Raw genomic sequence first — 44,292 nt, forward strand, 5'->3', positions numbered from 1 at the left:
CGTCATTGGCGCTGTCTGAATATTTCACCCATATCGATTTTCTAAAACAACCCTTTGTCGTGCTTAGCTTTATAAGCGCGCAAATGTGGCTTCCGGGTATTTTTGAGAGCAATGCCGAGCATATGGGATCTGCCCCATTATGGACGCTCCGTTATGAGATTTTGGCCTATATTGGGACAGCGATTATCTTCTCTCTGGGCCTATTGAAGAAAAAATGGATGGTGCTCGCGCAATTTATTGTGCCGTCAATTGCCTGGGTCGCGGCCCATGGATTAGGTGTTTTTGAGATGATGCCTGGGACAGTACAAAACCTCTTACGGTTTGGGATTGCTTACGGCCTTGGTGCAACAATTTATGCCTATCGAGATCGCTTAAGCTTTCATGTTATCGGTATACCGCTCATTATTGGACTTGCGGCGCTCCTTCATAAACTCCAAATCTTTGAAGTCGCGATGAATGTGATGCTCGCTTATTTCGTGATGTGGGCCGCTTATATCAAAGCGCCCAAACTGAACTTTCTACAAAAACTCAGCGATGTCTCCTATGGCGTCTATATTTATCACTGGTGTATTTTACAGCTGCTCTTCATGTGGATGCCAAAGCTCTCTGTCACGGCGCTGTTCCTCATCACCTTGCCGATTACGTTTTTGCTAGCGACGCTGTCATGGCATTTTGTTGAAAAACCAATGTTGAAACACAAGACTGGTTTCTCAAAATATCTGCGCTTTGGCCGAAAAAAGCCGAGCTATGATGTTAAGGCTGTCTTACTCGATTAGAAGTGTATCGTCCGATCATAGGCATCCAGCACAGATTCATGCATCATCTCTGACAAGGTTGGATGCGGGAAGACAGTGTGCATAAGCTCTTCTTCCGTTGTCTCAAGCCCCATCGCAACAACAAAACCCTGAATAAGTTCAGTGACTTCCGCGCCAATCATATGTGCCCCGAGTAGTTCACCTGTCTTGGCGTCAAAGATCGTTTTGACCAGACCTTCGGCCTCACCAAGCGCAATAGCCTTTCCGTTACCCGCAAAAGGGAAGCGACCGATTTTAACATCACGGCCTTCCGCTTTGGCTGTCTGTTCGTTCAGACCCACAGATGCAATCTGTGGATGGCAATAGGTACAACCGGGGATCTTTGACTTATCAATCGGATGTGCAGACAAACCCGCAATCTTTTCAATACAAACAACACCTTCGTGTTCAGCCTTGTGCGCCAACATTGGCGGACCAGCCACATCACCGATCGCAAAAACACCCGGTACATTGGTGCGCGAAAACTCATCCGTAACAATACAGCCACGATCAGTTTTGATACCAAGAGCTTCCAAACCAAGGTTTTCAATATTACCAACAACACCAACCGCGGAAATCACACGATCAACGGTGATCTGCTCAGTCTTGCCATTTTTCTCAAGTGTCGCAGTGACCTGATTGGATTTTTTATCGAGCTTGCTGACTTTGGTTCCTGTACGGAATTTCAAACCATGTTTACCCAACTGCTTTTGGGCTAGCTTTGAAATCTCATCATCTTCCACGGGCAAAATTTTATCAAAAATTTCAACCACGGTAACGTCGGCACCGAGAGTGCTGTAGAAATCAGCAAATTCAATACCAATAGCACCAGACCCGACAACCAACATTGATTTTGGCATCGTATCAGGACGCAAAGCTTCGCGATACGTCCAAACAAGCTTGCCATCAGGCTCTAATCCCGGAAGAGTTCGGGCACGAGCACCCGTTGCAATGATAATATTTTTGGCTGTTAAAGCCGTTTTTTTCTTATCTTTGCCCTCAACGGTCATTTTGCCAGCAGCGGTTAAAGTACCTGTGCCATCAAAGACTGCTACCTTGTTCTTCTTAAGAAGATGACCAACACCGCCATTTAGCTGCTTTGATACACCCTTGGAACGCTCAACGATTTTTTGTAAATCAAAACTGATATTTGATGCGGACAAACCATAGTCTTCCGCATGCTTCATGTTACGATAAATTTCGGCAGATCGCAGTAATGCCTTCGTTGGGATACATCCCCAGTTCAGGCAGATTCCTCCGAGGTGATCTTTTTCCACTACAGCCGTTTTCAGGCCCAGCTGTGCCGAACGTATCGCCGCCACATAACCACCAGGGCCACCACCAAGAACGATAACATCAAAGTTAGTATCACTCATAATTTCATCCCCCTAAAGAAGCATGGAGAGAGGTTCTTGGATCAAGGCTTTGAAGGCAGCCATGTATTCTGCACCAACGGCCCCATCAACCACACGGTGGTCAACAGATAGGGTACAGGTCATCACTGTCGCAATTGCCAAGGCACCATCTTTAACGACAGGACGCTGCTCTCCGGCACCAACGGCAAGAATACATCCCTGTGGCGGGTTGATGATGGCAGAGAAGTCTTTAATACCAAACATACCAAGGTTAGAGATCGAGAATGTCCCCCCCTGATATTCTTCTGGTTTTAGTTTGCCATCACGTGCACGACCAGCCAGATCTTTCATCTCTCCAGAGATAACACCAAGACCTTTATTCTGAGCAGCTTTAATGATTGGCGTAATCAGACCTGATGGCGTTGCAACAGCCACAGATATATCAGCGTTCTTATAACTAAGAATACCCTCATCACTAAATGAGGCGTTTGCAGCAGGTACTTTTTTCAACGCCAGAGCCGCCGCACGAATAACAAAGTCATTCACGGAAATCTTCACATCACCACTTGCATTCAATTCTTTACGGAATGCGAGTAGCTTATCCATTTCACAATCAACAGATAGATAGAAATGAGGAACCGTTTGTTTGGACTCACTCAAACGGTTGGCAATCACACGACGCATAGAGCTCAATGGCTCCAAATCGTATTCCATACCAAGCATATCTGCGAGTTCACGCGCATTTGGTCCCGATGCAGCCGACGCTGCTTTGGCCGGTGCCGCAGCAGATGTTTCAGTCGAAGCACCCGCTTTGCCAATCCCTTGCTCTAAAGCCGACAGGATATCAGCCTTCACAATACGCCCATGAGGCCCTGACCCTTTAAGGGCAGAAAGCTCAAGGCTTTCTTGCGAAGCCATCCGTCTGGCAAGAGGACTTGCAAAAATACGGTCTCCACTTGCTGAAACGGGTGCTGGCCCAGTTGGCGTTGACGGGGTTGTTGATGGTGGCGTTTTCTCTGCTGTTGACGCAGCGGAAGCAGCTTCTTCTTGCTTCGGCTCAGCCTTAGCGGCAGATGCTTCAGTTTCAGATGAAAAATTCTCTAACGCACTGGCATCTTCGTCTTCTTCCAGCAAGACAGCAATCGTCTGATTAACCGCTACACCTTCTGTTCCGCCGGGAACAAGAATCTTGGCAATTGTACCTTCCTCAACCGCCTCTACTTCCATTGTCGCTTTATCAGTTTCAATTTCCGCAAGAACATCACCGGAATTAACAGTATCACCTTCATTCACCAGCCAACGGGATAATGTACCTTCTGTCATTGTAGGCGACAGGGCGGGCATAAGAATATTTATAGGCATCGTATTTCTCCCCTGCTCTACTTATGAGCGATAGCAGACTTCTTTGGCCGAAGTAACAATATGAGAACTCTGTGGTAGCGCAAGCTGCTCAAGGTTCGCGGCGTAAGGCAACGGAACGTCAACACCCGCAACACGTTGAACCGGAGCATCAAGGTAATCAAACGCCTGTTCCATAACCATTGCTGAAATCTCGGATCCAACGCCAGAGAAAGCCCAGCCCTCTTCAACCGTCACAAGACGATTAGTCTTACGCACGGAATTAAGAATGGTCTCGGTATCCAGTGGGCGGATTGTTCTCAAATCGATAACTTCTGCAGAAATGCCTTCTTTTGCCAGCTCTTCTGCCGCTTCCAACGCTTTTCCAACCATAATAGAGAAAGTCACGATAGTAACGTCAGTACCCGGGCGAACAATCTTGGCTTTACCAATTGGCACGGTCCAATCATCCGTATCCGGCACGTCAAAACTTTGTCCGTAGAGAAGTTCATTTTCGAGGAAGATCACCGGGTTCGGATCACGAATGGCAGACTTAAGCAGTCCCTTGGCATCTGCAGCAGAATAAGGGGACACAACTTTAAGCCCCGGACAATGCGCATACCAACTTGCATAACATTGAGAATGCTGAGCACCAACACGGGATGCCGCACCGTTTGGTCCACGGAAAACAATCGGACTGCTAACCTGACCACCAGACATGTAACGTGTTTTTGCTGCTGAGTTAATAATGTGGTCAATCGCCTGCATCGCAAAGTTGAACGTCATAAATTCAACAATCGGGTTTAGACCATAAAACGCGGCACCAACACCCAACCCGGCAAAACCATGCTCTGTAATGGGTGTATCAATAACGCGCTTGGCACCAAACTCATCAAGCAGCCCCTGACTGATTTTGTAAGCCCCTTGGTATTGAGCGACTTCTTCACCCATGAGGAATACTTTTTCATTACGGCGCATTTCTTCTGCCATTGCATCACGCAACGCTTCGCGAACTGTCGTGCTGATAAAAGGTCCGCCCCATTCGCTCTCTGGCGCTACAGATTCTGCTTTTGGTGCTTCTGGTGCAGCCACATTGGCAGCCTCGGATGATACAGCGGCTGGCTGGGATTCAGCCTGAGCTACAGGTGCCGCAGCTGAATAATTACTCAGGTCCGCATCACTTTCGTCTTCTTCAAGAAGAAGGGCGATTGGGGTATTTACAGCAACATTATCCGTATCACCATCAACAAGGATCTTACCAAGAATCCCGTCGTCAACAGCTTCTACTTCCATCGTCGCTTTATCTGTTTCAATTTCGGCCAGAATATCACCTGATGATACACTGTCGCCTTCGTTTTTCATCCAACGCGCAAGTTTCCCCTCTGTCATAGTGGGGGAAAGCGCAGGCATAAGAATTTCTATTGGCATATTTTCTTCTCCGGAATGACGGACAGCTTACGCGTCAGCGTACACATCGGTGTAAAGTTCAGAAGGATCTGGCTCGGGGCTAGACTGTGCAAATTCAGCAGATTTGGAAACAATCGCTTTAACATCCTTATCGATTTGCTTCATACCTGCTTCGTCTATTACATTCTTTTTTTCCATGACCGCGCGGAGACGTTCAATTGGATCGCGTTCTTCACGCACTTTTTGAACTTCTTCTTTTGAACGGTATTTAGCTGGATCAGACATGGAATGCCCACGATAACGATAGGTCATCATCTCCATGATGTACGGGCCCTTGCCACTTCTGGCATGTTCCACAGCAATCTTAGCCGCTTCACGCACAGCAACAACGTCCATACCATCAACTTGCATACCGGGAATTCCATAGGCACTGCCACGATGATAAAGTTCAGTGCTATTCGCAGAAGAACGTTCAGTTGACGTTCCCATGCCATAACGGTTGTTTTCAATGACATAAACAACAGGCAGATCCCATAAGGAAGCCATGTTGAATGATTCATAAACCTGCCCCTGATTCAATGCGCCATCACCCAAATAGGCAACATTGACTGCATTTTCGTCCAGATACTTATGAGCAAAGGCAATGCCTGTTCCAATAGGAACCTGAGCACCAACAATACCATGCCCACCATAGAAGCCTTTTTCTTCGCTAAACATGTGCATAGAACCGCCCTTACCTTTGGAGTATCCGCCGATACGCCCGGTAAGTTCAGCCATCACACCATCAGGATCCATACCACAAGCAAGCATGTGTCCGTGGTCACGATAAGATGTCAGAATCGTATCACGATCTTCTAACACAGATTGGATGCCAACAACGACAGCTTCCTGCCCGATGTAAAGGTGACAAAATCCACCGATCAAGCCCATGCCATACAATTGTCCCGCTTTTTCTTCAAAGCGGCGGATCAAAAGCATTTCACGATAAAAATCAAGGATCATTTCATTGTTAACGTCGGATGGAAGCGCAGAAGAGGCTGTCCGTTTCTTAGGGGCCCGTTTGGTGGGCGTTTTTTTAGTCGCCATGCGAGGTTTCCCGTTCAAGTTAGTGTTACGCACTAAGGGGTTTATGTCTCGCACCTAAAATAAGGGAAAAGTAATTTTATTACAATAGATTTTATACCCTTGATTTATAAAGATTTTTTCTACATTAACTGAAAATAAGTTAACTCAAGAAAAAATGCTGCATTGCACAATATTTAGTTAATTATTTTAGCGCTGTTTTATAACCAGATATTCGTTTTCGCGACCGTAATTAAGAACATCCCGCGCCCGTTCTTCCAAAAGGTCAGGATCCAGGTTATCAGGACGCAAAAGGGCAACCCTTGATTCCAGTTCTTGGCGATCACCTTGAACACCAACCATTTCAATTTGTTTGGCTTGCAGATTTTGGGTGAGATGGATCCACGCCCAAACCCCACGATCACCTTCAATTGTGTGATACGCGAAATAAGCAACCAGTGACGCGCCCAAGACCTGCGGGATCACGACACGGGATCGTTTATGAATCTCTCTAAATAAAGACATTTACTCTAAATCAATTTTATTTGCATGCAGCCTAACTAATCTAACAGATAAAATAGTTATTGGGAATAAACAAAGCATTAATGCTCAATACAGAACACAAAAACACAATTGACATACGTTATGTTATAACATAACAATCATTCAAACATCTGATTTGAGGTGATAATTATGAACAAACTAAGTGTAACAGTCCTTTCTGGTTTTCTTGGGGCAGGCAAAACAACCCTTTTAAACCAAATTCTCAACAATACGGAGCTCGAAAGAGTTGCTGTTATCGTAAACGACATGAGCGAAGTGAATATCGACGCTGATGTTCTTCAATACAAAAATTCATCTCTTTCTCAAACGGATGAAAACCTTGTTGAAATGACGAACGGTTGCATTTGCTGCACATTAAGAGAAGATTTACTTCAAGAAGTCAGTAACTTGGCAGGTTCTAATAAATTCGACCACTTAATTATCGAATCATCTGGAATTTCAGAACCCCTTCCCGTTGCAAGTACTTTTGAATTCAGAGACGAAAATGGCTATAGCCTCTCAGATGTGACCACCCTAGACAACATGGTCACGGTTATTGATGCAGGAAATTTATTAAATGACTTCTCCTCTTCTGACCTGCTATGTGACACCGAAGAATCACTCGGTCCAGAAGACAAACGCTCCCTCGTTAACTTGCATGTCGATCAGATTGAATTCTCAAGTACTATTATTCTGAACAAAACGGACCTGGCATCGGAAGAAACATTAAAAGAAGTCAGAAAAGTAATTAAGGCTCTAAACCCTGATGCAACAGTTTTTGAAACAGAACAAGCAAAAGTACCCCTAACAGAACTTCTTGATACACATCGTTTTAGCTTTGAAAAAGCCCATGAACACCCTCTTTGGGCAAAAGAACTTTATGGATATGAAAATCATGTTCCTGAAACAGAAGAATATGACATCCACAGCTTTGTTTACAGGTCAAAAAAACCGTTCGTTCCCGAAAAAATTGCACACTTCTTTAGTCAAAAACAAAACGGTGTCCTCAGATCAAAGGGTCATTTCTGGCTATCAAATCGACCAGATCAAGTTGGCGAAATGTCCCAAGCAGGAAAATACACTACGACGGAATTGATTGGTAAATGGTGGTCTTCTGTCCCCAAAAACAGGTGGCCAGACGATCAAGAATTCATCACACAAATTAAAAAAAATTGGGATCCCGCATTTGGCGACCGTCGGAACGAAATCGTTTTCATTGGTTCTCAAATGAATAAGGAAGAAATAATTAACCGCCTTAATGACTGCTTAGTCAAAGAAGACGAATTTCTTCCTGAAACTTGGCAATCGCAACATAAAGATTGCTTCAATCACTGGGCTCAACAGGCCTGACGACAATAACATTCAAAAAAACAAAGATATTTTATACAATGAGAAAACTTCTCCCTGCCCTATTACTTACCCTCCTCCCCACAGCCAGCTTTGCACATGGCATATGGATTACTGATCGTTTTGGCGAGCCATCTATCGTCTATGGTCATGGTGCGTCAGATGACTCCTATCAGGATGAAAAGCTGAAATCAGTCCAAATACACATGCCAGATGGCACAGTGAACACAGGGAAAACGCGTAAGACTGAAAGTTATATCAACATTAAAATTCCAAAGAAAACACAAGCTGTAACAGCCGTTTTCGATAATGGATATTGGACAAAAGACACAAAAGGGAAATGGCATAATCTAAAAAAATCACAGGTAGAAAATCCAGTATCTGCAGGACATTATTTTAAATACACCACGCACATTCCACTTGGTGCAGACACCTTAGAAAAACCTTTGGGTCTGCCATTAGAAATTTTTCCCCTGCAAAACCCGCATGATCTAGAGCAAGGAGACAAGCTGTCTCTTCGGGTTCTTTTGAATAAAAAACCTGTGGAAGGATTGAAGGTAATCGCTGATTACATCAATGACGAAGCAGCTAAGAAATTGATCACTGACGAAAACGGTGAAGTAACAATTACAATAAGGAATCAGGAATTAAACGTGATTGCAGTCTCGACAACCAAAGAACTCGAAGACAAAACTGATGCAGATAAAGAGGGTTATTTCTCTACCCTTTCATTTGCCTTGGAACATAAACACCATTAAATCCGTTGCTCTGATAGTATTCATCGGATCAAATATTATACCATAATAAAACAGGGGCCTCGGTTCATTCCAAGGCCCCTGTCGATCTTTTATACAAAACGGTTCCGAATAAATCCAGTACCGCCCTTAATATAACTTAACTACTTACGCAGAACGCTACGTCCAGCGTAATGGGCCATTGACCCTAACTCTTCTTCGATACGGATAAGCTGGTTATATTTCGCGATCCGGTCAGAACGGGAAAGAGAGCCCGTTTTAATCTGCCCACAGTTCGTGGCCACAGCCAAATCAGCGATTGTGCTATCTTCTGTCTCACCGGAACGATGCGACATAACGGCTGTATAGCCAGCTTTATGTGCCATATCGACAGCTTCAAGAGTTTCAGAAAGCGTACCAATCTGATTGACCTTAATCAGGATAGAGTTCGCAGTATCCGTTTCCAGACCACGCAGGAGACGTTTTGGGTTGGTCACGAAGAGATCATCACCGACCAGCTGTACTTTATTACCAATTGCTTGTGTCAAAGACTTCCAGCCATCCCAGTCATCTTCGGCCATGCCGTCTTCGATAGAAAGGATTGGATAGCGGTTAACAAGATCTTCGAGATAACGAACCATTTCGTCCGCGCCCAATGATTTTCCTTCACCAGACAGTTCGTATTTGCCGTCTTTGAAGTACTCGGAAGAAGCACAATCAAGCGCCAACATCACGTCATCACCCAAGTTGTAACCTGCGTTACCAACAGCTTTTGTAATAAAGTTCAATGCTTCATCTGTAGAGGCAAGACTTGGCGCAAAACCACCCTCGTCCCCAACATTGGTGTTATGACCTGCATCGCTAAGTGATTTTTTCAGTGAGTGAAAAATCTCTGCGCCCATCCGGATAGCATCAGAACCAGAAGCGGCACCAACAGGCATCACCATAAATTCCTGAATATCAATAGGATTGTCAGCATGCGCACCGCCATTGATGATATTCATCATCGGTACAGGAAGCGTTCTGGCAAAAGCACCACCAACATAACGGTACAAAGGCAGACCAGCATCTTCTGCAGATGCTTTCGCAACAGCCAAACTTGCGCCCAGAATAGCATTTGCACCTAAACGAGATTTGTTCTCAGTACCATCAAGATCAATCATAACCTGATCGATCAAAAGCTGGTCTTCAGCATCCAAACCAATAAGGGCTTCAAGAATTTCTTCGTTTACAGATTCAACAGCCTTAAGAACCCCTTTGCCAAGATAGCGTCCTTTATCCTGATCGCGAAGCTCAACAGCCTCATAAATTCCTGTTGAAGCGCCAGAAGGCACTGCTGCACGCCCAAAGGCGCCACTTTCCAAAAGAACGTCAACTTCTACGGTAGGGTTGCCACGAGAATCGAGGATCTCACGACCTTGTATGTCGATGATCGCCGTCATTTTATTCTATCTCCGTTAAGAAAGTTGAGGCGCAGAGAGGGGCAGGCCTCGGTATCATAATTAAGCAATAGACACAGGATGTGCTTTTGCCAGTTTGTCGAGCTCAACCAGAAGCGAAAGAAGCTCTGGAAGCTCTTGCACCCGGATCATGTTTGGCCCATCACAAGGGGCATTATCAGGATCCTGATGAGTTTCCATAAAGAGGCCAGCAACGCCGACAGACACGGCAGCGCGAGCCAATACAGAAATGAATTCTCTCTGACCGCCAGAGGTCGCACCCTGGCCACCAGGCTGAGCCACAGAATGCGTTGCATCAAACACAACAGGACATCCTGTTCCCATCGCCATTATTGGTAGAGAACGCATATCAGATACAAGCGTATTATATCCAAACGATGCGCCGCGCTCACACACCATTACCTTGTCATTACCTGAATCGATAATTTTCTGTGAGACGTTTGCCATATCCCAAGGGGCTAGAAACTGCCCTTTTTTGACATTGATTGCCCGACCTGTTTTAGCAGCAGCAACCAATAGATCAGTCTGACGGCACAGAAAGGCTGGAATTTGCAAGACATCAACGACCTGCGCAACAGGTTCACACTGATGTGCCGCATGTACATCAGTAATAACCGGACATCCAAACTTAGATTTGATTTCTTCAAAAATAGATAAAGCTTCATCCATCCCAATGCCCCGAGAAGAACTAAGGCTAGTACGGTTGGCTTTATCAAAAGAAGATTTGTAAATAAGGGGAACAGAAAGCTTTTCACAGGCTTTGGTTAAAACCTCTGCCATTTCCAGTGCATGCGCCCTGCCTTCCATTTGGCAAGGACCTGCAATCAATACGAATGGTAAGTCATTACCAAAAGTAACATTACCAACTTTAACGTGTCGCGATTGAAGGTCTGCATGCACTGCCATAAAAATTACTTCCTATTCTTCCCTATAAATTACACCACCTAGTTCATTGAACCCAAGTTTTATCAACCCGAGACTTAAACGAGGCGAGACTGTTCTATCGCAGCTTTCACAAAAGAAGTGAAAAGCGGATGCGGCTCGAAAGGCCGAGATTTCAGCTCTGGATGGAACTGAACGCCAATAAACCAGGGATGATCTTCCAACTCAACAATTTCAGGAAGTTTACCATCTGGTGACAATCCAGAGAATTTAAGCCCAGAAGCTTCGAGTTTTTCACGATAGTTAATGTTCACCTCATAACGGTGACGGTGACGCTCTTCAACAAGTTCTGTGCCATAGGCTTCACGGACCCTTGATCCTTCGGCAAGTGCGCAAGGGTAACTACCCAGGCGCATTGTTCCACCGAGATCGCTACCATACGAACGTTGTTCCATCTCGTTGCCGCGCGCCCACTCTGTCATGATACCTACAAGAGGTTCTTCACAAGGTCCAAACTCGGAAGAGCTTGCGTCTGTTAGACCAGCAAGGTTACGTGCCGCATCAAGAACGGCCATCTGCATACCAAAACAAATACCAAAGTACGGTACATTGGTTTTGCGTGCAAAGCCAGCAGCCGCAATTTTACCTTCAGAGCCGCGCTCGCCAAAACCGCCAGGAACAAGAATGCCATGAACGTTTTCCAGGGCTTCGATGGCCCCTTCACTTTCAAAGATCTGTGAATCCAGCCAGTTGATTTTAACTTTGACGTTATTGGCGATACCACCGTGAACCAAAGCTTCAGCAAGTGATTTATACGCATCTAATAAAGATGTATATTTACCCACAACCCCAATCGTCACTTCACCATCAGGTTCACGAATAGTATTCGTCACCTGATCCCAACGCGATAGGTCGAGATCTTTTTTCGGCTCAATACCGAAATGACGGCAAACTTCTTCGTCCAGACCTTGTTCATGGTATGCCCTAGGCACAGCATAAATCGTATCAACATCAAGAGCAGGAATAACAGCTGTTTCGCGCACGTTACAGAACTGGGCAATCTTGCGAAGAGACCCTTCTGGAATTTCCTGTTCACAACGACACAAAAGCATGTCTGGCTGAATACCTACGGATTGCAATTCTTTTACAGAGTGCTGTGTAGGCTTTGTTTTCAGTTCACCCGCCGCTTTAAGATAAGGAATAAGAGTCAGATGAATAAACAGGCTGCGTTCACGCCCAAGCTCATTCCCGAGTTGACGAATTGCTTCCAAGAACGGAAGCCCTTCAATATCCCCAACGGTTCCCCCGATCTCACAAAGGATGAAATCTTCATCCCCCAGATCAGACATTACAAACTCTTTAATCGCATTTGTAATGTGCGGGATAACCTGAATAGTTGCGCCCAGATAATCGCCACGACGTTCTTTCGCCAAAACCTCGGAATAGATTTTCCCGGTTGTTACGTTGTCACTTTTACGGGCTGATACCCCCGTATAGCGCTCGTAGTGCCCAAGATCCAAATCTGTTTCTGCACCGTCGTCGGTCACAAAAACTTCACCATGTTGATAAGGGCTCATCGTGCCGGGATCAACATTGAGATAGGGGTCAAGTTTACGTAGGCGGACCTTGTAGCCACGCGCTTGAAGCAGCGCACCAACAGCCGCGGAGGTCAACCCCTTCCCTAAAGAAGAAGTCACACCACCGGTAATAAATATAAAGCGCGTCATGAAACTCGTTGTCACTTAATTCAGTTTCAACAAAACCGGGACCTTACTGGTCCCGGTCAATGATAGTACGTAACGGAAATAATCCGAAACTTATTCTGAAACCGGAGGAGCAACTGGTTGCTCAGTCTCGGTTTGAATTGCAGGAACAGTAATATCATCCGTAATAGAACTTGTCGTACGTCCTGTATCTGCAAGGATTGTCAGCAACAAACTAGAAGCAATAAAAGCTGCCGCCAAGATTGCTGTTGTACGGGTTAGCAGGTTTGCAGTGCCTTGCCCGGTGAGAAAACCACCAAAGCCGCCTGAACCACCACCGGAACCGCTTCCTCCCATTCCAAGGGCACCGCCTTCGCTTTTCTGCACAAGGACGACGCCAATAAGGGACAAAGTAATCAACAAATGAATGACCAAAAGGACGTTGTTCATCGTTAGTAGTCTCTCAAAATTTCCGGGATATACTATCCCTATTCAACACTAAACCACACACTCTAAATCTACCCAGAGTGTGTAGTTATCATGCACCTATTCAAAACTTAACAGGCTATTTAGCCTTTTCAGATCGATATGACCAGTGTCATCTAACACCAATCGCCCAAAAATCTTCTACTTTCAAGCTCGCGCCACCAACCAAAGCACCATCAACATTAGACACAGCAAGCAGTTCAGCTGCATTTTCTGGCTTAACAGATCCACCATAAAGTATCCGAATCTTTTTTGCCGCATCTTCGCCAAAACGGTCATTTAGCAGACTGCGAATAAAATTATGTACGTCAGCAACATCTTCTGGCGTTGCCGTTTTACCTGTACCAATGGCCCATACAGGCTCATAGGCGAGCACAATGTTATCCGGATCACAATCATCAGGCAGTGATTCTGTTACCTGCGCTTTGATCACGCTCAAAGTCTCACCTGATGCACGCTCTTCTTCGGTTTCGCCAATGCAGATTATTGGGGTTAGACCTGCTTTGAGGGCAGCAGCGCTCTTAGCGTTTACATCTGCATTGGTCTCGCCGTGATCTGTACGTCTTTCAGAGTGTCCTGTTATGACATATCCGCAGCCAATATCTTTGAGTAATTCGGCAGATGTATCACCCGTATGGGCCCCAGAGACATTGGCATGACAATCCTGACCACCTACAGCAAGATCAGTGCCTTTTGTCAACGAGAGAACAGTACCAAGCAAAGCCGCTGGGGGACACACAACAAAATCAGACGATACAGAACCCTGGTTCAATTTCCCCAAAAGCCCTTCTACCAACTCGGTAGCAAAGGTTACAGATCCGTTCATCTTCCAATTACCAGCAATAAATTTGCCTGCCATATTCGATTCTCTCTGATTAGTAATGTGTAAATTATGGGCACATCTATACAGTGTCATTCGCAACAATCCAAGACTACAGGCCAAGACTGCAGGATTTTTTAATGTGAACAAGCTGCTTGATCACGACAAAGAGGTCAAAAACTTCGCAACATTGTAATATGGTGCATATTCTTGAAAAACCCTGTTGCCCAGCCTTTGCTCCATCCCTAAGATGCCCGGCACGATTATGTATACGAAATTAACTTTATAAAAATTTCACGGGTAAGTTATGGCTCATAAAAAACCAGGCCTTTTTAAACGTATTGTTGTTTTGGCTTTATTCTGTCTGTTGATCCTGAGTTTTGCGGCTTGGGGTATCCAGGATATTTTCCTAAATCTCGGCAACAATCAAACAGTTGCAAAAGTTGGTGACATTGAAATCGCCCAAGAAGAGTTCGCAAGCAATTTTTCCCGTGAGACCAATGCTCTTTCGCAACAGTTGGGACGCGCCCTTGATGCACAGGAAGCTCAGCAGCTCGGCCTCGACAATCGCGTGATTTCTCGCTTGGTTGCCAGAGCACTTTCACAAGTGCAATCGGACGAGATGGGATTAACCGTTTCGCGTGAGCAACAGCAAAAAGAGATCCAGAAGATTGATGCCTTTAAAAATGAGGCCGGACTTTTTGATGCCGCACGCTTTCAATCCACGCTCTATCAGGCTGGTCTTTCAGAAACCGCTTTTCTTGCTGATCTCAGCAAAGATATACAAAGACAGCAAATCAACAATGCCATCACAGGGGCAATTCCTGTACCGCAGAAAATGGCCGAACGCCTTTACAGCTATCAAACTGAAAAACGTATCGTTGACTATATCGAAATTCCCTACAGCAGATTTTCTCAGCTAGCGGACCCGACAGATGCAGAACTTGCATCGTACTATGAAGAAGAAAAGCAAAACTACCTGGCACCTGAATATAAATCAGTCAGCTACATCTTTCTTGATCCATCAAAAGCCGCCCAGAATGTTGTTCTGACAGATGATCAAATTCAAGAAGAATTCTTAGCACAAAAAGACAGCCTTTCTCTTCCCGATCGTCGTAAACTTGTTCAAATGCTGCTCAGTGACGAGACCAAAGCAAAAGAAGCTTATGAAAAAATCCTCAATGGTGCTGACTTTAATGAAATCGCTACAGAAGTAACGGGTTCTGCAGGTATTGATCTTGGGGTGATGGAACAAGCAGATCTATTACCAGAACTACAAGACTCTGTTTTTGGTATGGAAAACGCAGGTGTTGTTGCCCCGGTTAAATCCCCCTTGGGATGGCACATTGTTTCAGTCCTAGAGATTTCTCCCGCACGGGAAGCACTGTTCGAAGAAGTAGAAGAGCAAATCAAAAAAGATGCCGCATTACGCATCGCAACTGATGAAATCATTTCTATCGCCAACCAGCTTGATGATGAAATTGCATCAGGTGCAACACTAGAAGAATCTGCGAACAAGCTTGGACAAGAAATACTAAGTTACGACGCAATTGACGCAGAAGGACTTGATCGCAGCGGCTTGCCACAACTTGGCTTAGCAGAAAATGTCAGATTCCGCGACGTTATTGCGCAGACTGAATCTGGTTCAGATAGCTTGCTCACTGAACTCGAAAATGGTGGCTATTTCCTTCTAAAAGTAAATTCAATTACACCTCCAGCACCGCGCCCGTTGGCAGAGGTAAAATCTCAACTGGTGACTTCTTGGCTTGAAAACAAACGAAACGAAGAAGCAAAAGCTGTCGCAGAAAATCTTGCTGAAGAAGCTAAAAATGGCTCACCTTTGCAAGCAGTGACGGATGAAGCAGCTGAGTTAATCAAATTTGGTGTTGAGATGAACCGCTTCTCAGCAAGTATCGGTGAAGCACTCGCCCCTGCATTGGTAAGGGATATCTACAAGGCAGAAAAAGGTGATGTTATTACGGGTCAAGCCGACACAGGGTATCTGGTTGTAAGGCTAACAGAAATTGAACAACCAGATTTATCAGCTGTTGCCGAGGAAATTGAGAGCACAAAGGGGTCAATCGAAAACTCCTACAAAAACGATATTTACGCACAGTATATATCTGCCCTTGAAAAAGACTTTGTTGTTGAGATCAATCAAAACTCAATCAATCAAGTTATCAACCCTTATAGCAATTAAAACTAACAATGAAGAATCCAGTTACATTCGAGGCGTTTTTAGAAACCTACAATCAACAGAAACCACAAGTCGTGTGGACAACCTTGATTGCGGATCTGGAAACGCCCGTTTCTGCCTTTTTGAAACTGGCAGAACGACGCGCCAATAGTTTCCTTTTCGAATCAGTCGAAGGTGGCAACACAATTGGACGCTACTCCTTTATCGGGTTTGATCCTGATTTGGTGTGGCGATGTAACGGATCAAAAGCTGAAATTAATCGTCAATACCAAACATCGCCAGATGCTTTCGTTGATGAGAATGACAAAGCTTTGGAAAGTCTGCGCAAACTAGTAGCAGAATGCAGGTTTGACTTACCCGAAGATTTCCCACCTATGGCGGCCGGTATTGTTGGCTACATGGGGTATGAAACGGTTCGTCAAATGGAACACTTACCAACGGATACCCCCGATAACTTGGGGCTGCCCGAAGGAATGTACCTACGTCCGACCGTAACAGCCATCTTTGATCGCGTAGAAGATCAGATTTTGGTCACAACTACTGTCTGGCCAAACGATACCATCAGTGCCCGCGATGCTTTTGAGGCGGCGCATAATCGATTGTCCGCTGTAACCGCAGATTTCAACGCGCCTTTGCAGCACAAACCAGAGGCATTTGAAGGCGATTTGGTGTTACCAGAAACAGCATCCAATCTTACCCGCGAAGAATTTCACGGTATTGTTGAACGCGCAAAAGAATACATTCTTGCCGGAGATATTTTCCAGGTTGTTCTATCACAGCGTTTCTCTGTACCCTTTACGCTTCCACCCTTTGCACTCTATCGGGCCTTACGGAGATTAAACCCCTCGCCTTTCCTGTTCTTTCTGAACTTTGGTGATTTTTCTGTTGTTGGGTCCAGTCCTGAAATCCTTGTTCGTGTCAGGGATGGTAAAGTCACGATCCGCCCAATTGCCGGTACGCGCAAACGCGGCGCCAACTCAGCCGAAGACAAAGAGCTTGCTGCGGACCTGCTTTCTGATCCAAAAGAACTTGCTGAACATTTAATGTTACTTGATTTGGGCCGTAACGATGTCGGGCGCGTTGCAGAGGTCGGTAGTATCGAAGTGACCGAGCGGATGATTATTGAGCTCTACAGCCACGTTATGCATATCGTCTCTAACGTCGAGGGTACGCTCGATACAAAACGCGCTGATATGATTGATGCTCTCGCCGCAGGTTTCCCTGCTGGTACCGTATCCGGTGCGCCCAAGGTACGTGCAATGGAAATAATCGACGAACTAGAACCGGAACGTCGTGGTATCTATGGCGGGGCTGTTGGGTATTTCGGTGCTGGTGGCGGTATGGATACCTGTATTGCTTTGCGTACGGCGATCGTCAAAGACCAAACAATGTATATTCAAGCTGGTGCTGGCGTGGTTGCGGACTCTGTACCTGAATCAGAATATCAGGAATGTCATAACAAAGCCCGCGCCCTTATCCGTTCGGCCGAAGAAGCCGTTCGTTTTGCTGCCCAAAAAAACAATATCTAAGATATAAAGGCAACATTTAAGTTATTACCATAAAGCTCTCATTTGCTTGAGAGCATCATTTCAGGGTCTCTTAGGCTCTGGAAAGCTAGGCAAAATATCCGGAGTAGAAACTCCTTTCATGACCGCAGGTTTCTTTTTCATAGCAGAATACCAAGCATTTAAATATGAATGATGAGCTATGCTAAACCCCATGTGAACTGCGGTATAAACCCAGCCAAAAATAGCCATATCAACAATCGAATAGCTTTTAAGGAACCACTTTTCCGATCTGGATAGATATTTATCCAGCACACCATAAAGGCGTTCCCCCTCTTTGCTATATCGCTCTAAAGCGTATTCGTTATTCGCCTCCCCCGCATGAAAAGCAAAATGTGCTCTTTGACCAAATAAAGGTCCGATTGATGCCGCTTGAAAGAACAAAAGCTCCATACCTTTCGCGCGTTCAGATTTATCTGATGGAAAGAACTGTCCCGTTTTTTCCGCCAAATAATGTAAAATTGCATTTGATTCAGAAATTGTAATCTTTGTATCTGTATCTTGTAAGATAGGAATTTTAGCGTTTGGATTCATTTCAATAATCGCGGGGTCAAACTGCTTTCCTGATCGCACATCAATAGTCTCAAGATTATAAGGCAGGCCCATTTCTTCTAAACCAATAGTGACTTTATAGACGTTTGGTGTGTTCAAGCCATAAAGTGTTAACATATTTTCTCCCCCCTTAATTCAAATGTTGATGGCTAGACACAACAGCGTATGGATGAAAATCTGGCTTTGCCATTGTGAAAACCTTTGCCATTTCAGGGGCCTTACCAGCTTGAAGCTTAATAATAAATGCTTCTAATGAGGCCTTATCCTGCCACTGCGCGTAGTTAACAACATGCTTTGAATCCAAAGATCGATGAACGTTCCCAGAGATAAATCCAGGCTCATGGATCAATGTTTTATGTAACGCCAATTCAAGCTGTGTAACCAATGCCTCTTGATCACCGTCAACAGGCGTGAGGATATTAATCATAGTCAGAATATTTTTTTCAGGATTAATTGTTGTTTTTACATCCTGTGCATTAGCGATGGATAAACTGCTCAACACAGCCATCACACCCATAAATTTAAATAACCTTCTATACATTGTCTTCTCCATTTTTAATTTATATAATGATCACTACACATATAATTTTTCCAACACAAGGATTCTTTAGTGACCGTTACAAATAAGAAAAGGGGACGCCCAAGAGGTTTTGATAAAAACCAAGCACAGGAAATTGCTCTTCAGCTATTTTGGAAAGATGGATATGAGGCAACTGGTTTATCTAAATTGACGAAAGCAATCGGTGTTGGCGCCCCCAGTCTATACGCCGCATTTGGATCAAAAGCCCAGTTGTTCGAAAAGGCTGTCAATTTATATCAGGCTCAATGCACACCTTTCTTTCAAGAAGCATTTGCTGCGGACAATCTAACTGACTTTGTTCATTTACTTTTCGGCAGCGCCGTCAAAAGTTATACACAAGAAAATGCTGGTCGAGGATGTCTTGTTTTAGATGGAACCCGTAATGCATCAGACCCTGAAGCACTTAAAATAACTCAAAAAATACGAGAGAATTTCCATCGGCAACTCGTTGAAAAATTGACCCAACTTGGTGCAGAAGAACCAGCACAGACGGCTGATGTTTGCCAGACAACAATGACTGGTCTTTCAGGCGCAGCGCGTCACGGCTTACCCCGTGACAAAATGCATGATGTTGCCCAAACACTAGCAAGCGGTATATGCGCAAAATCATAATATGTGACGAGGCAATACCATTCAGAACACTATCTTTTATCAGGGAGTATTCCCACAGCATAACAACAGCACAACAAAAGAGTGCATCGAAAGTCAGTTGCTAAAAAAATTATGGATCTATTTGTTTTGATGCGTTTTTTAATGCCATAATCCGAGAGATCGGTACAATATCAAACCCGCGGTCTTCAGCTTCCTTGATCCATTTATGTAAAACTTCAACCGTTGATTTATGCGGGTGACCGATTGCAATTGCATGACCATTTTTTATTGCGATACGTTCGGCTTGTTTTAGCTGTTTTAAAATTTCCAATGTATTTTTATAGTCATTATCAATAAAAACATCGCGTCTAAGAACAGGAACGCCCATAGAGGCAGCAACAGAAGCAGCGACACTACGCGGAGAAGTTCTTGAATCCATAAAGAAATAATCTGTCCGCTCTATTCTGGACAACACAACTTCCATTCCACGTCTCCACCCTGTGAATTTGCTGCCCATATGATTATTGATACCGATATAGCCATCAAACTGAGACATACCCCATTCCAGACGAGCGAGGATTTCCTCATCACTTAATCCGGTCAACAGTGCTTTCGGACCAGGATCTGCAGAACCAAGTGGTTCCATAGGAACATGTAACATTAACTCGTGTCCTCGCCGGCTTGCCTCCGCAGCCATCGCTTTGACATCAGGCGCATAGGTCATAAAAGCCAGGGTGATTGCTCCGGGTAACTCTATGGCGAGTTCAGCCCCTCTTTTATTTACACCCACATCATCCAGCACAATAGCAATCATGGGGCGCTCAGGCTTTATCCATTCGGTTTGCACATCGGGATCAACCAAAGGCTTTTTCTGTGGAGGCAAGGCAGCGACTTGATCATTCCCCACCTCAGATTGATCTCCCGATGCCGTTACAGATACATTATTTGTTTTCTTTGACGATTTTACAGGCTCTTTAGTCTCTTTGATTGCATAATTTTGAGTTATTGACTTTTGGACTAAAGCTTTTTCTGTCGACGCGGGATCCTTATCTTCAGAAACCGTAACGTTTGGGGGAAGATTAGATTGTTCGTTGGTGCGCCCATCTTCCAAAACAGTATCACCAATAGAAATATCGCCAAGATTAATAGGATGCGGCTTGTTTGAAGGTGCCGCGGCCAGAGCTTCCTGCTTGGCCTGTTCTTCTGTTAACTGAGGTCGAGGTTCAGGTGATACAGAGCTAACTTTGTCCTTTTGGAGAATAAGGACGGAAGAAACAGCCAAAGCAATAAAGAAAAGAAACCCAGCGACAATAAACAGACTTCCACGATGGGAACGCCTGCTTTTATTCGACTTCTTTGGCAAAGGGCCTGTTTTTTTTGTCTTACGTTTTAAAGCCATGAATCCACTCTGTTCCGAGGGATTATATGTATATCAGCCTTACAGGAGTGAACAGTATAAACTCATAAAACTTGTCATCCGCCCTGATCTTGGTATATCGGCATAATTCAACGGTCAGTTTGGGCGAAATCGTTCAAAATAGGACAGTCAGGCCGATGATCCCCCTGACACTTTTCGATCAAGTTGCTCAAGGTATCTTTCATACTTTGCAGTTCTGCGATTTTACGATCCATGTCCGCAACATGCTGCTTCGCCAGTTCTTTCACCTGTGCACTTGCTCTGTTGCGATCATTCCAAAGCATAAGAAGGGCAGAAACCTCATTGATGGAAAAACCTAAACTTCTGGCGCGCTGGATAAACTTGAGGGTTTCAATATCCTTTTCCTGATAGGCACGATAGCCAGAAGATGTTCTTCCCGCAGGTTCGATCAAACCAATGGATTCATAATATCTGATCGTTTTTGCCGGCAATCCGGAAACTTCAGCAACTTGACCAATTTTCATCATCAATCAATCCGTTTTAAAGAAGAATAAAGCGATAAAGAGCTAACCATGACAGTAACTGAACTCAATGCCATCGCCAATCCCGCCAGCAAAGGACTTAATAAACCGGAAGCAGCAAGTGGCAACCCAATAACATTATACACAAAAGCCCCAATAAGATTATGCGCTATTTTGTTGTGTATAACCTGCCCTGCCCTAATCGTTTTATACACCAGATAGGGATTGCTCTGAATAAGCGATGCATCTGCAGTATTAATCGCAACATCACTGCCATCGCCCATAGCTAGGCCAACATCCGCCCCCGCCAACGCAGGGGCATCGTTAATACCATCCCCAACCATAACAACGACTTCATTCTGTTGATGTAATTTTTTCAAGTATGCCAGCTTATCTTCTGGAAGAAGATTTCCCTCTACCTTTTCAATAGACAATTTCTCGGCAACCTTTTGAGCTGCCAGTTGCTGATCCCCACTGAGCATAACAACAGAAATTCCCTTACCTTTCAGGGCTTGAACAGTTTTAAGCGATTCAGATTTTATTTTATCCTGTAATGCAAAACCGCCAATAACCGTCATAGCATCATCGACTTCTTTTCTCGCAACCCAAACCATTGATGCTCCACGTGCATTATTGTCTTCGATAAAGTCATAACAACGATCAAGCGCCACTCCTGCTTGTTGCATATAGCGCTCACTTCCCAGTAAATAGGTGGCACCAGAAAGCACCGCGGAAAGACCGAGTCCTGGAACGGCTGTTATTTCCTCAAATTCCTTCGGTTTAATTTCATCATCAATGTACTCAACAATTGCCTTCGATAGTGGATGCGCACTATCTTTCGTAAGCCCAAGAACTACAGATAAGGTTTCTGCATTATCTTTATTAGTGGGATAGGTAGTTGCAATAACTTCCGGACGTCCTTCGGTCAGAGTACCCGTTTTATCAAAAACCACTGTGGTTGCTTTTGATAATTTCTCAATCACATCGGCATTTTTAACCAAGATCCCCATTCGTGCGGCCTGACCACTCCCGACCATGATTGCCGTAGGTGTTGCAAGCCCCAACGCGCAAGGACAGGCTATAACAAGAACAGTAACTGCGTTGATAATCGCGATTTCTATACCAACACCACCAAAGGTCCACCACCCCAGAAAAGTCAGCAATGAGAGTAACAATACCCCGGGAACAAAGACGGCGCTTACCTTGTCGACCAGCTTCTGTATTCTGGGTTTGGTACTACGCGCTGTTTTAACCTGCTCAATAATCTGAGACAGACGAGAGCTTGTCCCAAGAGTTGTCGGAACTAGATGCAACACGCCTTCGCCATTCACCGTACCCCCGATAACCGAGTCTCCGATATTTTTGGCAACGGGCATTGCTTCACCCGTGATCATAGCCTCGTCAACCTGACTCGTTCCCTTGCGTATTTCGCCATCGACAGGAACAACATCACCCGGCCTGACAATAACAATATCATTGGCCAAAACCTTTACAGCGGGAACGGTCAGTTGTTTTTCATCACGAAGAACTGTTGCATTCAACGGTTGAAGTCGAATGAGAGCGTCCAAGGCTTTATTGGTTTTCCCTTTGGCTTTTTCTTCAAGAACCTTTCCCAGAAGAACAAGCGTAATGACGGCGGCCGATGCTTCGAAATAAAGCGCGTGTGCCAAATGTGATGACCAGGACATCCATTCAGAATAATCGCCCAGCATAATAAAAACAGATAATCCAAAAGCAGCAGATGTACCAATAGCGACAAGAGTATCCATATTACTCTGTCCATACCTTACGGCCTGCCAGATTCCTTTATAAAAACGCGCACCTGCAAAAATTTGTACTGGTAGAGCCAAGAGAAACTGTATCAAAGGCGGAATGGAAAAGTTAATGCCAAATGGCAAGAAAGCCATTTGCCCCACCAATGGAAATGTTAAAAGCAACGCCAAGAGGAATAAGCGCATATCTGAAGTTTCAGGATCAATCGCTTCGCCACCAACTTCATCATATGGGTTTACTTCTGGCACAAGAGAAGCTTGATAACCTTTATCTGCTAAGCTTTTTAACAATAAATTTTGATCAACATAGCCCGCCAAGGTCACGGTTGCTGTGTTACTCATCAAATCCGGGGACGCACTAATTACCCCCTCAACTGCGGTTAGCGCCTTTTCAACAGAACGAACGCACCCAGCACAGGACATTCCCTTAACAGTTAACTCAATGGATTTTGACATAAAAATACACGCTTCTGGTTTGCTAATAAGGCAAATATGAGGCTTACAGTTACAGGAAGGTCAAGCCATGAGTTATAAAAGAGTTATAAAAAAATCAAATCTTAAAATAAATCAGGCTTTTCCTTATTTCTTCGGCATAATCTTGCTGCTATAACTTTTGCAATCTAACTTTAGAAATCAGCGAAAGCCCGTGTACCGAAATGTTATTACTGATCGATAATTACGACAGCTTCACTTATAATCTCTACCATTTCCTTGGGGAGTTGGGCGCGACGATCTCTGTCGAACGCAACGATCAGATTTCTGTTGATCAGGTATTGGAGCTTAACCCGGAACGTATTGTTATCTCTCCCGGTCCCTGCGATCCTTCTTCTGCGGGTATATGCCTTGAGCTTATTGAAAGGGTAGCTGGCAAAATTCCTGTATTGGGTGTTTGTCTGGGACATCAATCAATTGGTCAGGCCTTCGGGGCAAATGTTGTTCGTGCCCCAAGCCCAATGCACGGTAAAACCAGCCCTATTAAGCACAACGGAAAAAGTGTTTTCAAAGGTTTACCAGATCCGCTAACGGTCACGCGCTACCACTCATTGACAATTGAACCAGCCAGCATGCCTGATTGCCTGGAAGTTACGGCTTGGACCGAAGATGGCGTCATTATGGGGCTTCAGCACAAAGAACTCCCGCTACATGGTGTTCAATTTCACCCCGAAAGCATTGCCTCTGAAAAAGGCCATGATCTCTTGAAAAATTTTCTGACGGTTTAACAAAGCCAAGCTTTGATTAAGTCTCATCGACTTGAGCCATTAGAATAAACAATAAGGAGGCTTGTTCCATGTCAGGGGAACTAAGCGACATAAAATCATTTATCGCCTACGTGGCTGACGGCAACAATCTAACTGCCCAGCAATCGGAATCTGCCTTTGATCTGCTAATGACAGGTGAAGCCACTTCCGCACAGGTTGCCGGGTTATTGATGAGCTTGCGAGTCAAAGGTGAGACTGTTGATGAAATAACGGGCGCGGCGCGCTCTATGCGCAGTAAGATGCTGACCATCAAAACACCAAAAGGTGCCATTGATGTCTGTGGTACAGGCGGTGATGCAAAAGGCACGCTTAACGTTTCAACAGCAACAGCTTTTGTTGTTGCGGGCGCGGGTGCCATAGTCGCAAAACATGGTAACAGAGCCGCTTCATCAAAAAGTGGCGCTTCCGATGTTTTGGGGGCGCTGGGTATTGGTCTTGAAGCAAGTGTTGATGCCGTTGAAAAAGCTTTGGCAGAAAATGGAACCTCTTTTCTCGCGGCCCCTTTATATCACTCTGCCATGCGCCACGTTGGCCCAACACGGGCAGAACTTGGCACCCGGACAATCTTCAACCTTCTGGGTCCCCTCTCCAACCCCGGAAAGGTAACTCGCCAAATCACAGGTGTTTTCGGACGAGAATGGGTAGAACCGATAGCACAGGTATTACAGGCCATAGGACACGAAAAGGCTTGGGTTGTGCATGGCGCTGAAGGGCTTGATGAACTATCAATTTCCGGCCTCAGTTATATTTCTGAGCTGGATCAAGGACAAATCAAAAACTTTGAGATAATCCCTGAAATGGCCGGGTTGGAAAGATCCCCCATAGAAGAGATTATTGGTGGCGATGCAGCCTTTAATGCCGCTGCAATGCGGGAAATGCTCAGCGGAACCAAGAATGCTTATCGTGATGCTGTAGTCTTGAACTCAGCCGGGGCATTAATCGTTGCAGGGATGACGAATGACCTCAAAGAAGGCGCTGCAATGGCAGCAAAGTCAATTGATAGCGGTGCCGCCCTCGCAAAGCTTGACGGTTTGGCTTCATATACAAACAAGGAAACAACTTAGTGAGTGATGTTCTAAAACGCATTTGTGATGATAAACTCGAATTTGTACGAGACAGAAAACAAAAAACCTCTCTTTCTGAGTTGGAAGCTAAAGCCGCATCCCAAGATACTCCGCGCGGATTTTACCAAGCTCTGAAAACCAAATACGAACAAGGCAAGTATGGCCTGATCAGTGAAATCAAAAAAGCATCGCCAAGCAAAGGCCTCATTCGAGCAGACTTCGACCCCGCATCATTGGCTAAAGCATACAAAGCTGGTGGTGCAACATGCCTTTCAGTCCTAACGGATGAACCTTACTTTCAAGGTGCCGATCAATATTTGCTCGACGCACGTGCCGCTGTCGACCTTCCGGCTCTGCGCAAGGATTTCATGCTTGAACCCTACCAGATTTTTGAATCCCGCGCACTTGGCGCAGATTGCATACTCCTGATTATGGCAGCATTAGAGGATCAACAGGCAAGCGAACTTGAAAACCTTGCTTTTGACCTTGGAATGGACGTGCTGGTAGAGGTTCATAATGCAGAAGAACTGACCAGAGCGTTAAATACACTAAAGTCACCTCTTCTTGGGGTGAATAACAGAAACCTGAAAACACTTGAGGTTGATATAGCAACCACAGAAGAACTGTCTAAAATGGTTCCGCAGGACAAACTTCTTGTTGCTGAAAGCGGTTTATATAACCCAACAGATTTAAAACGGATGCAAGCAATTGGCGCGACAACCTTTTTAATTGGGGAATCATTAATGCGTCAGGAAGATGTTACGGCAGCCACCATTAACCTTCTAAAGCAATAGGCTCCGCTAATTCCCCGGAAACTGTTATGCGATCAATAAATTAGCAAAACTATAAAATGACTGAAATCGCAGACTAAAGTTGGATAAAGAGATGTCATCAGGAAACGAACTCACTCACTTCGATCAAGAGGGTAAAGCTGTCATGGTTGATGTTTCGGATAAAACCGAGACCACTAGAACAGCAACAGCCAAAGGGCGGGTATTGGTTCAACCTGAAACAATGCAACTTATCCAACAAGGCGGCTTCAAAAAGGGTGACGTTCTCGCCATCGCACGTCTTGCCGGTATCATGGGGGCAAAAAAAACCCCTGACCTCATCCCCCTATGTCACCCTCTGATGCTAACCTCAGTGAAGGTAGATTTCACTCTGGACCCAGACAATAACGCGATTGAAGTTATTGGAACGTGTAAGTTAACGGGACAGACTGGCGTCGAGATGGAAGCACTGACCGCTGTATCAATTGCCTCTTTGACTATCTACGATATGTGCAAAGCAGTTGATAAGGGCATAAAAATTACAGACATCAGACTTATCAAAAAAACGGGTGGTAAATCAGGCACCTACGAGGCAAAATAATGATACTGGTTGAAGAAGCTTTAAAACGGGTACTCGCAGGATTTACAAAACTGTCCCCCGAAACTGTTTCCCTTCACGATGGCTTGGGACGGGTTCTCGCAAAAGATATCAAGGCCAGATTAACACAACCTCCGACAGATGTTTCTGCCATGGATGGTTTTGCCGTTAAATCCTCTGACATTCAATCTGTTCCTGTAACACTTAAAATCAGGGGCGAAGCCCCGGCTGGTGGAAGCTACGAGGCTCAACTCCAAGACGGCGAAGCAGTTCGTATCTTTACTGGTGGCCCCGTCCCACTTGGGGCTGATTGTATTGTTATTCAGGAAAACACCGATCATGACGATGAAGAGGTAACTGTTAAACAAAGCGAAGAACCTGGTCGCTTCATTCGCCCCGCTGGACTGGACTTTAGCGAGGGGCAAATCGGCCTTGAAAAAGGTACGCTACTTTCGGCACGAGACCTCGCACTTGCAGCAGCCATGAACCACCCCTGGCTAGAGGTATATCGGAAGCCTAAAGTTGCAATACTGGCAACTGGAAATGAAGTTGTCCTGCCCGGCGTAACACCCGGCCCCAATCAAATCATCAGCTCGAACACAACCGCTCTTATGTCATTTGTTAGAGAATGCGGCGGTGAACCTATATCGCTTGGTATTGCCCCTGATGACAAAGAAGCTCTTTCAGCGATGGCCAAGGGAGCAGAAGGCGCTGATCTTTTGTTAACAACAGGTGGGGCCTCTGTTGGCGATCACGATCTTGTTCGTTCCGTACTTGGTGAACAAGGTTTGGAAATTGATTTTTGGCGCATTGCCATGCGCCCGGGAAAGCCTCTTATCTTTGGTAAGCTCGGGAAAACACCGATGATCGGTCTTCCCGGAAACCCGGTTTCAACACTTGTATGCGCTTACATTTTTGCCCGCCCGGCCCTGTGGAAAATGACAGGTAGAGACCCTGATAACTTACAGGTAGAAAAAGCTATACTCACTCAAGATTTGGGTGAAAATGATAAGCGTCAGGATTATTTAAGAGCAAAGTTATCAACAAACTCATCAGGACAACTACAAGCCACGCCTTTTGAGCGGCAGGACAGCGCGATGTTAAACCTACTTCGCAAGGCTGACTGCCTTGTGATTCGCGCCCCCTTCGCTTCGCCTGTAGCCAAAGGTACAGAAGTAGAGATAATTCGGCTTTAACGGTAAGAAAAGACGCAAAACAGCTTGACCTGAAACGAGAACCAAAGTAGAACAAATGTTATGTTTTTGTTTTGTTCTACAGAAATCCAGTTCTGTATTTCGGGGGAATTTTAATGCTGACCAAGAAACAACGTGAGCTATTGCTTTACATTCGGGATCACTTATCTCGAACAGGTGTTTCGCCTTCATTCGATGAAATGAAGGACGCACTGGCATTAAAATCAAAATCAGGCATTCACCGCCTAATAACAGCCCTGGAAGAACGAGGCTTTATTCGACGGCTTGCGCACAGAGCGCGAGCAGTTGAAATTCTGAGACTACCAGAAGATTTAGGGCCTGTTCCGCAAGCTCAGGAATTTAATGCCCTAAAACAGCAAAACAATCGCCTGCTTAATGAAAACATCGAAGCGGCCAATCAATCATCCGAAGACACTGTACAGCTCCCTCTTTATGGGAAAATTGCAGCAGGTACACCGATTGAAGCACTAAATGATCCCGATAATTACGTTGACGTTCCTTTGAACCTTCTAAACGGTGGCGATCACTATGCCCTGACAGTTGAGGGGGATTCAATGATCGAAGCAGGCATTCTTGATGGTGATACTGTTTTGATCAAAAGATGCGATACCATAGAAAATGGTCAAATAGGTGTGGCTTTTGTTGATAATGCAGAAGCAACTCTTAAGCATGTCAGACGCCAAAGTGGCAAAATAGAACTAGAACCAGCTAATGCTGCCTATGAAACTAAAACCTATGAATCTGACAGAGTTCAAGTACAAGGCAAGCTTGTTGGCCTACTAAGAACATATCATTAACAGTATATTATTCGACGTTCTCAATACTTTAAATTAAAAACTATTCACTTCTACTCCAAGGGCGATCACCGGTAATTTTATTAACCTTTTGTATGTTCGGGGTGCCCTGCATAATTGATATGCTATGCACTCCACCCTTCCTCAAGCCCCATTTATCCAAAGAAAGGGAACTATGGTCTGCGCCATTTTCCCGACACCATCGTGGAATTTTCAGCCCAGGCACCACAAGTAGTTGCCCCTGATTACACTCCTCCAGAAAAGCTGTACCGTTCTTTACAAAAGAGATTTTCACACCTTTTAATCTTATGCGGCAAGCTTCTTCGTCACATTTCAAATAGGTACGAGGTAGCTCTTCCCAAGGCTTAACGCTTTTTAGGGCAAGGTCCTGTTTCCAGATCCGAGCGACAAACCTCGACCGTCTCGTGTTGTTGAGATAAAGCGTATCATTGATAGCAATACCTATTAATTGTCCTTTGGGGTCAACTAAGATATCAGGATCAGAAGAAAACATATTGATAAAAATAACAAAAAATACGACAGGAATGATCCCGAACCACCTAAGTCTAGTTTTAAAAAGACAAAGCCAAATGCCACCTAATGTTACAATAACCAATGCAAGGACTGGAAAAGCACTTAACCTCCATTCTCCATAAGGAATTTGAGAAATGGCACGGGAAATCCATAATAAAAATTCAAAAGCATGCCCTAGCAATTGAATTGCCCATCCTTCCAATCCCAAAGGAAACGACACATAACATATCAAAACCAATGGCATGAGGATGAAAGCCGTGAAGGGAACGGCCACCAAATTAGCAAGAATTCCGTATAAAGGCAGGCTATGAAAATGATAGAGAACAAAAGGTGCCGTCGCGATCGAGGCTACAAGGGAACAATAACAAGTAAGTTTTATCCCATTTAGCATTTTTCCCACAAAATGCTGTTCAACATTTTTATGAGAATACCTCTCGAAAAAAGCGACAAGCGCCAGAACCGCAGAAAACGACATCTGAAAACTGGCTGAGATCAAAACTTCAGGGTAAATCAGAAGCAAGAACAACGCCGCGACGGAAACCGTTCTGATGGAAAGGGCTTTACGATCGAACACCACAGCGCCCAAACTTACTGCTATCATAATAAAAGCACGTTGGGCTGACAGAGGATGATTAATGAGTAACAAATAAAAGAAACAGAAAACGATTGCAGCGACCGCCGCGATCTTTTTGATGGGATAATTTAATGCAAGACTTGGAAATAAAGCTAAGACAAAGCGAATGACAAAGAAAACAATCCCGGCCATCAACCCCATATGTAATCCGGAAATTGCCAATAAGTGAGCTAGCCCCGCATTACGAATTTCTTCTTTTGTTACCTTAGAGAGTCCTCTTTTTTGCCCCGTTAGAAAAGTTACAACAAGATCCCTTTGATCACCTTCTATATATTTCCCCACATCTCGGACAATTGAATTACGAGTTTCTGCTATCACCATACTCAGGTATTCAAGGAAATGCGGACTTTCCTTCATACTTCGCTCTTCGAGTATCTCTGCCTTGCCAAGAATATAACCAACCGCACCTATCTGTTGATAATAAGCATATCTTGCATAATTAAATCCACCGGGGATACTGGGTCGTGCCGGAGGCTGGATAACGGCCAAACCCCTCACACGCATTCCGATATGGATATCTTCCTGAAGAAGATTTGACTTTAATCGTATGGTATGAGGCGTACTGAGCCATTTGAAAGCTTTTCCCGATAGATTATCCAACAAGTACCTCTGCCCTGGGGAGCTTGGCTCTATCTGAACAACCCGCCCTTCGAAGTAACTGGGACCGAATTGCCGCTCAATTATCGGCGCAGCTATTCGATCAGTCCGATAGGTTGCAGCAACAAGCCCCAATAAAACGAGGGAGGCAGCAATTAAAATATATCTGGTCAGTAAATAAATTGCGCCTTTGGCATTATTCCTATCGGGAGTAGGAAAAATATAAAACAGGGCAGCTATCGCGCTCAACAAAATCAGAAAAATAATGAGAGATAACAGTAAACTTGGCTCAAAAGGCAGCGAGAAATAAAGACCAATTCCTGTCCCAATAAAAACAGGTAACCAATTGGCAAACGCCCCCTGCTCTTTGGCAAACAACTCTGACAGCACGAAAATTATCCCCCTCTCCCCAGTGTATTACAATAAAAGGGAAAAACATCATATTTCTTCAACTCAAACCAATTATGATATGTCTTTATTTTTGTGCATGAATAACTCATCAGCGGTATACTAAAGTTATACAAATTAAACCTGCCTATTTGCGAGATAGGCAACAATGTGTTAAACCTCGGCGAAACCCAGTCTTTGTTATCCAGGTCGAAAGTTTAACAGAACTTCGCAAACACCGGATAACCCTCACTAAGACTAGCACCCAAAACCTCTGGATTATCGGAAGATCTTCATGAGCCATTCCACGAAACAGGTCGTGACCCGTTTTGCACCTTCACCTACTGGATTTCTTCATATTGGAGGCGCACGCACAGCGCTCTTTAACTGGCTCTTCGCCAAACATCATGGCGGAAAATATTTGTTGCGTATCGAAGATACTGATCGCAAGCGTTCAACTCCGGAAGCAATCGAGGCCATAATAGACGGTCTGAACTGGCTGGGGCTTAACCATGACGATGAGATTACATACCAGTTTTCTCGCGCTGAACGACACCAGCAGGTCGCTCAACAGCTTTTGTCAGAAGGCAAAGCCTATCATTGTTATTGCAGCCCTGAAGAGCTGACTGAAATGCGTGAAACCGCACGTGCCGAAGGTCGTCCAATGAAGTATGATGGCCGCTGGCGTGATCGCCCTGCATCTGAAGCACCTGAAGGCGTTAAACCAGTCGTACGCCTGAAAATGCCACAAGAAGGCGAAACCCTTATCAAGGATCTAGTCCAAGGTGACGTTACAGTCGCCAACAGCCAACTTGATGATATGGTATTGCTAAGAGCAGATGGTACACCAACTTACATGCTATCTGTCGTCGTTGATGATTACGATATGGGGATCACGCACATTATACGTGGCGATGATCACCTGACAAACGCTTTCAGACAGGCACAGCTGTTTAAAGCAATGGGGTGGGAACTCCCATACTTTGCTCACATACCTCTTATCCACGGCGCAGATGGGGCTAAACTATCAAAGCGACATGGTGCTTTGGGTGTTGAGGCCTATCGCGATGAAATGGGGTATCTGCCAGAAGCCCTACGCAACTACTTATTACGTTTAGGTTGGGGGCACGGCGACGAAGAAGTCATTTCTACCGAACAAGCAATTAAATGGTTTGATATTGATGGCGTAGGTAAATCACCTTCTCGCTTTGACTTTGCAAAGCTTGAAAACCTGAATGGCATCTATATCCGTAATGCGGATGATAGCTATCTCGCTGATATTATCTCTCCTCTCATTTCCGCAAAAGAAGAGATTGTTATATCTGCAGACCAGAAAGCTGTTCTTGTCAAAGGAATGTCTGGCCTGAAAGAACGCGCAAAAACGATTATCGATCTCGCCGAAAGTGCTGGCTTTTACGTTAAAAGTCGTCCCTTGCAACTAAACGATAAAGCCAAGAAACTTTTATCAGTTGAAGGCAAAGAGAATTTAAGCAACCTGCTACCAATTCTTCAGAACCTTCCAACTTGGGAAGAAGAACCCTTGGAAGCTACGGTAAAAGGCTTTGCCGAAGAGGCTGAGTTAAAACTCGGAAAAATTGCCCAGCCTTTACGCGCTGCACTAAGTGGTTCCAATGTATCTCCGGGAATATTTGAAGTCATGGAGATATTGGGAAAAGACGAATCACTCAACCGAATTACAGATCAAATTTGAGGTTATAAATAATTAAAAATATTGCAGCGCACAATTTGATCTTAAGTAGCAAAAGTATTATGCTGCTGCGCAACAAACCAGAATAATAACAAAGAGCAGAGGTTCCAAATATGTCAGATACCGACAACAAAAATAGCGTTACCGTTACGGACAACCGCACCGGACACAGTTGGGATATGCCGATCCTTCAGGGAACTTGTGGACCAAATGTTATCGATGTTAGGAAACTTTACAGCGAATCTGGTTGTTTTACATATGATCCAGGGTTCACTTCAACGGGTAGTTGTGATTCCTCTATTACCTACATTGACGGTGACAAGGGGATATTGCGCCACAGAGGATATTCTATTGAAGATTTAGCCTCTGGAAGTGACTACATGGAAACATGTTATCTTCTGCTGAATGGTGAACTACCGACGAAAGCAGAATCTGACGAGTTCAAAAATCAAATCACCTACCACACAATGCTCCATGAACAGATGCTGAATTTCTACCGCGGTTTCCGCCGTGATTCGCATCCGATGTCAATTATGGTTGGTGTTGTAGGGGCTCTTTCTGCGTTTTATCATGATTCAACTGATATTCGCGACCCACAACAGCGTTTGATAGCATCACATCGTCTTATTGCGAAGATGCCAACAATTGCTGCTTATGCCTATAAATATTCTATCGGTCAGCCCTTCGTCTATCCAAAGAACGATCTTAGCTATGCCGAAAACTTCCTTCACATGACTTTTTCTGTTCCATGTGAGGAATACAAGGCAAGCCCCGCGCTTGTTCGTGCAATGGATCGCATTTTCATTCTACATGCAGATCACGAACAAAATGCATCAACCTCCACAGTACGTATCGCAGGCTCAAGTGGTGCAAATCCATTCGCTTGCATTGCGGCTGGCATTGCATCTCTTTGGGGACCTGCTCACGGCGGGGCAAACGAAGCTGTTCTCAACATGCTTCAACAAATTGGGCATAAAGACAATATTCCAAAATTCATCGAACGGGCAAAAGACAAAAATGATCCATTCCGTCTGATGGGCTTTGGTCACCGTGTTTATAAAAATTACGATCCACGTGCATCTGTGATGCGTGAATCCTGTCATGAAGTCCTTGAAGAGCTCGGTATCAACGATCCGCTTCTTGAACTTGCAATGGAACTTGAAAAAGTTGCGGTTTCTGATCCGTATTTCGCCGAGAAAAAACTATTCCCGAATGTTGATTTCTATTCAGGTATTATTCTCCGAGCGATGAACTTCCCAACATCTATGTTTACAGTTCTCTTTGCCTTGGCAAGAACCGTTGGGTGGGTCGCGCAGTGGAAAGAAATGATCGAAGATCCAAGCCATAAAATCAGCAGACCTCGTCAGCTTTATCTTGGTTCTGATGAACGTGATTTTATCCCTGTAGAAAAGCGTTAAGCTTCATAACGCGACATTACAACTGTCAAAGCATCTAGATAGTTACAATAAAAAAACCAGCTGTGTTTCACAGCTGGTTTTTTCATCTCTATTTTTAGGACCTTTTCTTTATTGATCTGTTGTCAGAAAAGAAAAATCTGAGGTCAATCTTCAACAACCCCAATCACATCACACAAAAAAATTACGACATAAAAAAAGCGGCCCCAAATCTGAGGCCGCTTTTCCTGAGAAAACAGAAATTATTAATGTGCCAAAATTTGGCTCAGGAATTTCTGTGTTCTCTCCGATTGAGGATTATTAAAGAACTCTTCTGGTTCATTTTGCTCAATAATCTCACCGCCATCCATAAAGATAACTCTATCCGCAACTTTACGTGCAAATCCCATTTCGTGGGTTACGCAAAGCATTGTCATGCCTGTTTCAGCAAGCTCAATCATTGTATCAAGAACCTCAGCAATCATCTCAGGATCAAGAGCCGATGTTGGCTCATCAAACAACATGATGCGTGGGTTCATACAAAGAGAACGTGCAATAGCAACACGTTGCTGCTGACCACCAGAAAGCTGTCCAGGGAATTTACTTGCCTGATCTGGAATTTTAACACGTTCCAGATAGTGCATTGCAATTTCTTCGGCTTCTTTCTTCGGCATCTTGCGGACCCAAATAGGCGCAAGAGTACAGTTTTCAAGAACACTTAGATGCGGAAAGAGGTTAAAGTGCTGGAAGCACATACCAACTTCACGACGGATCGCATCAATGTTTTTGAGATTTCCTGTCAGTTCAATATTATCAACGATAATATCGCCCTGCTGATGCTCTTCCAAGCGGTTGATGCATCGAATCAATGTGGATTTACCTGAACCGGAAGGACCACAGATAACGATCCGCTCCCCCCGTTGAACGTTCAGATTGATATCTTTCAACACATGAAACTGGCCATACCATTTGTGAACACCGTTCAGCTGGATAGCCACCTCATCTGTTTTTTTCGAGGTATTGGTACTTGCATTACTCATAATACCACGGGCTCCTTATCTTTTATGACCAGTGTGAAGTTTATTTTCAAGCCATAGGCTGTAACGCGACATTGCAAAACAGGATATGAAGAACAACAGCGCAATAAAGGCATACGTTTCCGGTGCCAAACCACGCCACTTAACATCTGCAACAGCCACCAGACCAATACCGATCAAATCAAACAAACCGATAATTGAAACAAGTGTTGTATCTTTGTACAGACCTATAAATGTGTTCACAATTCCTGGAATAACAATGCGAAGTGCCTGTGGAAGAATGATTAAACGCATGGATTGCCAATAGCTTAGCCCCATAGCATCTGCACCTTCATACTGACCTTTCGGAATAGCCTGAAGACCGCCACGAATGACCTCTGCCATATAAGCGGAAGAGAACAAGGCAACACCGATCAAAGCACGAAGTAACTTGTCAAAGTTCACGCCCTCAGGCAGGAACAATGGCAACATATTCGACGCCATGAAAAGAATGGTGATCAAAGGTACACCGCGAATAAACTCGATAAAGCAAACACACAGTGTCCTAACAATCGGCATATTGGATCGACGCCCAAGCGCCAACACAATACCAATTGGCAAAGAGGCAACAATACCAGTAACCCCCAAGACAAGGGTTAGTAACAACCCACCCCATTCATCAGTATCAACAGTTTCCAGTCCCCAACCACCACTCAGGAGGTAAAAAGCAATAAAAGGAAATATTGCTGAGAACAGAAGAAACTTCCCACGATGCGGTATGTTATCAAATAATACCGGAACAATGGCAACAACCATCAAGATAAAGGTAAGGTTTGGCCGCCAATATTGATCAGTTGGATAAAGCCCATACATAAATTGATGGAAACGATCTCCAATCACAAGCCAGCACGCGCCACCTAAATCACAATCTGCTTTCGTTTCCCCCGTAAAGGTTGCCCCCGTTAAGGTCCAGAAAATTATTGCAGATAAAACATGGTAAAGAAAAAAGACAGCAACCAGTGTTAGAATTGTATTACCAACACTTGAAAATAATCTCTTCTTAAACCATGCAATTAATCCGGCTTCGCCCAAAGGCGGAGGAAGATCAGGATGCTCACCAGGAGCATATTGTTGTTCAGTTACACTCATCTGCCCCTCCTACCTTTCTACCAAACTAACGCGGTTATTATACCAGTTCATAAATGCTGAAATTAGCAAGCTAATTGTCAGATATACGAGCATGGTAATAAAGATCACTTCAATCGCCTGCCCTGTCTGGTTCAATGTCACACCGCCAAAAGACTGCACAATATCCGGGTACCCAATGGCAACCGCAAGTGATGAGTTTTTGGTCAAGTTAAGATATTGACTGGTCATCGGAGGAATAATCACCCGAAGAGCCTGGGGCAGAATAATCAGGCGCATTGTCCAACTTGGACGTAAGCCCAATGCCTCAGATGCCTCTGTTTGTCCGTGAGAAACAGATTGAATTCCCGCACGAACGGTTTCAGAGATAAAGGCTGCTGTATAAAGACTTAGCGCGAACCAAAGAGCAGTGAATTCAGGCTTGATAACCACACCACCTTTGAAGTTAAAGCCTTTTAATTCAGCATATGCAAAATCAAGAGGAAACCCCGTCACAGCAAAAGCAAGAAGTGGCAAGCCGATAATCATCGCTGTATTTGTCATAAATACAGGATATATCTTACCAGTAGCGGCCTGAGTTTTCTTTGCCCAACGCGCAAAAAAGATGCTCGCAACAATCGCAACAACCAATGCGATGGGCACAAGCATAAACCCATCACCAGGTAGCGGTTCTGGTAAAACAAGACCACGTTTGTTCAAGATTATAATATCATTAAACATTGTAATACTTTGCTTTACGGAAGGCAAAGCGAGGAAAATCGCATACCAGAGAAGAATTTGCAGCAACAGAGGAACGTTACGAGTAAATTCGACATAACAATAAACAATTCTACTCACCAACCAGTTTGGTGATAGACGCAAAACACCCAGGAAAACACCTAAAAATGTTGCTGCAATAATTCCTAAGAAGGAAACCAGAAGTGTATTGAACAACCCAACAAGGAATACCCGTCCATGTGTATGAGTTGCTGTATATTCCATAAAGGGAGAAATGGCGATATCGTATCCAGCGGCAGCATCAAGAAAAGCAAAACCGGTTTGAATACCGCGTTTTTCAATATTATGCGCTGTGTTATAAACGATGAATACGAGGAATGCGCCTAGCAGGCCTATTACAAGAGCCTGAAAGAAAAGCGATCTAAACCGCTGATCCGAAAAGAGCGATGCTCCACCCGACCCACGGGCATTTTGTGCAGTTTCAGCCGACATACTGCCTCCTAAATGCTTATTTTTATTAAAATTAAAGCCTGTTTAGCTAAGGTAGGGCCACCAATTCTGGCAGCCCCACGCAAAGTTAAATCAGGCTTTAATGTCTCGACTTAGCGCATTGGAGGAGCGTAAAGAAGACCACCATCTTTCCATTGAGCGTTGATACCGCGCTCGATGTTCAGAGTATCAGTAAGGTTTCTTTTGAAAGACTCACCATAGTTACCAACGTTTTTAACTACGTTGTATGCCCATTTAGCGTCCAGACCAAGCTGCTCGCCCATGTTGCCTTCAGCACCAATAAGACGAAGAACAGATGGGTTTGTAGAAGAAGCCATCTCGTCAATGTTCTCAGAGGTCACACCAAGTTCTTCAGCAATGATCATCGCGTTAAGAGTCCAGCGGGCAATATCACCCCACTGTTGGTCGCCGTGACGTACGAGAGGACCTAATGGCTCTTTGGAAATGATTTCTGGAAGAACAATCTGCTCATCAGGAGCGGAAAGTGTGGAGCGAAGAGAATACAGACCGGAAGCATCTGTTGTGTAAACGTCACAACGACCTTCGTCATATACTTTCCCGCCTTCTTCGGCAGTTGCAACTGGAACTGTTTCGTATTTCATGCCTTGAGCACGGAAATAGTCAGCCAGGTTAAGCTCAGTTGTTGTACCAGTCTGAACACAAACAGAAGCACCGTCTAGCTCAGTCGCGCTGGAAACACCGAGTGATTTGTTTACGAGGAAACCTTGACCATCGTAGTAGTTAACGCCTACAAACTCAAAACCAAGGTTAACATCACGGGAAAGTGTCCACGTGGTGTTACGCGCAAGCAGATCAATCTCACCAGACTGAAGAACGGTGAAACGCTCTTTAGAAGTCGTGGGAGTGATTTTCACTTTCATTGGGTCGCCCAATACAGCTGCTGCAACTGCGCGACATACATCAACGTCAAGACCTTCCCAAACGTTTTCTGCGTTAGGAGCAGCAAAACCAGGTAGAGGTGTTGCGACACCACAATTAAGCTCGCCGCGAGCTTTAATATCGTCAAGAGTACCAGCCTGAGCTGCTGTTGTCATTGCTGTGGCCGCTGCGGCCGCAAACAGGACTTTTCCGAATTTCATTTTTTGTGTCTTCCCTGCTGTTTAACACGTTTATTGTTTGTTTAAGACGCCGCAAACAGGACATCCCGATTAATTTTTCATCGGCATACAAATTGTTCATCAACGCAATAAACATGTATAACCAGTAACCTATCTAAGCCTCTCAGAAAACAGCATTTTTTACTTTGTTAGGGGACAATTTTCCTTGCTATTGAAAAAAATCTTATAAATCAACAAATTAGACACACATTACTTTTTCAAACTTTCTTCGTTTTCTGCAAAAAATTTGTACATACAGATTTCAAACATGGTTAATTTGTCTTTTTTTTTGATTTTTTATCCTTAAAACGGCGTATAACCTCTTAAAAAAGAATCCTTCTGAATTGTTACACATCAAAACCTCACCTTTCCGGCCTTCACAGAATTACTTGCAATCGTCTGCTTCTATCGTGATGCTGCCATTCACAAAATAACGTCCACTATAAACATCATAATACGGTAATAGAGAAATCCTAATGTCGAACAATAAATATGCCGCAGAAACTAAAGTTACCCAACTTGGTCGGGATCCAATGGCAAACTTTGGGGTCGTTAACCCACCTGTGTATCATGCCTCTACCATTCTCTTTAAAGACACAGCAGAAATGGAACAAAGGGCTGCGACAAAGTTCGACAAAGGAACAATGAATTATGGGCGTCAGGGCACACCGACAGTCTTTGCCTTGGAAAATGCGATTGCTGAATTAGAAGGTGGGTATGGTGCTTTTTCTGTATCCTCCGGCCTTGCTGCCATTACGACAGCAATTCTGAGTGTTGTAGAATCCGGCGACCACATTCTCGTAACAGATTCAGTTTACGCCCCCACTCGTTTTTTCTGCAAAGACGTTCTTAAACGCATGGGCGTAGAAACAACTTATTACGACCCGCTCATCGGTAAAGATATTGAACAGCTAATTCGCCCGAACACACGCCTTGTTTTCACAGAATCACCCGGTTCGCACACATTTGAGATGCAGGATATCCCAGCGATCACCAAAGCTGCGCACAATAAAGGCGTCTTGGTGATCATGGATAATACGTGGGCGACCCCCCTGCTTTGCAAATCCTTTGAACTTGGTGTGGATATTTCTGTGCACGCTGGTACGAAGTATATCGTCGGGCACTCAGACGCCATGTTAGGGCTGATTATTACAACAGAAGAGCTCTATCAAAAAATCAAAGAAACCACTTTTCACTTAGGACAATGCTCTGGCCCCGATGATGTTTACCTCGCCCAACGCGGCTTAAGAACAATGGCGGTCCGCTTGAAACAGCACCATGAAAGCGGATTAACTGTGGCTAACTGGCTCTCAAAGCGCCCAGAAGTCTCTTCTGTTCTTCACCCTGCCCTTGAAAGCGATCCTGGTCACAAGATATGGAAGCGCGATATGACAGGGGCAAGCGGCCTGTTCGGCTTTATCCTCAACCCAACGTCAAAGGCAGCCGTCAACGCGATGGTTGACAGCTTGAACCTTTATGGAATTGGTTATAGTTGGGGTGGGTATGAAAGCCTTATTCTCCCAAGTGATCCAAGCTCCATCCGCACAGCAACAAAGTGGTCTGCTGCCGGACCGTTAATAAGACTGCATATCGGCTTAGAAAGCCCTGATGATCTCATCATGGATCTAGAGGCTGGCTTTGAAAAATTATCATCCTAGGAATCCCATTCATGAGTAATACTAAGTTTGATACCCTTCTATCCAGCCTCAAATTCAATGACCAAGGCCTTATACCTGCTATCGCCCAAGATAGTGTTAAGGAAGATGTCCTCATGATGGCTTGGATGAATAAAGCATCTATCGAAGAAACTTTCGCCAGTGGTCGTGTCTGTTACTGGTCAAGATCACGTCAGGCGCTATGGAAAAAGGGCGAAACATCTGGCCAGCACCAAGAACTCGTTGATTTCCTTATCGACTGTGATCGAGACACCGTATTGGTAAAAGTTAAACAACACGGCGTCGCGTGCCATACAGGTCGCCGGAGTTGTTTTTATTTTTCAGTTTCTGAAAACGGCGACTGCAAAGAAACCTCGGACATTGAGATAGATCCTAAAGATCTTTACAAGGGTAAGCCTTCATAAAAAATCATCATTAATACGAATAAATAAAAGCTGCTCTGGTCAATTATGAGCAGCTTTTATTTTTTATATCTCAGAAAATACGAGACCGCTAAAAAATCAAAAAAACCAGCGAACTACCTGAAATATTAGCAGAGCATTAACCCATTCACTCTATCTTTGGCATAATATATTAATTAAAGATGTTAGGTGTGTGAAAATGAATTCGGGTTCTGTTATCAGCGAAGAAGAAGCAGATAAACTCGCTGAAGGCGAAATGTTGGATGAAGCAAGAGATGTGGCATCCAGTCTGGAAGTCAACCTTCAGCAAGTTCGAACAGGCGGACTGGATGGGAAAACTGCTGCTGAACGTTTAGCGCAAGATTCGTCTAACCTAAGATTTAAGGCAAAATCAGTAAATATACCGGGCTTAGCAGCCATAACCCATAGGCTGGATGAATATCTTTCCGGCCTAACAGATCTTGAACCCAAACACATTCAAGACCTTCAAACCTATAGTGACAAGATTTCCGCGTTGCTTGACGGCGAAGCTTTACCAGCAGAAAACATTGCCGAAGTTGTGCGCTCTATGCCGCACCAGATTACTTTTAATGTCGAAGACATCGAAATTACAAACACAGAAGTTTTGCTTGTGATCCCGCAAAAAACTGCTGGCAAGGTTGTGGCTCGTGAACTCGCAGCATGCGGATATCGTGTTACGTCACTAACGGAACCTCTGGAAGCAATCACAATGATTCTGGAAACAAAGCCGGATCTCGTCATAACCTCTATGGTTATGCCACGACTTGGTGGGGCTGATCTCGCTTGCGCCTTGAAGGCAATGCCATCGACCAAAAAATCGCACGTCGCTGTGTTGACAAGCTTGCCATCTGATCATCCAGACATGCAGGAATTACCAATGAATGTCGGTGTAATTCGTCGGGGAACAACCTTTGGTGACGACCTTGCTGACGTCCTGCAAAAATTTAATATTACATAAAAAAAGTAAAATCAGACATTGCTCATTTAGAACCGCACGTTATGTATAAGGGGAACTTACCCCGCACAATGTGCGGTTTTTTTATGGATAAACACTTTTACGGAGAAACACCATGTCTGATCAAGTTCGTGCATCACACATCCTGCTTATGTACGAAGGCTCTATGCGTTCTACAGCAACACGTTCACAAGAAGAAGCTCAAACTCTTATCCAGGATCTGAAAACCCAGGTCGAAGCCGGCACTGCGTTTGCTGATTTGGCAAAAGAACATTCTGACTGCCCATCAGGTAATGAAGGTGGTGATCTCGGCCACTTTGGCAAAGGAATGATGGTTCCGGAATTTGAAGAATCCGCGTTCTCAATGGAAGTCGGTGAAACCAGTGGTGTCGTTGAAACATCTTTTGGGTACCACCTTATTCAACGCACCGAATAAGACAAAGTTAACGAGATTCTGCTCAAATTTATGCTGATCAAATTTGTATAAATAACAAAGGGACAGACTTTGGATACGGATAAGACAGACCGCCGTCGTCATAAGAGATATCAAAAATCAATCCTGGCATTGGTAAAAATCAATGAGCATTGGGAAAAAACTGAATGTTTTGATATATCTGGTGGTGGAGTATGTTTAGATTCTCCAGCCCGTCCCGAACTCGGCAAAACCCTCGAGCTACATATTGAAGGATTTGGACGCTTTGAAGGGAAAACCATCCGACATCTTGCAGATGGTTTCGTCATTCAATTCAGCTCCTCAGAACATATCCTGAACCAGCTCGCGACAGATCTCGACAACTCATAAAAAAAGCGGGGAAAATAACATTCCCCGCTTTTTTGTTTCATCAACTATGATACGTAATTATTTAATCAAATAACGCATCGATGTCATCTTGTGTAATGCCTTCGTTTTCGGCTGCAGGACCGTTCATAAGCTGATCATCACCTTCTCGACCATCTTCGACACCAACCGGCAGATCCATAAACGCTTCGGCACCCCAAATGTTAATCATCGATACAATACGATCTTCAATAAAACGAAGCGTATTAATAATTTTCGTCATTCGTTGACCTGTAACATCTTGAAAGTTTGAAGCCTCAAGAATTGTAATCACATGATTAGCAATTTTGTCACAAGCCGTTTGCACATCCGAATCATCGCTCATTAATGCAGAAAGTTCATTTACGGTTGCTTCGATCTGCTCATTCGCATCCAAAATGCTATTTGTGGCTGTTTCCGTGGCCATAACAATCGCATCAAGCTCATTGGTTGACTGGGCAAAGGGATCATCAACATCATCAGGGTGTTTGATTTGGGCGATCTCTTTCTTCGTCTTCCCAATCATCCGAACCATTTGTGCAATTTCGACACGAACGTCTTCCGCGTCGTTAAAGCTTTTCTCGGCATCGGTTTGCTGAGCAGATGTATGCCGAACAGCTGCATTTGATTGTTTCAAGGCAACGATTTCGGACCTCAGCTCATTAATAGATTCAAACAACTGCATGTTTGAAACATTGGCATTCGGTGACAATCCCCTACGAAGTCGAACTCCTCGTTCAGCAGCGTATTCTTTTCTTGGATCGTTATTACTCATCTCTTACTCCCAAAAATCCCCCGTATTTGATGATGACGATACCCCAACAAAATTAATGAAAATTGAATATGTTGTTATTTTAGCGATTAAATTTCAGTTTTTTTTGACCAGTTGAACAAATTTTTGATCTTTGACAATAAGGATTAGTTGAACATATTAGCTTTTTGCCTCACCATACATACCCGAGTCCGAGTAGATATCGGATTAAGGCAAAAAAGATTTTTATAACTGATAAACAGGGATTGGGCTCTCAAATGAAGAAGCTATTCCAGACGGCTGCTGCGTCAATTATTGCATTAACGGCTGCAGCCTCACACGCAGAAGACATAAAACCAGCCGTTGTTTTTGACATGGGTGGTAAATTCGATAAATCCTTCAACGAAGGCGTTTATAACGGCGTAGAAAAGTTTTCAAAAGAAACTGGCATTAAGTATCGTGAATTTGAAGTTACGAATCCTTCACAACGTGAACAGGCTATTCGTAAAATGGCACAACGTGGCGCGGACCCAATCGTTGGTGTTGGCTTTGCTCAAGGCCCCGCTATTGAAAAAGTTGCCAAAGAATATCCAGATATTCGTTTCACAATAATCGATTCAGTTGTTGACCTGCCAAATGTACAGTCCGTTGTCTTTAAAGAACATGAAGGATCTTTCCTTGTTGGTGTTCTTGCTGCGATGGCATCCGAAAACCAAAAAGTTGGCTTTATTGGCGGCATGGATATTCCGCTTATTCGTAAATTTGCCTGTGGCTATGCTCAAGGTGCTAAATACGCGGTTAATTCTGCCGAGGTTTATAGCAACATGACGGGTACAACACCATCAGCTTGGAACGACCCAAGTAAAGGTAGCGAGCTTGCAAAAAGCCAGTTTGATAAAGGTGCTGATGTGATCTTTGCCGCTGCTGGCGGAACAGGTATCGGTGTTTACCAAGCAGCTAAAGATGCAGGTAAATACGCAATTGGTGTGGATTCAAACCAAAACCATATACAGCCAGGAACAATGCTAACTTCCATGACCAAAGGTGTAGATGTTGCTGCCTATAACGCATTCAAGGATGCAATGGAAGGCACCTGGAAACCAGGTCTTCATGCGCTAGGCCTT

Annotated in this window: 40 protein-coding genes and 1 pseudogene; 20 read left to right on the forward strand and 21 right to left on the reverse strand. The window is 44.4% G+C overall.

From position 1 onward, the window contains the following. Nucleotides 1-776 (forward strand): acyltransferase family protein (locus tag Q0241_RS01465; protein ID WP_366941143.1); only part of this gene is annotated, 776 nt, incomplete at its 5' end. On the opposite strand, the gene lpdA is transcribed toward Q0241_RS01465, so the two are convergent. From lpdA to Q0241_RS01490, 5 genes are all read right to left on the reverse strand, one after another. After that, complete coding sequence (gene lpdA, locus Q0241_RS01470; protein WP_299371948.1) at nt 773-2,170, reverse strand: dihydrolipoyl dehydrogenase; 1,398 nt, start codon at nt 2,168-2,170, stop codon at nt 773-775. The two genes, Q0241_RS01465 and lpdA, sit on opposite strands and share 4 nt — an antisense overlap. Before the next feature lie 12 nt (nt 2,171-2,182). After that, a complete protein-coding gene (locus tag Q0241_RS01475; protein ID WP_299371951.1) occupies nt 2,183-3,511 on the reverse strand; it encodes a pyruvate dehydrogenase complex dihydrolipoamide acetyltransferase in 1,329 nt (442 codons plus the stop codon). Nucleotides 3,512-3,532: 21 nt separating this feature from the next. Then, a complete protein-coding gene (locus tag Q0241_RS01480) occupies nt 3,533-4,915 on the reverse strand; it encodes a pyruvate dehydrogenase complex E1 component subunit beta (protein ID WP_299371954.1) in 1,383 nt (460 codons plus the stop codon). Between the two features lie 27 nt (nt 4,916-4,942). Next, entirely contained in the window at nt 4,943-5,896 is a 954-nt protein-coding gene (pdhA, locus tag Q0241_RS01485) for a pyruvate dehydrogenase (acetyl-transferring) E1 component subunit alpha (RefSeq protein WP_299372060.1), read from the reverse strand. 270 nt (nt 5,897-6,166) lie between these two features. After that, nucleotides 6,167-6,481, reverse strand: coding sequence for a septum formation initiator family protein (locus Q0241_RS01490; RefSeq protein WP_299371957.1), 315 nt, complete (start codon nt 6,479-6,481; stop codon nt 6,167-6,169). 168 nt (nt 6,482-6,649) lie between these two features. Between Q0241_RS01490 and Q0241_RS01495 the strand changes: the two genes are divergently transcribed. After that, nucleotides 6,650-7,849, forward strand: coding sequence for a GTP-binding protein (locus Q0241_RS01495; RefSeq protein WP_299371960.1), 1,200 nt, complete (start codon nt 6,650-6,652; stop codon nt 7,847-7,849). Nucleotides 7,850-7,887: 38 nt separating this feature from the next. Continuing rightward, nucleotides 7,888-8,604, forward strand: coding sequence for a DUF4198 domain-containing protein (locus Q0241_RS01500; RefSeq protein WP_299371963.1), 717 nt, complete (start codon nt 7,888-7,890; stop codon nt 8,602-8,604). A 140-nt stretch (nt 8,605-8,744) separates the two neighbouring features. Here Q0241_RS01500 and eno read toward each other — a convergent pair whose 3' ends face one another. The 5 genes from eno to tpiA form a co-directional block, all read right to left on the reverse strand. Further along, a complete protein-coding gene (gene eno, locus Q0241_RS01505) occupies nt 8,745-10,022 on the reverse strand; it encodes a phosphopyruvate hydratase (protein ID WP_299371966.1) in 1,278 nt (425 codons plus the stop codon). Nucleotides 10,023-10,082: 60 nt separating this feature from the next. Further along, the gene (kdsA, locus tag Q0241_RS01510) at nt 10,083-10,946 is read right to left on the reverse strand and encodes a 3-deoxy-8-phosphooctulonate synthase (protein WP_299371969.1); all 864 of its coding nucleotides are present in this window, start codon (nt 10,944-10,946) and stop codon (nt 10,083-10,085) included. 74 nt (nt 10,947-11,020) lie between these two features. Beyond that, nucleotides 11,021-12,649, reverse strand: a complete 1,629-nt coding sequence (locus Q0241_RS01515; RefSeq protein WP_299371972.1) for a CTP synthase — start codon at nt 12,647-12,649, stop codon at nt 11,021-11,023. 90 nt (nt 12,650-12,739) lie between these two features. After that, nucleotides 12,740-13,075 carry a preprotein translocase subunit SecG gene (gene secG, locus Q0241_RS01520; RefSeq protein WP_299371975.1) on the reverse strand — a complete coding sequence of 112 codons (336 nt, stop codon included), beginning with the start codon at nt 13,073-13,075 and terminating at the stop codon, nt 12,740-12,742. A 148-nt stretch (nt 13,076-13,223) separates the two neighbouring features. After that, nucleotides 13,224-13,970 carry a triose-phosphate isomerase gene (tpiA, locus tag Q0241_RS01525; protein WP_299371978.1) on the reverse strand — a complete coding sequence of 249 codons (747 nt, stop codon included), beginning with the start codon at nt 13,968-13,970 and terminating at the stop codon, nt 13,224-13,226. 268 nt (nt 13,971-14,238) lie between these two features. Here tpiA and Q0241_RS01530 point away from each other — a divergent pair, with 268 nt between their 5' ends. Next, nucleotides 14,239-16,131 carry a SurA N-terminal domain-containing protein gene (locus Q0241_RS01530; RefSeq protein WP_299371981.1) on the forward strand — a complete coding sequence of 631 codons (1,893 nt, stop codon included), beginning with the start codon at nt 14,239-14,241 and terminating at the stop codon, nt 16,129-16,131. A gap of 8 nt (nt 16,132-16,139) precedes the next feature. Beyond that, complete coding sequence (gene trpE / locus Q0241_RS01535) at nt 16,140-17,657, forward strand: anthranilate synthase component I (RefSeq protein WP_299371984.1); 1,518 nt, start codon at nt 16,140-16,142, stop codon at nt 17,655-17,657. Between the two features lie 60 nt (nt 17,658-17,717). Here the strand turns inward: trpE and Q0241_RS01540 are convergent, their stop codons facing one another. After that, nucleotides 17,718-18,362, reverse strand: a complete 645-nt coding sequence (locus tag Q0241_RS01540) for a glutathione S-transferase family protein (RefSeq protein WP_299371987.1) — start codon at nt 18,360-18,362, stop codon at nt 17,718-17,720. 13 nt (nt 18,363-18,375) lie between these two features. Continuing rightward, nucleotides 18,376-18,786, reverse strand: coding sequence for an antibiotic biosynthesis monooxygenase (locus tag Q0241_RS01545; protein WP_299371990.1), 411 nt, complete (start codon nt 18,784-18,786; stop codon nt 18,376-18,378). Nucleotides 18,787-18,855: 69 nt separating this feature from the next. On the opposite strand from Q0241_RS01545, the gene Q0241_RS01550 reads away from it, so the two are divergent. Next, nucleotides 18,856-19,437 (forward strand): TetR/AcrR family transcriptional regulator, encoded by a 582-nt coding sequence (locus Q0241_RS01550; RefSeq protein WP_299371993.1) that lies wholly within the window; start codon nt 18,856-18,858, stop codon nt 19,435-19,437. Between the two features lie 109 nt (nt 19,438-19,546). On the opposite strand, the gene Q0241_RS01555 is transcribed toward Q0241_RS01550, so the two are convergent. From Q0241_RS01555 to Q0241_RS01565, 3 genes are all read right to left on the reverse strand, one after another. Beyond that, nucleotides 19,547-20,815 carry a divergent polysaccharide deacetylase family protein gene (locus Q0241_RS01555; protein WP_299371996.1) on the reverse strand — a complete coding sequence of 423 codons (1,269 nt, stop codon included), beginning with the start codon at nt 20,813-20,815 and terminating at the stop codon, nt 19,547-19,549. A 107-nt stretch (nt 20,816-20,922) separates the two neighbouring features. After that, on the reverse strand, nt 20,923-21,318 hold the full coding sequence (cueR, locus tag Q0241_RS01560) for a Cu(I)-responsive transcriptional regulator (protein WP_299372063.1): 396 nt from the start codon (nt 21,316-21,318) through the stop codon (nt 20,923-20,925). Nucleotides 21,319-21,320: 2 nt separating this feature from the next. Next, the gene (locus tag Q0241_RS01565; protein ID WP_299372000.1) at nt 21,321-23,543 is read right to left on the reverse strand and encodes a cation-translocating P-type ATPase; all 2,223 of its coding nucleotides are present in this window, start codon (nt 23,541-23,543) and stop codon (nt 21,321-21,323) included. A 200-nt stretch (nt 23,544-23,743) separates the two neighbouring features. On the opposite strand from Q0241_RS01565, the gene Q0241_RS01570 reads away from it, so the two are divergent. From Q0241_RS01570 to lexA, 6 genes are all read left to right on the forward strand, one after another. Then, nucleotides 23,744-24,307 carry an aminodeoxychorismate/anthranilate synthase component II gene (locus Q0241_RS01570; protein ID WP_299372003.1) on the forward strand — a complete coding sequence of 188 codons (564 nt, stop codon included), beginning with the start codon at nt 23,744-23,746 and terminating at the stop codon, nt 24,305-24,307. A gap of 68 nt (nt 24,308-24,375) precedes the next feature. Further along, nucleotides 24,376-25,410, forward strand: a complete 1,035-nt coding sequence (gene trpD, locus Q0241_RS01575; RefSeq protein ID WP_299372006.1) for an anthranilate phosphoribosyltransferase — start codon at nt 24,376-24,378, stop codon at nt 25,408-25,410. Beyond that, nucleotides 25,410-26,204, forward strand: a complete 795-nt coding sequence (gene trpC, locus Q0241_RS01580) for an indole-3-glycerol phosphate synthase TrpC (RefSeq protein WP_299372009.1) — start codon at nt 25,410-25,412, stop codon at nt 26,202-26,204. The genes trpD and trpC overlap by 1 nt, the downstream gene beginning before the upstream one ends. Nucleotides 26,205-26,295: 91 nt before the next feature. Beyond that, nucleotides 26,296-26,781, forward strand: coding sequence for a cyclic pyranopterin monophosphate synthase MoaC (moaC, locus tag Q0241_RS01585; RefSeq protein ID WP_299372012.1), 486 nt, complete (start codon nt 26,296-26,298; stop codon nt 26,779-26,781). Continuing rightward, complete coding sequence (gene glp, locus Q0241_RS01590) at nt 26,781-27,974, forward strand: gephyrin-like molybdotransferase Glp (RefSeq protein WP_299372015.1); 1,194 nt, start codon at nt 26,781-26,783, stop codon at nt 27,972-27,974. The genes moaC and glp overlap by 1 nt, the downstream gene beginning before the upstream one ends. A gap of 113 nt (nt 27,975-28,087) precedes the next feature. Next, on the forward strand, nt 28,088-28,789 hold the full coding sequence (gene lexA, locus Q0241_RS01595; protein ID WP_299372018.1) for a transcriptional repressor LexA: 702 nt from the start codon (nt 28,088-28,090) through the stop codon (nt 28,787-28,789). A gap of 40 nt (nt 28,790-28,829) precedes the next feature. Here the strand turns inward: lexA and Q0241_RS01600 are convergent, their stop codons facing one another. Beyond that, nucleotides 28,830-30,941 (reverse strand): ComEC/Rec2 family competence protein, encoded by a 2,112-nt coding sequence (locus Q0241_RS01600; RefSeq protein ID WP_299372021.1) that lies wholly within the window; start codon nt 30,939-30,941, stop codon nt 28,830-28,832. Between the two features lie 292 nt (nt 30,942-31,233). Here Q0241_RS01600 and gltX point away from each other — a divergent pair, with 292 nt between their 5' ends. Together gltX and Q0241_RS01610 are read left to right on the forward strand one after the other, a co-directional pair. Continuing rightward, entirely contained in the window at nt 31,234-32,649 is a 1,416-nt protein-coding gene (gene gltX / locus Q0241_RS01605) for a glutamate--tRNA ligase (protein ID WP_299372024.1), read from the forward strand. A 110-nt stretch (nt 32,650-32,759) separates the two neighbouring features. After that, nucleotides 32,760-34,064, forward strand: coding sequence for a citrate synthase (locus Q0241_RS01610; protein ID WP_299372027.1), 1,305 nt, complete (start codon nt 32,760-32,762; stop codon nt 34,062-34,064). Nucleotides 34,065-34,306: 242 nt separating this feature from the next. Here Q0241_RS01610 and Q0241_RS01615 read toward each other — a convergent pair whose 3' ends face one another. From Q0241_RS01615 to Q0241_RS01630, 4 genes are all read right to left on the reverse strand, one after another. Beyond that, a complete protein-coding gene (locus Q0241_RS01615; protein WP_299372030.1) occupies nt 34,307-35,080 on the reverse strand; it encodes an amino acid ABC transporter ATP-binding protein in 774 nt (257 codons plus the stop codon). A 15-nt stretch (nt 35,081-35,095) separates the two neighbouring features. After that, entirely contained in the window at nt 35,096-36,205 is a 1,110-nt protein-coding gene (locus Q0241_RS01620) for an amino acid ABC transporter permease (protein WP_047763454.1), read from the reverse strand. 9 nt (nt 36,206-36,214) lie between these two features. Then, entirely contained in the window at nt 36,215-37,411 is a 1,197-nt protein-coding gene (locus Q0241_RS01625) for an amino acid ABC transporter permease (protein WP_299372038.1), read from the reverse strand. 110 nt (nt 37,412-37,521) lie between these two features. Further along, on the reverse strand, nt 37,522-38,529 hold the full coding sequence (locus Q0241_RS01630) for an amino acid ABC transporter substrate-binding protein (RefSeq protein ID WP_299372041.1): 1,008 nt from the start codon (nt 38,527-38,529) through the stop codon (nt 37,522-37,524). 494 nt (nt 38,530-39,023) lie between these two features. Between Q0241_RS01630 and metC the strand changes: the two genes are divergently transcribed. The 5 genes and pseudogenes from metC (at nt 39,024) to Q0241_RS01655 (ending at nt 42,402) form a co-directional block, all read left to right on the forward strand. Next, nucleotides 39,024-40,205: a cystathionine beta-lyase gene (gene metC, locus Q0241_RS01635; RefSeq protein WP_299372044.1), complete on the forward strand. Its 1,182-nt coding sequence runs from the start codon at nt 39,024-39,026 to the stop codon at nt 40,203-40,205. 11 nt (nt 40,206-40,216) lie between these two features. Continuing rightward, nucleotides 40,217-40,627: a phosphoribosyl-AMP cyclohydrolase gene (gene hisI / locus Q0241_RS01640; RefSeq protein WP_299372046.1), complete on the forward strand. Its 411-nt coding sequence runs from the start codon at nt 40,217-40,219 to the stop codon at nt 40,625-40,627. A gap of 196 nt (nt 40,628-40,823) precedes the next feature. Continuing rightward, nucleotides 40,824-41,603, forward strand: a complete 780-nt coding sequence (locus tag Q0241_RS01645) for a hypothetical protein (protein ID WP_299372048.1) — start codon at nt 40,824-40,826, stop codon at nt 41,601-41,603. Nucleotides 41,604-41,700: 97 nt separating this feature from the next. Then, a pseudogene (locus tag Q0241_RS01650) lies at nt 41,701-42,036 on the forward strand (peptidylprolyl isomerase); the annotation flags it as partial. 69 nt (nt 42,037-42,105) lie between these two features. After that, the gene (locus tag Q0241_RS01655) at nt 42,106-42,402 is read left to right on the forward strand and encodes a PilZ domain-containing protein (protein WP_299372051.1); all 297 of its coding nucleotides are present in this window, start codon (nt 42,106-42,108) and stop codon (nt 42,400-42,402) included. A gap of 61 nt (nt 42,403-42,463) precedes the next feature. Here the strand turns inward: Q0241_RS01655 and Q0241_RS01660 are convergent, their stop codons facing one another. Next, on the reverse strand, nt 42,464-43,192 hold the full coding sequence (locus tag Q0241_RS01660) for a protein phosphatase CheZ (protein ID WP_299372054.1): 729 nt from the start codon (nt 43,190-43,192) through the stop codon (nt 42,464-42,466). Between the two features lie 254 nt (nt 43,193-43,446). On the opposite strand from Q0241_RS01660, the gene Q0241_RS01665 reads away from it, so the two are divergent. After that, the coding region (locus tag Q0241_RS01665) for a BMP family ABC transporter substrate-binding protein (protein ID WP_299372057.1) at nt 43,447-44,292 on the forward strand (846 nt) is incomplete at its 3' end.

It is taken from the genome of uncultured Kiloniella sp., assembly GCF_937128705.1.
In the GTDB taxonomy this organism is placed as follows: Bacteria; Pseudomonadota; Alphaproteobacteria; order Kiloniellales; family Kiloniellaceae; genus Kiloniella.

Coding starts and splice junctions, on each gene's coding strand:
- Q0241_RS01475 (WP_299371951.1), bottom strand. CDS start 3,511: ATGCCTATAAATATTCTTATGCCCGCCCTGTCGCCTACAATGACAGAA.
- lexA (WP_299372018.1), top strand. CDS start 28,088: ATGCTGACCAAGAAACAACGTGAGCTATTGCTTTACATTCGGGATCAC.
- Q0241_RS01610 (WP_299372027.1), top strand. CDS start 32,760: ATGTCAGATACCGACAACAAAAATAGCGTTACCGTTACGGACAACCGC.
- Q0241_RS01570 (WP_299372003.1), top strand. CDS start 23,744: ATGTTATTACTGATCGATAATTACGACAGCTTCACTTATAATCTCTAC.
- tpiA (WP_299371978.1), bottom strand. CDS start 13,970: ATGGCAGGCAAATTTATTGCTGGTAATTGGAAGATGAACGGATCTGTA.
- secG (WP_299371975.1), bottom strand. CDS start 13,075: ATGAACAACGTCCTTTTGGTCATTCATTTGTTGATTACTTTGTCCCTT.
- trpE (WP_299371984.1), top strand. CDS start 16,140: ATGAAGAATCCAGTTACATTCGAGGCGTTTTTAGAAACCTACAATCAA.
- trpD (WP_299372006.1), top strand. CDS start 24,376: ATGTCAGGGGAACTAAGCGACATAAAATCATTTATCGCCTACGTGGCT.
- Q0241_RS01495 (WP_299371960.1), top strand. CDS start 6,650: ATGAACAAACTAAGTGTAACAGTCCTTTCTGGTTTTCTTGGGGCAGGC.
- Q0241_RS01645 (WP_299372048.1), top strand. CDS start 40,824: ATGAATTCGGGTTCTGTTATCAGCGAAGAAGAAGCAGATAAACTCGCT.
- Q0241_RS01630 (WP_299372041.1), bottom strand. CDS start 38,529: ATGAAATTCGGAAAAGTCCTGTTTGCGGCCGCAGCGGCCACAGCAATG.
- Q0241_RS01660 (WP_299372054.1), bottom strand. CDS start 43,192: ATGAGTAATAACGATCCAAGAAAAGAATACGCTGCTGAACGAGGAGTT.
- Q0241_RS01540 (WP_299371987.1), bottom strand. CDS start 18,362: ATGTTAACACTTTATGGCTTGAACACACCAAACGTCTATAAAGTCACT.
- pdhA (WP_299372060.1), bottom strand. CDS start 5,896: ATGATCCTTGATTTTTATCGTGAAATGCTTTTGATCCGCCGCTTTGAA.
- metC (WP_299372044.1), top strand. CDS start 39,024: ATGTCGAACAATAAATATGCCGCAGAAACTAAAGTTACCCAACTTGGT.
- moaC (WP_299372012.1), top strand. CDS start 26,296: ATGTCATCAGGAAACGAACTCACTCACTTCGATCAAGAGGGTAAAGCT.
- Q0241_RS01490 (WP_299371957.1), bottom strand. CDS start 6,481: ATGTCTTTATTTAGAGAGATTCATAAACGATCCCGTGTCGTGATCCCG.
- Q0241_RS01565 (WP_299372000.1), bottom strand. CDS start 23,543: ATGTCAAAATCCATTGAGTTAACTGTTAAGGGAATGTCCTGTGCTGGG.
- Q0241_RS01515 (WP_299371972.1), bottom strand. CDS start 12,649: ATGACGCGCTTTATATTTATTACCGGTGGTGTGACTTCTTCTTTAGGG.
- Q0241_RS01615 (WP_299372030.1), bottom strand. CDS start 35,080: ATGAGTAATGCAAGTACCAATACCTCGAAAAAAACAGATGAGGTGGCT.
- glp (WP_299372015.1), top strand. CDS start 26,781: ATGATACTGGTTGAAGAAGCTTTAAAACGGGTACTCGCAGGATTTACA.
- eno (WP_299371966.1), bottom strand. CDS start 10,022: ATGACGGCGATCATCGACATACAAGGTCGTGAGATCCTCGATTCTCGT.
- hisI (WP_299372046.1), top strand. CDS start 40,217: ATGAGTAATACTAAGTTTGATACCCTTCTATCCAGCCTCAAATTCAAT.
- lpdA (WP_299371948.1), bottom strand. CDS start 2,170: ATGAGTGATACTAACTTTGATGTTATCGTTCTTGGTGGTGGCCCTGGT.
- gltX (WP_299372024.1), top strand. CDS start 31,234: ATGAGCCATTCCACGAAACAGGTCGTGACCCGTTTTGCACCTTCACCT.
- Q0241_RS01545 (WP_299371990.1), bottom strand. CDS start 18,786: ATGTATAGAAGGTTATTTAAATTTATGGGTGTGATGGCTGTGTTGAGC.
- Q0241_RS01625 (WP_299372038.1), bottom strand. CDS start 37,411: ATGTCGGCTGAAACTGCACAAAATGCCCGTGGGTCGGGTGGAGCATCG.
- cueR (WP_299372063.1), bottom strand. CDS start 21,318: ATGAAAATTGGTCAAGTTGCTGAAGTTTCCGGATTGCCGGCAAAAACG.
- Q0241_RS01530 (WP_299371981.1), top strand. CDS start 14,239: ATGGCTCATAAAAAACCAGGCCTTTTTAAACGTATTGTTGTTTTGGCT.
- Q0241_RS01480 (WP_299371954.1), bottom strand. CDS start 4,915: ATGCCAATAGAAATTCTTATGCCTGCGCTTTCCCCCACTATGACAGAG.
- Q0241_RS01620 (WP_047763454.1), bottom strand. CDS start 36,205: ATGAGTGTAACTGAACAACAATATGCTCCTGGTGAGCATCCTGATCTT.
- Q0241_RS01555 (WP_299371996.1), bottom strand. CDS start 20,815: ATGGCTTTAAAACGTAAGACAAAAAAAACAGGCCCTTTGCCAAAGAAG.
- kdsA (WP_299371969.1), bottom strand. CDS start 10,946: ATGGCAGTGCATGCAGACCTTCAATCGCGACACGTTAAAGTTGGTAAT.
- Q0241_RS01500 (WP_299371963.1), top strand. CDS start 7,888: ATGAGAAAACTTCTCCCTGCCCTATTACTTACCCTCCTCCCCACAGCC.